This is a genomic window from Paenibacillus yanchengensis (assembly GCF_042684845.1).
GTDB classification, from domain to species: domain Bacteria; phylum Bacillota; class Bacilli; order Paenibacillales; family Paenibacillaceae; genus Pristimantibacillus; species Pristimantibacillus yanchengensis.
Genome location: NZ_JBHUMH010000061.1, coordinates 115,343 through 167,165 on the forward strand (window position 1 = coordinate 115,343; position 51,823 = coordinate 167,165).

At 39.5% G+C, this 51,823-nt stretch carries 46 protein-coding genes and 1 other RNA gene (1 of these 47 only partly in view); 33 read left to right on the top strand and 14 right to left on the bottom strand.

What is annotated here, in order from left to right; genetic code table 11:
- Window positions 1-523: the 3' portion of a polyprenyl synthetase family protein gene (locus ACFSTH_RS18140; protein WP_377774723.1), read on the top strand. It extends 482 nt beyond the left edge of the window; 523 of the gene's 1,005 nt are visible here — the last part of the coding sequence; its start codon lies off the left edge, out of view; it ends in the stop codon at window positions 521-523.
- 887 nt (window positions 524-1,410) lie between these two features.
- On the opposite strand, the gene ACFSTH_RS18145 is transcribed toward ACFSTH_RS18140, so the two are convergent.
- From ACFSTH_RS18145 to ACFSTH_RS18165, 5 genes are read right to left on the bottom strand one after another with little or no spacing between them, the layout of a single operon-like run.
- Window positions 1,411-2,214 carry an energy-coupling factor transporter transmembrane component T family protein gene (locus ACFSTH_RS18145; RefSeq protein ID WP_377774725.1) on the bottom strand — a complete coding sequence of 268 codons (804 nt, stop codon included), beginning with the start codon at window positions 2,212-2,214 and terminating at the stop codon, window positions 1,411-1,413.
- Entirely contained in the window at window positions 2,204-3,265 is a 1,062-nt protein-coding gene (locus tag ACFSTH_RS18150) for an ATP-binding cassette domain-containing protein (RefSeq protein ID WP_377774727.1), read from the bottom strand. The genes ACFSTH_RS18145 and ACFSTH_RS18150 overlap by 11 nt, the downstream gene beginning before the upstream one ends.
- Complete coding sequence (locus ACFSTH_RS18155; RefSeq protein ID WP_377774729.1) at window positions 3,202-4,080, bottom strand: ATP-binding cassette domain-containing protein; 879 nt, start codon at window positions 4,078-4,080, stop codon at window positions 3,202-3,204. The genes ACFSTH_RS18150 and ACFSTH_RS18155 overlap by 64 nt, the downstream gene beginning before the upstream one ends.
- Before the next feature lie 13 nt (window positions 4,081-4,093).
- Window positions 4,094-4,639, bottom strand: a complete 546-nt coding sequence (locus ACFSTH_RS18160) for a Gx transporter family protein (protein WP_377774731.1) — start codon at window positions 4,637-4,639, stop codon at window positions 4,094-4,096.
- Complete coding sequence (locus tag ACFSTH_RS18165) at window positions 4,623-5,000, bottom strand: NusG domain II-containing protein (RefSeq protein ID WP_377774733.1); 378 nt, start codon at window positions 4,998-5,000, stop codon at window positions 4,623-4,625. Before ACFSTH_RS18165 ends, ACFSTH_RS18160 begins: the two co-directional genes overlap by 17 nt.
- A 223-nt stretch (window positions 5,001-5,223) precedes the next feature.
- Here ACFSTH_RS18165 and ACFSTH_RS18170 point away from each other — a divergent pair, with 223 nt between their 5' ends.
- The 5 genes from ACFSTH_RS18170 (at window position 5,224) to ACFSTH_RS18190 (ending at window position 11,170) form a co-directional block, all read left to right on the top strand.
- Window positions 5,224-6,279, top strand: a complete 1,056-nt coding sequence (locus ACFSTH_RS18170) for an FAD:protein FMN transferase (RefSeq protein WP_377774735.1) — start codon at window positions 5,224-5,226, stop codon at window positions 6,277-6,279.
- A gap of 41 nt (window positions 6,280-6,320) precedes the next feature.
- Window positions 6,321-7,070 (top strand): Crp/Fnr family transcriptional regulator, encoded by a 750-nt coding sequence (locus ACFSTH_RS18175; protein ID WP_377774737.1) that lies wholly within the window; start codon window positions 6,321-6,323, stop codon window positions 7,068-7,070.
- Between the two features lie 172 nt (window positions 7,071-7,242).
- Window positions 7,243-7,827 (top strand): glycerol-3-phosphate responsive antiterminator, encoded by a 585-nt coding sequence (locus ACFSTH_RS18180; protein ID WP_377774791.1) that lies wholly within the window; start codon window positions 7,243-7,245, stop codon window positions 7,825-7,827.
- The gene (gene glpK, locus ACFSTH_RS18185; protein ID WP_377774739.1) at window positions 7,820-9,313 is read left to right on the top strand and encodes a glycerol kinase GlpK; all 1,494 of its coding nucleotides are present in this window, start codon (window positions 7,820-7,822) and stop codon (window positions 9,311-9,313) included. Before ACFSTH_RS18180 ends, glpK begins: the two co-directional genes overlap by 8 nt.
- Before the next feature lie 171 nt (window positions 9,314-9,484).
- A complete protein-coding gene (locus tag ACFSTH_RS18190; RefSeq protein WP_377774741.1) occupies window positions 9,485-11,170 on the top strand; it encodes a glycerol-3-phosphate dehydrogenase/oxidase in 1,686 nt (561 codons plus the stop codon).
- Between the two features lie 148 nt (window positions 11,171-11,318).
- On the opposite strand, the gene ACFSTH_RS18195 is transcribed toward ACFSTH_RS18190, so the two are convergent.
- From ACFSTH_RS18195 to ACFSTH_RS18210, 4 genes are all read right to left on the bottom strand, one after another.
- On the bottom strand, window positions 11,319-11,903 hold the full coding sequence (locus ACFSTH_RS18195) for a beta-class carbonic anhydrase (protein ID WP_377774743.1): 585 nt from the start codon (window positions 11,901-11,903) through the stop codon (window positions 11,319-11,321).
- A gap of 117 nt (window positions 11,904-12,020) precedes the next feature.
- Window positions 12,021-12,884 (bottom strand): 1,4-dihydroxy-6-naphthoate synthase, encoded by an 864-nt coding sequence (locus tag ACFSTH_RS18200; protein WP_377774745.1) that lies wholly within the window; start codon window positions 12,882-12,884, stop codon window positions 12,021-12,023.
- A complete protein-coding gene (locus ACFSTH_RS18205; protein WP_377774747.1) occupies window positions 12,881-13,579 on the bottom strand; it encodes a futalosine hydrolase in 699 nt (232 codons plus the stop codon). Before ACFSTH_RS18205 ends, ACFSTH_RS18200 begins: the two co-directional genes overlap by 4 nt.
- 117 nt (window positions 13,580-13,696) lie before the next feature.
- Window positions 13,697-14,311 (bottom strand): hypothetical protein, encoded by a 615-nt coding sequence (locus ACFSTH_RS18210; protein ID WP_377774749.1) that lies wholly within the window; start codon window positions 14,309-14,311, stop codon window positions 13,697-13,699.
- Window positions 14,312-14,707: 396 nt separating this feature from the next.
- Here ACFSTH_RS18210 and ACFSTH_RS18215 point away from each other — a divergent pair, with 396 nt between their 5' ends.
- The 5 genes from ACFSTH_RS18215 (at window position 14,708) to ACFSTH_RS18235 (ending at window position 20,833) form a co-directional block, all read left to right on the top strand.
- The gene (locus tag ACFSTH_RS18215; protein WP_377774751.1) at window positions 14,708-15,238 is read left to right on the top strand and encodes a YceI family protein; all 531 of its coding nucleotides are present in this window, start codon (window positions 14,708-14,710) and stop codon (window positions 15,236-15,238) included.
- A 245-nt stretch (window positions 15,239-15,483) separates the two neighbouring features.
- Complete coding sequence (locus ACFSTH_RS18220; protein WP_377774753.1) at window positions 15,484-15,933, top strand: DUF2269 family protein; 450 nt, start codon at window positions 15,484-15,486, stop codon at window positions 15,931-15,933.
- Window positions 15,934-16,070: 137 nt separating this feature from the next.
- Window positions 16,071-16,265: a cold-shock protein gene (locus tag ACFSTH_RS18225; protein ID WP_377774755.1), complete on the top strand. Its 195-nt coding sequence runs from the start codon at window positions 16,071-16,073 to the stop codon at window positions 16,263-16,265.
- 266 nt (window positions 16,266-16,531) lie between these two features.
- Window positions 16,532-19,705, top strand: coding sequence for an MMPL family transporter (locus tag ACFSTH_RS18230; RefSeq protein ID WP_377774757.1), 3,174 nt, complete (start codon window positions 16,532-16,534; stop codon window positions 19,703-19,705).
- Window positions 19,706-19,753: 48 nt separating this feature from the next.
- Window positions 19,754-20,833, top strand: coding sequence for an asparaginase (locus ACFSTH_RS18235; RefSeq protein ID WP_377774759.1), 1,080 nt, complete (start codon window positions 19,754-19,756; stop codon window positions 20,831-20,833).
- 86 nt (window positions 20,834-20,919) lie between these two features.
- On the opposite strand, the gene ACFSTH_RS18240 is transcribed toward ACFSTH_RS18235, so the two are convergent.
- On the bottom strand, window positions 20,920-22,797 hold the full coding sequence (locus ACFSTH_RS18240; protein WP_377774761.1) for an LTA synthase family protein: 1,878 nt from the start codon (window positions 22,795-22,797) through the stop codon (window positions 20,920-20,922).
- A gap of 230 nt (window positions 22,798-23,027) precedes the next feature.
- Here ACFSTH_RS18240 and ACFSTH_RS18245 point away from each other — a divergent pair, with 230 nt between their 5' ends.
- Both ACFSTH_RS18245 and cls read left to right on the top strand, forming a co-directional pair.
- Window positions 23,028-23,912: a M15 family metallopeptidase gene (locus ACFSTH_RS18245; protein ID WP_377774763.1), complete on the top strand. Its 885-nt coding sequence runs from the start codon at window positions 23,028-23,030 to the stop codon at window positions 23,910-23,912.
- Between the two features lie 35 nt (window positions 23,913-23,947).
- A complete protein-coding gene (gene cls, locus ACFSTH_RS18250) occupies window positions 23,948-25,396 on the top strand; it encodes a cardiolipin synthase (RefSeq protein ID WP_377774764.1) in 1,449 nt (482 codons plus the stop codon).
- A 518-nt stretch (window positions 25,397-25,914) separates the two neighbouring features.
- Here the strand turns inward: cls and ACFSTH_RS18255 are convergent.
- Together ACFSTH_RS18255 and ACFSTH_RS18260 are read right to left on the bottom strand one after the other, a co-directional pair.
- On the bottom strand, window positions 25,915-26,736 hold the full coding sequence (locus ACFSTH_RS18255) for a hypothetical protein (protein ID WP_377774765.1): 822 nt from the start codon (window positions 26,734-26,736) through the stop codon (window positions 25,915-25,917).
- Between the two features lie 27 nt (window positions 26,737-26,763).
- Complete coding sequence (locus tag ACFSTH_RS18260; RefSeq protein ID WP_377774766.1) at window positions 26,764-28,743, bottom strand: M1 family metallopeptidase; 1,980 nt, start codon at window positions 28,741-28,743, stop codon at window positions 26,764-26,766.
- 104 nt (window positions 28,744-28,847) lie between these two features.
- Between ACFSTH_RS18260 and ACFSTH_RS18265 the strand changes: the two genes are divergently transcribed.
- Window positions 28,848-29,360: a YwhD family protein gene (locus ACFSTH_RS18265; RefSeq protein WP_377774767.1), complete on the top strand. Its 513-nt coding sequence runs from the start codon at window positions 28,848-28,850 to the stop codon at window positions 29,358-29,360.
- Between the two features lie 151 nt (window positions 29,361-29,511).
- Complete coding sequence (locus tag ACFSTH_RS18270; RefSeq protein ID WP_377774768.1) at window positions 29,512-30,654, top strand: hypothetical protein; 1,143 nt, start codon at window positions 29,512-29,514, stop codon at window positions 30,652-30,654.
- Window positions 30,655-30,751: 97 nt separating this feature from the next.
- On the opposite strand, the gene ACFSTH_RS18275 is transcribed toward ACFSTH_RS18270, so the two are convergent.
- Window positions 30,752-32,878, bottom strand: a complete 2,127-nt coding sequence (locus ACFSTH_RS18275; RefSeq protein ID WP_377774769.1) for a transglycosylase domain-containing protein — start codon at window positions 32,876-32,878, stop codon at window positions 30,752-30,754.
- Window positions 32,879-33,059: 181 nt separating this feature from the next.
- On the opposite strand from ACFSTH_RS18275, the gene speE reads away from it, so the two are divergent.
- The 4 genes from speE to argS all read left to right on the top strand — a co-directional run bounded on the left by speE (window position 33,060) and on the right by argS (window position 37,092).
- On the top strand, window positions 33,060-33,887 hold the full coding sequence (speE, locus tag ACFSTH_RS18280) for a polyamine aminopropyltransferase (RefSeq protein WP_377774770.1): 828 nt from the start codon (window positions 33,060-33,062) through the stop codon (window positions 33,885-33,887).
- On the top strand, window positions 33,888-34,766 hold the full coding sequence (gene speB / locus ACFSTH_RS18285) for an agmatinase (protein ID WP_377774771.1): 879 nt from the start codon (window positions 33,888-33,890) through the stop codon (window positions 34,764-34,766).
- A gap of 162 nt (window positions 34,767-34,928) precedes the next feature.
- Entirely contained in the window at window positions 34,929-35,408 is a 480-nt protein-coding gene (locus ACFSTH_RS18290; RefSeq protein WP_377774772.1) for a DUF1934 domain-containing protein, read from the top strand.
- 13 nt (window positions 35,409-35,421) lie between these two features.
- The gene (gene argS / locus ACFSTH_RS18295; protein ID WP_377774792.1) at window positions 35,422-37,092 is read left to right on the top strand and encodes an arginine--tRNA ligase; all 1,671 of its coding nucleotides are present in this window, start codon (window positions 35,422-35,424) and stop codon (window positions 37,090-37,092) included.
- A gap of 9 nt (window positions 37,093-37,101) precedes the next feature.
- Here argS and ACFSTH_RS18300 read toward each other — a convergent pair whose 3' ends face one another.
- Window positions 37,102-38,271: a S8 family peptidase gene (locus tag ACFSTH_RS18300; protein WP_377774773.1), complete on the bottom strand. Its 1,170-nt coding sequence runs from the start codon at window positions 38,269-38,271 to the stop codon at window positions 37,102-37,104.
- 413 nt (window positions 38,272-38,684) lie between these two features.
- Here ACFSTH_RS18300 and rpoE point away from each other — a divergent pair, with 413 nt between their 5' ends.
- The 14 genes from rpoE to ACFSTH_RS18370 all read left to right on the top strand — a co-directional run bounded on the left by rpoE (window position 38,685) and on the right by ACFSTH_RS18370 (window position 51,527).
- Window positions 38,685-39,251, top strand: coding sequence for a DNA-directed RNA polymerase subunit delta (gene rpoE / locus ACFSTH_RS18305; RefSeq protein WP_377774774.1), 567 nt, complete (start codon window positions 38,685-38,687; stop codon window positions 39,249-39,251).
- 238 nt (window positions 39,252-39,489) lie between these two features.
- Window positions 39,490-41,091, top strand: coding sequence for a CTP synthase (locus ACFSTH_RS18310; RefSeq protein ID WP_377774775.1), 1,602 nt, complete (start codon window positions 39,490-39,492; stop codon window positions 41,089-41,091).
- 167 nt (window positions 41,092-41,258) lie between these two features.
- Entirely contained in the window at window positions 41,259-41,663 is a 405-nt protein-coding gene (locus ACFSTH_RS18315; protein ID WP_377774776.1) for a response regulator, read from the top strand.
- Window positions 41,664-41,879: 216 nt separating this feature from the next.
- The gene (gene fba / locus ACFSTH_RS18320) at window positions 41,880-42,734 is read left to right on the top strand and encodes a class II fructose-1,6-bisphosphate aldolase (RefSeq protein WP_377774777.1); all 855 of its coding nucleotides are present in this window, start codon (window positions 41,880-41,882) and stop codon (window positions 42,732-42,734) included.
- A gap of 150 nt (window positions 42,735-42,884) precedes the next feature.
- The gene (locus tag ACFSTH_RS18325; protein WP_377774778.1) at window positions 42,885-44,162 is read left to right on the top strand and encodes a UDP-N-acetylglucosamine 1-carboxyvinyltransferase; all 1,278 of its coding nucleotides are present in this window, start codon (window positions 42,885-42,887) and stop codon (window positions 44,160-44,162) included.
- A 201-nt stretch (window positions 44,163-44,363) separates the two neighbouring features.
- A complete protein-coding gene (rho, locus tag ACFSTH_RS18330; RefSeq protein WP_377774779.1) occupies window positions 44,364-45,713 on the top strand; it encodes a transcription termination factor Rho in 1,350 nt (449 codons plus the stop codon).
- Between the two features lie 14 nt (window positions 45,714-45,727).
- A complete protein-coding gene (locus ACFSTH_RS18335; protein ID WP_377774780.1) occupies window positions 45,728-46,990 on the top strand; it encodes a radical SAM protein in 1,263 nt (420 codons plus the stop codon).
- A gap of 110 nt (window positions 46,991-47,100) precedes the next feature.
- Window positions 47,101-47,298: a 50S ribosomal protein L31 gene (gene rpmE, locus ACFSTH_RS18340; protein ID WP_377774781.1), complete on the top strand. Its 198-nt coding sequence runs from the start codon at window positions 47,101-47,103 to the stop codon at window positions 47,296-47,298.
- A 136-nt stretch (window positions 47,299-47,434) separates the two neighbouring features.
- Window positions 47,435-47,703, top strand: an RNA gene (gene ffs / locus ACFSTH_RS18345) — signal recognition particle sRNA large type.
- 227 nt (window positions 47,704-47,930) lie between these two features.
- Window positions 47,931-49,808 (top strand): DNA polymerase III subunit gamma/tau, encoded by a 1,878-nt coding sequence (gene dnaX, locus ACFSTH_RS18350; protein WP_377774782.1) that lies wholly within the window; start codon window positions 47,931-47,933, stop codon window positions 49,806-49,808.
- Between the two features lie 18 nt (window positions 49,809-49,826).
- Window positions 49,827-50,138 carry a YbaB/EbfC family nucleoid-associated protein gene (locus tag ACFSTH_RS18355; RefSeq protein WP_377774783.1) on the top strand — a complete coding sequence of 104 codons (312 nt, stop codon included), beginning with the start codon at window positions 49,827-49,829 and terminating at the stop codon, window positions 50,136-50,138.
- A gap of 44 nt (window positions 50,139-50,182) precedes the next feature.
- Window positions 50,183-50,782 carry a recombination mediator RecR gene (gene recR, locus ACFSTH_RS18360; RefSeq protein ID WP_377774784.1) on the top strand — a complete coding sequence of 200 codons (600 nt, stop codon included), beginning with the start codon at window positions 50,183-50,185 and terminating at the stop codon, window positions 50,780-50,782.
- A 209-nt stretch (window positions 50,783-50,991) separates the two neighbouring features.
- Window positions 50,992-51,267: a DUF2508 family protein gene (locus ACFSTH_RS18365; RefSeq protein ID WP_377774785.1), complete on the top strand. Its 276-nt coding sequence runs from the start codon at window positions 50,992-50,994 to the stop codon at window positions 51,265-51,267.
- Entirely contained in the window at window positions 51,264-51,527 is a 264-nt protein-coding gene (locus tag ACFSTH_RS18370; RefSeq protein ID WP_377774786.1) for a pro-sigmaK processing inhibitor BofA family protein, read from the top strand. Before ACFSTH_RS18365 ends, ACFSTH_RS18370 begins: the two co-directional genes overlap by 4 nt.
- Window positions 51,528-51,823: the final 296 nt, after the last annotated feature.

A 51,823-nucleotide genomic window follows, 5' to 3' on the forward strand; every position in this document is an offset into this window, starting at 1 on the left:
GCAACATCGCTTTGATTTTGATATGACATTTGAACAATATTTAGAAAAAACAAAACGAAAAACAGCATTGTTGATGGGAGCATGCATGTCTGCAGGGGCGAAAGCGGCAGGTGCAGCGGAAGAAGTCGCCCAAAAGCTGTACGAGTTCGGGGAATCACTGGGAATAGCGTTCCAAATTTACGATGACTTGTTGGATTTTACGAGCAAATCTGAAGAAATAGGTAAACCAGCAGGAGCTGACCTACGAAGCGGACAACTAACGCTACCAGTACTCTATGCTTTGGATGACGAGAAACAAGCTGTAGTGTTACGTGAGTTGCATGAAGCATCCCAAGAAGAGGACTTTGCAATAGCTGTCCAAATGATCGAACAAAGCGACGCACTCGAACGCAGTAGACAAACAGCACAACAATATGTAGAGCAAGCCGAGCACTGTGCTTCTTATTTTGCTGATCACCCACACTACTGTGATTTGCAAGTACTTGTGCAGTATTTTGCTCATGCAGCTAAACCAAAGCAGTAAATATTACCAAACAGGAACAAAGGGGATGTCCAGAAAAGTTAGTGAAAACTGACTATAGGACGCCTCTTTTTTGATTAATTTTTTTGGATTACATACTGGAAAAATGTCTTTTTTCTAGCATGGAAGTTTGGATGATGCATGGTAAATAGTAATTGTAAAATGGGAGTGTAGATGATAGATGGTAAGTGGTGAAAAGAGTGATGGATGATAGATGGTAAGTGTTGAAATGAATGATAGATGAAGATTGGTAAGTATTAAGTAGGTAGATTACACAATTTTTTTAAAGGCTTCTAGTGGAAACTGAAAGGATTTCATACAATTAATCGCGCGGAAGAGATGGCACTACATAACAGGAGAATGTTTATAAGAGAATTTATATGAAAAGCATGTGCAGCCAGTTGAGCGAAAGGTTTGTGTGAAAAAACGTATAAACGGTCATGTTTAGACGGTTGTGGGGAACAGTTTGTGTGAAAAAACGTATAAACGGTTATGTTTAGACGGCTGTGGGAACGCTTTGTGTGAAAAAACGTATAAACGGTCATGTTTAGGTGGTTGTGGAGAGCGGTTTGTGTGAAAAAACGTATAAACGGTCGTGTTGAGGCGGTTGTGGAGTCGGTTTGTGTGAAAAAACGTATAAAGAGGAGCAGACCACGCTACATTCCTATGTAATCACAAAAGTATAAGTATAAAACAAGTCAGATAGAAAAACACCATGTTTATCTATCTGACTTGTTTTTAGGGATTTTAACTGCTCCCCTGTTTCTTATTAGTCAGGTAAAAAAGTACCAGATTCTTTCCTTTTTGCTATAGGATAAGATTGACACGACAGGTAAATCCAATCAAACTAAATCGATTCAAGCCAAGTGAAGTCAAAATCCAAATCCAAATCAAAACACCTTCTGAAATACAGCAATTAAAACAATAGGTATGATAAACATACAAAGGTAGCTGCTGTCTGCGATGGTCCAGGTCATTTGCCGATAAGCGGTGCGTTTGTGGTCTAGTCGATAGTTTCGAGCTTCCATGGAGTCAGCTAAGCTTATTGCTCTGCGGAATGCTCCCTGGGTGACAGGAACGAGTAACGCGATGATGAGCTGTGCTTTTTCCTTTAATGGTTTGTTGGCAAGGGAAAAGCCGCGTGAAACTTGTGCTTTCCAAATACGTTCTGCCTCTTCAAATATCGTTGGTATAAAGCGCAAAGCAATAGACAGCATGAGAGAAAAACGAGCTACTGGAATGCGTAACTTATTTAGAGGTTTCAAAATACTAGATAAGCCGGTAGCAATGGAGTCAGGCTGCGTCGTAAAACTAAGCATAGCGGCAAACGTAATGAACAGTGTCATTCGACCAGCGGATACTAACCCCTTTTCTAACCCTCCTGAATAAATAGCAAAATTGCCTGCTTGTAAAAGTCGTGATCCTTCATTGTGAAAGAAAACGTGAAATAGCGAAATGAAGATTAGTAAAAATAGCAACGGTCTAATTGCTTTTAGATAGAGTAAAAGCGGTATTTTGCTGAGTAACAAAATAGATGTAGTAAATAATAGCGCGATAACAATGGTTGTATAAGAGTTAACTAGAAATATTGCTATCATAAATAAAAACATACCAATTAATTTAGATCGAGGATCTAAGCGATGGATAAAGGAATCCCCAACAATATAGCGACCAATAATCAGCCTATTGTTCATTATCGTCAGCTCCTTGTGCCACATCTAACACATCTAATGTGCTCATTGAACGACATTCGTCTTCTTGTACTACATCTGATGTACTCATTGAACGACATTCGTCTTCTTGTACTACATCTAATGTACTCATTGAACGACATTCGTCTTCTAGTATTACATCTGATGTACCCGTTGAATTACTGTTGGCTTCTAGCGCTGCTTTGATTGCCATAGCCAGCTCTGCTGGGCTTGGCGATACTTTCTGCTCAGGAGTCAAATAGGAATCTACAGGTAGCCACTGCATCAGCTCTGTAAATAAAGAATGTCCGGCTGGTAGTTGTAGTCCTGCATTACGCAGTATTTCACTTTGCTGTAATAGTGCAGCTGGTGATCCCGAAAATACGACTTTGCCAGCATCCATGACGATAAAATAATCGGTAAATGGAAAAACTTCTTCTAAATTATGCGTGACGACTACTATTGTTCGTTTATGCTCCACCGACTGCACTTGCAACAGTTGTAACAGCTCTAGTCGGCTTTGCGGGTCAAGGGATGCGGTTGGTTCATCCAACACCATCACATCGGGCTTTGTTGCAATGGTGGCAGCTATGGCTACTTTTCTCATTTGACCTGAACTAAGCTGGAATGGATTTTGTTGCAATAGGGTTTCACTAATACCCATAGCTTGGCTGGCATCAGTTGCAGCCTGCTCTGCTTCCGTACGATCCGCAAAAAAGTTTAGCGGTCCAAATAATATATCATCAATCACTGTTTCACGAAACAGCTGTTGTTCGGGATATTGAAATACAAGCCCTACACGCTGTCGTAGCTGTTGCGGTAATTTACCTTTTTGTGCTGGAATAGCCATATCAAAAATTTGAATGCTGCCACGATCTGCTCGCAGTAATCCATTCATATGCTGCAACATCGTTGATTTGCCAGAGCCAGGTGCTCCTAATAAAGTAATAAATTGATGCGCAGGCAAAGTGAATGTAATATCATCTAATGCTAAAGCGGCATCTGCTCTTTTTTTGTTAAATCGGAAGGAAATGTTTTGGAATGTAATGCCCATAAAGCCGCCAACACCTCCTTCTCCGTTCGGCATAGCTCGATAGGAATACCTAATTTTTGTAATTCTCTACTAAGCTCTGTTGTATATTCGGGTAATAAGCGGCAAGTAGTTAATAATTGTTGTTGCTGTAATAGCTGCTGTGGTGCTCCATCAGCAATAATCTGCCCATCGTGAAGTAAAATAAGACGATCAGCAGCAGCTAATTCCGCTAAGTCGTGGGAGATCGTTAGCAACGTTTGCCCTTTTTTGCGTGCTTCTGTAGCAAGGTATTGCATAAAAGACTGCTTGAATGCAGCGTCCAGCATCGAAAGTGCTTCATCCATTATAATGATTTTCGGCTCCATTGCTAGTACGGCAGCGATAGCTACTCTTTGTTTTTGCCCACCGGATAAAGTACCGGGATGTCGATCCAGTAGAGATGTTATATCAAACAATTGCGCATAATACTGTATTCTCGCACTCATTTCGGCATGGGATAAACATAAGTTTTCTAGACCAAATGCGATATCATCGGCAACCGTCAATCCGACAAACTGATCATCAGGTGATGCGAAAATATAACCGATATGTTTTCGCAAATCATAGACAGACGCTTCTGTTAATTTTTCACCAAATAAGTAAATCTCACCTCGATCTGCTTGTAACAGTCCATTGATTAAACGAGCGAAAGTAGATTTCCCCGATCCGTTACTGCCAGCGATGGCAACCCATTCGCCTTGCTCAATGGTGAGACAAAAGTCAGATAAAATGGATGTCTGTTGGTAGTTATAATAAATATGCTGTAGTTGAATAGCTGGTAGCTGTTGTTGATTCAAGTGTGCTACCTCCTTAAAACTTTTGGTTGTGTAATTGCAATAATTGTAACCGATCAATAGAGGCTATCAGATGTTTGGCGGCAGCTCCAACGAAAATACCAGTAACGATACCACTCACTAATAAAAACGGTAAATAATAAAAAATTTTATTCGTTCCAAGTACAACGGAGGCAGCCATTAACTGACCGATATTATGAGCAATACCGCCCATAATGCTGACCATCATTAAACTAAAATGTTGTTTTCCAAGTTTAAGCATGGCGTACATAATAATAAAACTACCCATAGCTCCAAGTACACTAAACAGAAAAGTAGAAAAGCTTCCTAATATAAAAGCAGTCAGTAACGTTTTAATTAAAATGAGTAAAAGGGAATCTTTTCCGCCAAAACAAACGATACATGTTAGTACAACGATATTACCTAACCCAAGTTTAGCACCAGGAATGGTAACGGTAAACGGGATGAGTGCTTCGACTACACCAAGAACAACGGCTAGCGCTGCAAAAATAGAAATGATCATTAAGCGGCGCAATTTATATTGTTCAAGAGACAAATGCATCCACTCCCTCACCTGTATCCGGTCCAGTAATTTCTACAAAAATACGGTTAGGCAAACATACAATAGTGTCATTGACATCGTGTACATGCCCAAAGCCGATACATAATTTATCAGGGCAATCGGATTCGATCATTTCGATACCGCCACGTGAAACACGTAATTTGTTATAGCCTCTTGCAGTACGAATTTCAATATCTTGCTCTTCATCGGTTAATGCCACTGTTTCATAATGTTTTCCATCCACCATAATATGGGCATGGCTACCATGCTCGTTGTTATCTTTTCCAGTCCATGCAGAAATGCCAAACCAGGCGAGAGCAACGACCAGTACAGTAGCAATAATGATATCGCCTCGTTTCATGAATATCTGCTCCTAACATTTTAAGATGTGAATTTAAAAAAGATATTTCCTATTGTTCACCAAAGCAGAATTAGCCAGTCAACAACATATCAAATATTTCTTCTCAATATTAAAGGTATATTAAGATTATCATGATGTAAAGATAGTGATAATGACATTTGTCACAGGCGAAAGGCTATCTGTTTGATACACTCAGTTCAGAAACAACGGTGGAGGGGACGGCATGACCTTGAAAAAAGTTCGTTATTTAGTAATGCTCATCTGTTTCATGATGGTGATAACGGGGTGTGCAAGTGAAAGTAATATAGCAGAAGAGAAAAAACTACCTATTAGTGAAAATTTCTTTATATTTGATACGATCGTTAGTATTCGAGTATATGATGAGCGCGTTAACGAACAACACTTTACCGATATGAAACAGTTGTTAGAAGAAATTGATCAAAAAATGAATCGGATGGTGGAAGGAAGTGAAGTAAGTGAAGTGAATAAGCAAGCAGGAAAAGCAGCAGTAACCGTATCGGAAGATACATTTTTAGTTATAAAAACGGCAAAAGATTATGCGGAGCAATCGGCAGGTAGTTTTGATCCTACGATCGGTCCTTTAGTAGACCTATGGGCGATTGGTAACGGTGGCACCACTGTACCCGAACGAGCAAAAATAACGGCTGCTCAATCTTTAATAGATTATAACAATTTAGTGTTGGACGAAAATAAGTTAGAAATAAAATTGTTGGAAGCAGGAATGACGATAGATTTGGGTGCTATTGCCAAAGGTTATGCCGCAGATGTCATTGCCGCTTACTTACAAGAACAGGGATTTGAAAGTGCCATTATCGACCTCGGCGGTAATATATTGGCAATGGGCAGTAAGCCGGGAGGGCAGGCATGGTCTATTGGTGTTCAAAGTCCTGAGGAAAAACGAGGTGACCACTTGGGGACGTTACCAGTCACGAATAAAACGGTAGTTACTTCAGGTGTATATGAACGATATTTTATTGAAAATGAACAAGTTTATCATCACGTATTGGACCGAAAAACCGGTTTTCCTGTTCAAAATGAATTAGCTAGCGTAACGATTGTAACTGAAAACTCGATGAATGCGGATGCTTTATCGACGGCAACGTTTGTACTTGGCTTAAAACAAGGGATGGCATTTATCGAACAGCTTGATTATGCCGAAGCAATTTTTGTTACTAATGACCATCAAGTATATATTTCTACAGACTTGAAGGATAAATTTACTTTAACCAATAGCAACTATTCACTGGCGGAATTTTAGAAGCTCTATTCGGAACACAATTAGAAAGGAGTGGGCGAAATATGAGTCGTACAGTAACGAAAAATCATTTCGCACTATCTGAAGCAGAAATTACACGCTTGCCAGTAAGAACAGCATCACCATTTACAAAAGAACAGGTAAAAATGTTGCAAAATATTGCACATCCTCGCATTATGGCGCCTAACGATTATTTATTTCGAGAAGGCACAGCTGCTGATCGCATCTTTTTGGTGCAATCAGGCAGTGTAAAAGTATATCGGCTTTTAAAAGGGGAAGAAATCAGCACGATGGCACTATACTTTCCCGGCGATTTGTTCGGTGAACCAGATCCGGATGGAAAAGCGATACATCAATATCGGGCGGTAGCCGTTGAGCCAACAGTTATTGGAGAAATTACGCAAAAAGATTTGAAAGAGCTTGTTAAAAACAATGGTAAATTTGCTGAATCATTAGTTGCGTGGTCCGGCCTTATGCATCGTATTACACAAAGTAAGTTGCGAGACTTTCTTCATTATGGGAAATCAGGAGCGCTATGTGCACTATTGCTTCGCTTATCGAATACGTACGCTGCTATTCACGATGGTAAGCGTTATATTGATAAACGAATTACTAATGCTGAGATGGCGGATATGATTAGTTCAACGCGCGAAAGTGTTAACCGATTGTTGGGTGACTTGCGTAGTAAAAACGTTATTTCTATGCTGGATGGTAAGATTGTTCTGCTAGATATTCCCTATTTACAACAAGTATGTAATTGCGACAATTGCCCATTGGAAGTATGCAGAATGTAGCCGAATTTAAGTATAAATATGTCCAATATGTTGTCCTTGTAGCGGGTAGTAAGAGGCTATGAGGGCATTTTTTTTGTTTTTAAAAGTTGCAATTGAACTAATTGTTTGTATAATTTTAAGTAACGAAGGTGAGCAGGATCACTTGTCAAATAAGCAAAAGTGGGGTGGTTACATGCCGAAAAAATTAGCCGGTCAACGAGTGTTACCAGCCACAAGTAGAATGAAGGATATGGAAGCAATTTTGGCTTCTCCGTTTACTTATATGGTGTTATTAGGTGGACGATTGGGGCAGCTTAAACCGATTGTTGATGTTGCCAAAAAACATGGCAAGCAAGTATTGTTGCATGCTGATTTAATTGATGGGTTGAAAAATGATGAGTATGCAGCGGAATTTCTCTGTCAAACGATTCAGCCTGCCGGGTTAATATCGACTCGTGCAAGCGTTATCAAAGTCGCTAATAAAAATGGATTATTAGCAATTTTACGATTATTCGCCATTGATTCTGAAGCGATAGAACGTAACTTTTTAATACTAGAAAAGTATCAACCAGACTATATTGAAATATTGCCAGGCATTGTGCCAGAAGTTATAGAGGAGATCAAGCAGCGGACCCAAGTGCCGATTATTGCTGGAGGATTGATTAAGACGGAGCAACATGTGGAGCAAGCGTTAGCTGCTGGAGCAACAGCAATAACTACTTCGCGCAAACAGTTGTGGGTAGCATCCTATGCTGGGGAGGGGAAACGGGATGAGTGAGCAGTTTATCATTTCTTTGGATCAAGGAACGACGAGTACAAGAGCAATGTTAGTGGATAAGCAAGGGGAAATTAAAGCGATTGTCAAAGAAGAGCTACAGTTACAATTTCCTAAACCTGGTTGGGTAGAAGTAGATGCGGAACAAATATGGCAGTCGACTTATCAGTTGTTAACGAAACTATTAGCAGCTGGAGAGGTGACAGCAAGTCATATTGCGGCATTAGGTATAACAAATCAACGGGAAACGACGGTCATTTGGGACAAGGTAACGGGGAAGCCAATTTATAATGCGATAGTTTGGCAATCACGGCAAACGGAAGCGATTTGTGAACAGTTACGACAAGATAGATATGATACGATCATTCATCAAAAAACAGGATTACTTATTGATCCCTATTTTTCCGGTACAAAAATAAAATGGTTACTGGATCATGTAGCGGGAGCGCGACAAAAAGCTTTAAGCGGTCAACTTTTATTTGGCACGATTGATACTTGGTTAATTTGGAATTTAACTGGTGGAGCTTGTCACATGACAGATGTGTCAAATGCTTCACGTACGATGTTATTTAACATTCATGACCGTTGTTGGGATGAGGAATTATTAGATTTGCTCCAAATTCCACACCAACTATTACCCGAAGTTCGTTCCTCTTCCGAAGTGTATGGAAAAACAGCAGCCAAGTTATTTGATAGTGCGATTTCGATTGCTAGTATGGCGGGAGATCAACAAGCAGCACTGTTTGGTCAGCAAGCTTTTTCCAAAGGTGATACGAAAAATACGTATGGTACAGGTTGCTTTATGTTAATGAATACAGGTACAGAAGCCGTTATGTCAAACAATGGATTGTTAACCACTATTGCTTGGGAAATAGATGGGAAAATGGAGTATGCGCTAGAGGGTAGTGTGTTTGTAGCTGGTGCTGCTATTTCGTGGCTACAAGAAAGTTTGCAGTTTATTGAAACAGCAGGCGAGACAGAAGCACTTGCTTCTCAAGTTACTTCTAGTGAAGGAGCATATGTCGTTCCTGCCTTTGTTGGTTTAGGTACACCATACTGGCGAAGCGACGTGCGAGGAGCAATATTTGGACTTACCCGCAATACGAATCGAGCACATTTTGTTCGGGCTGTATTGGAATCGTTAGCGTATCAATCCAAAGATGTGTTGCAAGTGATGGAGCTGGATGCACAGATAAAATTACAGTCGCTGCATGTCGATGGCGGTGTTGTTGCCAATAATTTATTGATGCAGTTTCAAAGCGACTTATTACAAGTACCAGTAATCCGACCTGCTAGTAACGAATCTACTGCACTAGGTGCAGCTTATTTAGCTGGTTTGGCGGTTGGATTTTGGCAAAGTAAACAACAAATAGCGGAATTGCAAAAAGTAGATAGAACTTTTTTCCCTAACCATGAAACAGATCACTATGAGCAGCTCTATGCTGGATGGAAAAAAGCGGTTAAGGCAGCTATAGCATTCGCTGATTAGGTGTGATATAGTTTACACAAGTTAATATTCGGTCGGAGATTCGGAGAAACCACAGAAACAGCTCATTTCCAATAGGGAGGTGGGTAGTTATCGTGTGGTTTCTCCTTTTTTTGTTGTATTCGGCCTATGGAGCAGCAAGTAGTTAAAGGACGATATGGGGGGGATATAACCATGGGAAATGTAGTGCAAACGGAAAAACAACTTTTTTCTGCGCTTAACCGCAGTACGATGTTGCAAGCAGCATCGGAAGAAACGATGGATCTACTTGTGATCGGAGGAGGAATTACAGGTGCGGGCATTGCGCTAGATGCAGCGGCGCGAGGGTTGAAAGTAGCGCTTGTCGATATGCAAGATTTTGCAGCAGGTACTTCTAGTCGATCTACGAAACTTGTCCATGGTGGTTTGCGCTACTTGAAGCAATTGGAAATTGGTGTAGTGGCGGAAGTGGGGAAAGAGCGAACGATTGTTTATGAAAATGGACCGCATGTGACGACACCAGAATGGATGTTGCTGCCGATGTACAAAGGCGGTACGTTTGGTCCTATTACGACAGCGCTGGGGTTGTCCGTTTATGACTTTTTGGCTGGAGTAAAAAAAACAGAGCGACGGAAAATGTTAAGTAAAGAAGAGACATTACGGAAAGAGCCATTGCTAAAGAAAGAAGGCATGAAGGGCGGTGGCTTCTACGTAGAATACCGAACGGATGATGCGAGATTAACAATAGAAGTTTTGAAAAAAGCAGTTGAATTAGGTGTTACAGCGATTAATTATGGGAAGGTCAGTTCACTTCGTTATGGAGATGATGGTCAACTTATCGGAGTAGTTGTGGAGGATATGATAGATCATCAAACCTATAACTGGACAGCGACCAAAGTGGTCAATGCAACAGGTCCTTGGGTAGACGAAATACGTGATATGGATCATTCCAAACAAGGTAAAACGTTGCGATTAACGAAAGGAGTTCATCTTGTTTTTTCGAACGAACGGTTTCCTTTGCAGCAGTCTATTTACTTTGATACCGCTGATGGGCGAATGGTGTTTGCTATACCACGAGATGGTAAGACGTACATTGGCACGACAGATACGGATTATAATGGAAATATTGCTCATCCTGTTATGTCAAAGGACGATCAGACCTATTTACTTGCAGCAGCTAACTTTATGTTTCCTAGCTTACAATTATCGGAGCGAGATGTCGAATCCAGTTGGGCAGGGCTTCGCCCGCTTATTCACCAAGAAGGTAAGGACCCATCCGAAATTTCACGTCGAGATGAAATATTCGTATCCAACAGCGGTTTAGTTTCCATAGCAGGTGGAAAATTAACTGGTTATCGCAAAATGGCAGAAACGGTAGTAGATAAAGTTATCGCTATGATGCAGCAGGAAGGGCTAGCAGTATCTGCTTATAAACCTTGTTCTACGAGGCACATGTCTATATCCGGTGGAGATGTTGGTGGTTCTGTTCAATTTCCTGTCTATATTGCTGAAAAAACCAAAGTTGGGCAAAAAATCGGATTTACGGAAGCGGAGGCACGGTTTTTAGTTACACGTTATGGCTCCAATATAGATATGATTTATGCTCTGGCAGAACAAGCGAAATTATGGGGAGCATCGTTTGGGTTGCCAGCACGATTAAGTGTGCAATTGTATTACAGCATTCATCAAGAAATGACGATGAAACCTGCTGATTTTTTTATACGGCGTACTGGTGATTTATTTTTTGATATTGCAAAAGTACATCAGTGGAAGGGAAAGATTGTGGAAGCGATGGGGCAAACGTTGGACTGGACAGACGAGCAGCGAGCGAGCTATATAGCCGAGCTGGAACAAGCGTTGCGAGATGCAGTAGGAACGTAACAATAATAACAGGATGATGAACGCTACAAAGTAATGCTAAGCAACAACAGCTATTCTAATCTAGTGAAATAAAGAGCCTTGTCTATCTACGTGCTTCCACCAAAAAATGATAGGACATGTTCCGATAAACAAGGTTCTATGTATTACTCTACTCTGTCAAAGCTTTCGGCTCTTCTTGATAATCAAAAACGATAGTTTCTAAATGACCGGTTTCTGGGTGAATGACAAACCCGTGTACAGGGATATCTTTCGGGAACAGAGGATGGTTGCGGATCATTTTAACACTATGCATAACACCTTCTTCGGGACATGTAAACCCACGTAAAAAGCGATCCATCTTAATGCCGGCATTTTCAAGTGTTTCAATAACTAGAGGATCGATACCATGTTCAACAAACTTGCCGACCATCCCTTTCGTATCGAGATTCGTCATGCCACATTCGTGATGCCCGATAACTAACACTTCTTTTGCTCCTAGTTCATAAACAGCTACTAAAATACTACGCATCGCACTACCAAAAGGTTGAGTTAAAATTGCGCCAGCATTTTTGATGAATTTGGCATCACCATTGCGCAAATTGAGTGCTTTTGGCAATAGTTCAAATAACCTAGTATCCATACAAGTGAGAATAGCTATTTTTTTATCAGGAAATTTATCCGTCATATAATCGACATACCGTTTTTCTTCCACAAACTTTTTATTGAATTCCAACAGACGTGGAACAATTGACATAAACATCCACCTCATTCATATAGAAAAATAATGAATTACGACATTATAATTTGCAATTCTTATTTATCTATTATTCATACATTGTCCTAGTTAGTCAAATAAAGCTTTTGTAGATCTTCAATCGTATAGTAATTTTTGGTCAAATTGAGGGACTAATTGCAGTTTCATCGCTGTCAATAGTAATGCTTCTACGGCGTTAAACCCTTGTTCTCCTAAATCATAGCTAAAATCATTCACGTAAAGATCAATATGTGCTTTTGCTACATCTCGATCCATTTCTTGTGCATGTTGTAGCACATATGCTTCTGAGCTTTCCGGATGATGCCATGCATGCTCTAAAGAGGCGCGAATAGCTGTAATAATCGGTTGCGCTTCTATTGTTCGCTTGGCAATAATTGCTCCGAGTGGAATCGGGTGACCAGTAGTTGCTTCCCACCACTGCCCAAGATCTAGTAATTGGTGTAGTCCGTATTGCTGATAAGTAAACCGAGCTTCATGAATAACAAGCCCAGCATCTATGTCGCTAGCTTGCAAAGCAGGCATAATATGATGGAAGGGCATGACAACTATTTCTCCGATTCCATCAGGGATATGCTTCGCAGCCCATAATCGAAATAATAAGTAAGCAGTGGATAGCTCACTGGGAACGGCAATTCGTTTTCCAGTTAACATGGAGCCATCATAATCGTCAACGGCATTAGCCATCGAGGTGGATGGCGCTTGTCTTGTTAACAACAGAGGACCACAACCACGCCCTAATGCGCCACCGCAAGGTAACAGTCGATAATCGTTTAGTACATAAGGTAGAGCGGCAAATGAAATTTTCATAACATCCATATCGTTTGTATTTTGTGCCCATTGATTGGTTTGATCAATATCAGCAAAAGTAACATGGACAGAAGGTGCAGTAGCGATAAGTTGATTAGCCCAAGCATGAAATATAAACGTATCGTTCGGGCATGGAGAATAGGCAATTTTCATTTCTCGATCCTTCTTTCTTGAATATCAAATAGCGGAGCTAACGCACAAAAAGTGTGCTTCAACGTATGAAGTGCTTCAGTGATACGCCAACTGCTACGGTCTCTGGGACCAACTTGATTAGATATTGCTCTTATTTCGATAACCGGTATATTGGCTAATTGAGCTGCAGTGGCAACACCGGACCCTTCCATTGCTTCTGCTGCAACATTGGGAATATTTTGAATCCATCGATTAGCACTTTTAGCGCTGCCAGTTGCCGTTGCTACTGTAATAATTGGTGCAATTATCGCTTGTATATTGGCCTGTTGTAGAGCTTGCCCAGCGTGATTAGCAAACATAGTATCTACTTCGTAATCATTTTTTCCAAAACCTAGCTGTTCGACTGGAATAAAGTTTTCTCCGTCCTCTGCTCCCAAATCGGCAGCAACTATTACATCGGATATGACGATGGAGCCGATCGGAGCTATCGTAAAACCACCACCTATACCAGCGCTAATAATGAGGTCATAATTCGTTTTAGTTATAGCAGTTGCAGTTACAGCGGCAGCGGCAGCAGGACCAACACCACAAGTAATAATATCAATAATAGCGTCATAATCGGTAAGCTGTATCCCTTCAGAAATAGCTGTTTGTTCCACAGCTACTGCTGTTACGACTAATATTTGTGGAAGCCTGCGCTGATTCGTAGTAGACAATTCTAAAACTCCTTTGCATACGAATATGTAGTATACGTATATTTTACCAAACGAAATAATAATTTGTTAGAGCATAACAAAAAGTCCTGTTCCATTGTCGGTTGCAGGACGTTTGTATTAGTAACGATGCCGTAGTTGTTCTTCTGGTTGTTGGTGTACACACATTGTTGCAGCGGTCGCTTGTTCATTGTTTCGATGTTGTATTGCCCATATGATCATACTGAACAGTACAAATACCGTCATCGCAAGAAAGCTATCGCCCCACGTAAATGCTGAGATGGGAAACATGCTACATATAATTACGATGGTAGCTCCTAAAGCGGATATTTGAAAAGGTGCTACTAAATCAGGATGAGAAGCATGTCTTCGTCGTGCCGTATCAAGGGCTCGAAATGTTTGGGCAGTCGTTCGTTTTGTGAGTAAAAATAACCGAGGACGCGAGACGAACCATAACATGAACATTGGTAAAATAACGCAAGAAAAATGTACGGTAATCATGGCAGCATGATAGGTTTGATAATAAGACCAATGCAATATAATATTGGTTGCCACCATTATAGCGGATAACAGAACAATACTATGTAGTAAATAGATTGACTTACGTAATTTTTCGTACAAATCTTTTTCGTGAAAACTTAAATATAATTTTGGAATTTTGAAGCTAGCTAGCCAGCTTAACAATAGAAAAATAGCAATAACTGATCGATCTGCGCTTATCCAAATAAAATGCATGTGCAACCCTCCTTTACATTTAGAAGTTCAGTATGTATTAAGTGGTAAGTTAAGTAGTAAGTGTAAGAAATTAGTATTACCAATGCTAAGGCTTAGTTATATTCATTATAGAGCATACTACCTCTTGCTGGAAGGATTAGAAACGGTCGTTGGTCTCAAATGTAACTGGACTTCAGTCCAGTTGCCCTGTATGGAGTAGGTTGTCCATGTTAGAGCCTTTTCTATTATGACGTAATGTCCTCATATTATGTTACGTAACGGTTTGTAAAGTCATAAAAATTAATTGTGACAAATGATTGACATTTATTGAGGTGTATGATACGATAATTATGTTAGTAAATATAAAATTGTAAGTAAAATAAAATGATAATTATATATTTTCGGGAGGGACGTAACATGTCAAAAACAAACTGGTCAGTAGATGTGGCGCATAGCACAATTGAATTTTCAGTAAGACATATGATGATCGCCAAAGTAAAAGGATTGTTTCATCAATTTGAAGCGGACATTACAGCAGATCCGCAAGATTTGACTACAGCAGATATTGCATTCCGAATCGATTTGAATAGTATTGATACGAGAAATAACGATCGAGACAATCACTTACGCTCTGCAGATTTCTTTGAAGTAGATAAATATGGCTCATTAACTTTTAAAGCTACTTCTATTTCTAGAGTTTCTGGCAATGTGTATAATATTACAGGCGATGTTACACTGCATGGTGTCACACGTGTAGAAACATTTGAAGCAGAGATGCTGGGTACAGCGACTGATCCGTGGGGAGCCGAAAAAGTTGGTTTTACAGCCAAAGGTGTACTGAAGAGAAGTGACTACGGATTAACTTACAATGCTGCACTGGAAACAGGCGGAGTACTTATCGGCGATGATGTAAATGTTAGTATTGAGATTGAAGCAGCCAAAGGGTAAATAAGATTACTAATTAAAAGATGGCAGTATAAATAAAAAATGGTGGATGATAGGTTACCATCCCAACGTTCCTGATGCAATTTTATATTGCTCATGAACGTTTTTGCTTTATTACGTTAAAAAAAACGGAAAATGATTGATTAGTTGATATGTTGTCGATTATGATAGCAATGTAAGACATTCGGCATAGATCGTATAGTACAGAAGCTGCTTATTACAGCGATGCCACAAAGGTGAGGTAGCCTATGATCTATTTTATTATGTATTATATACATGTTTTGGCAGCGATTACAACAGTGGGAATATCGATAGCATTTCCTATTATGACACGTTCTGCTCGAACTGTTAGCGAAGCAAGACAACATATCGACTTGTTTCAAAAAATAAAATTTATTCCACATATCGGTAGCATTATTGTCTGTTTAACGTCATCTTTTTTACTTATGCTACAACCTGACTTAATTTCTGAACCTTGGTTTATTTTATCTTTACTTATTTATTTTTTTATTCAAGTTTATACTGCAAGCACAATAACAGGAAGATTAAAGAAGCAATCTTTAATTTTGCAAGCGCATACAGAAGAAGAGTTGCCACTACAATATAAGCTATTTACCCGCAAAGCACTGCCAATGGAGATTACTAGCGAGCTGTTAATTATTGTATTGATCGTACTTATTATTTTTAAGCCAACTTAAGATTTTGAGTTGTATCTTTGTATTGTACATTTGCAAAAGTGGCTGTAATATGGTAGCATTGGAAGTATTGCAAATCGTTTCCATTTTGTTGTTGATCGCTTCTGCATTTTAACGAAGATGAAGTGAGGAGGATCACGATGTACAATCGTAAAAAACAGCTCGAGCCAGTACCGGAGGAAAACACGAAAGTATGGATTTGTGAGACGGAAGGCTGTAACAGCTGGATGAGAGAAGACTATACTTTTGCTGCTGAGCCTGCATGTGCTATATGCAGCGGTACGATGTCAATTGGTGAAAAGATGTTACCTACGCTCAGTAATACGACTGGGTAACTGCGAGAAGGGGTTGCTATATCTACCTATACAGGTTAGAGCAGCTCCTTTTTTGCTGTTTAAAAATAGCTATGTATGTGAACAAGTTCACATTGCAGCAAAAAAAGTGTATAATAAACGTTAGCTAAAGAGAGAAGACGGTAGTCATACACAAATGAGACTGACTGGTCAGTTACTACGAATTCATAATTTGTAATGTTACATTGTGAATTTTAATACAATGAATAGTAGTGGATTGACAATATAAGAGTGGGAGGAAAACTTCGATGAAAACAATTTTAAAGTTTAAGTGGGTAATTATGGCGTTATGGATTGTAGCAGCGATTGGGCTAATGTTTACAGCTCCATCCATGCAGGATTTGGTGCGCACCAAGGGACAAATTGATGTTCCAGCAGGTTATTCCTCCAAGGTGGCAACTGAGCTAGCTAAAGAAATTAATGCTGGCGAAGGAGAAGGTAGTGCGGCAGGGTTAGATACGGTCTTAGTATTTCATAAAGACGGGGGTTTAGATCAAGCGCAAATAGATGAAGTAAAACATACAGTGAATCAATTAAAGGAAGATCGTGAGTCACTAGGCATTACTTCAGTTACGTCACACTATGATACAGCGGAGTTAAAAGATCAATTAGTTTCAAAAGATGGTAGTTCTATTCTTGTAATGTTACAGGTACAACCAGGTGATATGGAATTAAGTCAAGTGCGCGATAATATCTATACTGCACTTGCTGATACGACCGTTGACCATTATATGACTGGTGATTGGGTCATTGCAGAAGATTTGATACAAAGTTCGGAAGATGGCTTGAAAAAGACAGAACTCATTACTATCGTTTTTATTTTAGTCATTTTGTTCATCGTATTCCGATCAGCGTTGGCTCCTTTTGTGCCGTTACTTACTGTAGGCATATCTTATTTAGTGTCTCAATCTATCGTATCTTTTTTAGTGGAATACGCTGATTTTCCATTATCTAATTTTACGCAAATATTTATGGTCGCCATTATGTTCGGTATCGGAACAGATTATTGTATATTGCTTATTAGTCGCTATAAAGAAGAACTATCGCATGGTCATAACCGCATTGACGCGATTGTTAATACGTATCGTACAGCGGGTAAGACGGTGTTTTACGCTGGTCTTGCTGTACTAATTGGCTTCACAGCAATCGGATTCTCTACATTTGTATTGTATCGATCTGCCGTAGCTGTTGCTGTCGGTGTTGCGGTATTACTTATTGCATTGTATACGATAGTTCCATTTTTCTTAGCTGTACTTGGAAAAGGATTGTTTTGGCCAGCCAAAGGTTCAGTGGAGCATAAACAAAGTAAACTATGGGGTCGAGTAGGTAGTTTCTCATTGAAACGGCCAGTATGGACGTTGTTAATTTTGGCGGTCATTATAGTTCCTCCTTTACTTGCGCACAAAGGAGATGTATCTTACAACTCATTGGATGAAATTGGTGAAAAATATAGTTCCGTCAAAGGTTTTAATCTTATTGCGGATCGATTTGGGCCAGGGGAGACGTTGCCAGCATCGGTCGTTCTAAAGACAGATAAACCTATGGATAATAGTGAAGGACTGGCTTTGATCGAGAAAGTGACGAGGGAATTGTCAGGCGTAGATGGTGTGAAATTTGTTCGCAGTGCTACACGACCTGTGGGAGAAGAGATGGATGAGTTTTTAGTAGCAGATCAAGTGACTGTTCTAGATGATGGTCTAGTACAGAGTGGAGATGGTTTGTTACAAATAGAAGGTGGATTGAGCGAAGCTAGCAACGCACTAGCTGAGAACGCACCACAGCTACAAGATGCTGCCAAAGGGGCAGAGCAATTAATCAGTGGTACGAATGAACTGAAAACGGGTGTTAGTCAACTTAGCGCAGGGTTGAAAGAAATACAACGTGGTATGACAGAAGGATCTACCGGTGCAAAGCAATTGCATCAGGGATTAAGTGAGGCGAGAAAAAGTGCGGAGCAATTATCCGAAGCGGCACAACAGTTGGAAGCTAGTTATAACGAGCTAGGTGGCGGTCTGAGCCAGTTAACAGATGGTTATCAACAAATAGCTAGCGAGCAGATGAAGGTTGCAGAGGGACTGTCTGGTGCGGTGCTGCAAGTCGAAGCATTACAACAAACGTTTCCTGAATTAACAGGTGACGAGCAGTATATGACGGCATTGGAAACGGTGAAGCAATTGCAGCAAGGTGCTTCCACGATTGGTACACAATTAACGGAGATGTCTACACAACTTGGCATCGTGCAAGCAGGTGTCACAAAAGCTAATGAAGGATACAGTCAGGCGACTGCCGGACAGTCACAGCTGGCACAAGGGCTTGGAGCGTTAGTGCAAGGAATTGCTGAATTAGAGCAGGGGCTCGTACAGGCAGCAGCTGGTCAAGGGAAAATCGTTGCTGAATTGCCTAATATCAGTGGCGGGCTAGAACAATTGGCTGATGGGCAGCAACAGCTACAAGCAGGATTTGCTTCGTTAGATGGTCAATTAGGAACACTTACTAGCGGCTTGGACGAAAGTGTCAGTGGTCTTAAGCAGATTCAAGGTGGTTTAGTTACTGCTGGAGATTATTTGCAATCACTATCACAAACAGCAGACAAACAAATGGCGGGCTGGTATATTCCAGCAGATGTTACGGAAAACGAACAATTCCAAATGGCTCTAGACATGTATATGTCTGCTGACCGGAAAACCGTTAAATTTGATGTTGTATTCGAAAGTAGTCCCTATGAACAACAGGCAATGGAGCAGGTCGAGCCACTACAAGCAGCGGCAAACCGAGCGATAATGTCAACGGACTATGCGAATGCAGAACTGGCAGTCGGTGGAGTTACTAGTATGAACCATGATTTGAAAACATTGTCCGATGCCGATTATTCGAGAACAGTGACCTTTATGCTGATTGGGATTGCCATTATACTAATTATTTTATTCCGTTCAATCGTTATACCGCTATACGTCATTTTATCGTTGATCGTAACTTACTTTACTTCTCTGGCTTTGACTGAGTTAGTTTTTGTAAAAGTAGCAGGTTTAACAGGTTTAAGCTGGCCAGTACCATTCTTTGGCTTTGTTATTTTAATCGCATTGGGCGTAGACTACAGTATATTCTTAATGGATCGTTTTAGAGAATATCGTCATCTTGATCCGAAAGAAGCTATTTTAGAAGCGATGAAAAATATGGGCTCGGTTATTATGTCAGCAGCCGTTATTTTAGGTGGAACATTTGCGGCTATGCTCCCTTCAGGAGTAATGTCATTACTACAGATTGGGACGATGGTATTGTTTGGATTGTTGTTGTACGCTATCATTATGTTGCCACTATTTATACCAATTATGGTACGCATGTTTGGAGTTGCGAATTGGTGGCCTTTTATGGGAAAAGAGAGCAGTAATGATCATCAGAAGGATAACCAACTACACATGTAATAGGTGCGAGTTTCTATTTTCCGCATCATGAACGATGGAGGTCGTAGTTTGAAACGTATACTCGTTATATTTACAGGCGGTACGATCGGCAGTAAACAACAGGAGCAAGCAATCGATATTAATGAACAAGGTACTGCTCTATTGCTGGATAGTTATAGACAACAGCCGTTTTATCGCACAGATATCCAATTAGATGTAGCTCAACCTTTGAATATATTAAGTGAAAATATCGATCCAAGTCATTGGCAGTTATTAGCGGAGTATGTACAACGAATTAACCAAGCGGAATATGATGGTATTGTCATTACTCACGGCTCGGATACGCTCGCGTATACTGCATCGTTATTTTCTTTTATGTTTGCTGATTTTACGATTCCACTAGTATTTACAGCAAGCAATTATCCTATCCCAGACAAGCGGAGCAATGGTTTGCGCAATTTGGGTGGCAGTTTTGATTTTATTTGTTCTGCTACTATTCCAGGCATTTTTGTAGTTTATGAGGATAATAAAGGGGAGCAGCAAGTATACTTGGGTTCACGTATTGAACAGTGCACTTCTTTTGACGATCAGTTCAGTAGCCCCTATCGGTTGACATTCGGTCAGATAGATAAAGGGACAAGACAATTTGTACCACAGATTCATCCATTGAATCCCCCTCTATCGCTATTAAAACCGCAGGAGGTGCCTTTTGATCGTCATACAGTCATTGCACAGTTAACGAATCGAATTCAGTATATTAAACCCTATCCTGGGCTCGATTACAGTTACTATCAGTGGGGAGAGCAAAAACCGTTAGCGATTGTTCATGATTTGCATCATTCCGCAACTGCATGTGCTTCTTCTGTGGAGCGATATTCTTTGCCCAAGTTTATTGCAAGATGTAGGCAAGAAAACATACTTGTTTTTATTTGCCCACTGAAGGATAAGGAAATAGCTTTGTATAGTTCATCTGTAGAAATACTGGATGCTGGAGCAATTCCATTGGACAAAATAACGGTAGAAGCTGCAATGATGAAACTAATAATCGCAGGTTCACTTCATGAGGATTGTACGTGGTTGGAACAGTTTATGACGACTAAATCACTGTATTTTGAACATTTTCACGTTTATACGGATGAATTGAATTAACCCGATAATATGCAAAAAGCGCAATTTTCTTGCTGACGATACAGAGAAACTAATCTCTAACAGCTTGGAAAATTGCGCTTTTATTATTATTTTTTGTTCGCTTGTTTTTTCCAGCTTGGAAGCTGATTGGCGTAGCTATCGGATAAATTTAATAATTCTAAGGCACGTTCGAACTCATCTTCCGTTGCAGATCGTTCTTCGCTTACACCATTACCAGCTAATGAGTAGTGTGTGCCATCTTCATAGCCACTTCCTGACAAAAATAATTCTTGACTGCTTAAAAATGAACCCGTTGGTAAATAATAACGCTGTGGCAATATATTATACGGTTGATTCATTAAATCTTGACCGAAGTGGATTTGATTGTCCAGACTAACTCCTAATAAATTGGCAAGCGTTGGTAAAATGTCGATTTGTCCACCTAACTGTTCATGAACAGCAGTGGAAGCATCGTTAGGGTCAATAATGATAAGCGGAATATTAATCATATCTGTGTAATTATATTCACGACCATAGATTTCTGACATGAGGTCCTTTTCTTCTCGGGTAAGAGAATACATTGGTAAACCTAAATGATCACCATATAATACGATTAAACTATCCTCCCAAACCCCTTGTGCTTTTAAATCTTCAATAAATGAGCCAAGTGCATAATCTGCATAATACTGAGATTTTAAATACGAGCCTACCATCGTGTCATTGAATCGATTAGGCAAATCAATAAGCGTGAGTTCTTCTGGTATAGTATAAGGATGATGGGCTGTCATCGCAATGACATGCGCATAAAAAGGAGCCTGCTCCTCATTCAATCGTTTCAGTTCATCGGCAGTTTTATCATATAGCACTTCATCTGGTGCGCCGAAGAAAATAATGTTGTCATCACCAAAAAATTGTTGGTCATAATAGCGATCAAATCCAAGAGCCGTATACAATTCGCCGCGATTCCAGAAGTCTACAACGTTCGTGTGGAAAGTTGTTGTATAGTAGCCAGCTTGTTTTAACAATTTTGGCAAACTAGGTAATTCCTTTTCACCATAGATCTGCGAAGCAGCTCCTCGAGATGGAATATAGAGCGATGTATTAACGACAAATTCAGCATCAGATGTATTTCCTTGTCCTACCTGCTGATAAAAATTATTAAAGTAATGACCGTTATTTACAAGTTCGTTGAATACTGGTGTAATTTCTTGCCCATCGACACGCAAATTAACTAAAAAGTTTTGAAAAGATTCCATTTGAATCATAATCAAGTTTTTTCCAGCAGCAGAGGCGTATTTCTCCGGTTGATCCGGAACGGTAATTTGTTTTATGTCTCTAATTTTGTCTTGTGTAATTTGTTTCGGCTCGACAAGTTCCTTGTCTTCACTAGACAGAATCGTGTAAGCTTCATAATTGAAAATACCCATTTGTTCTGCTTTAACTATTTCGTTCATACTCGCACGGTGCGGCAATACGTTAAATAAACAGATGGCGAGTGATAGAGAAAAAACAGATAAAACAATTTTTCGACTGTAGCGTTGATTGTATTGGTGAAATAGTTTTTCTTTCTTTTTCTTTCTACCAAATACAAAAAATGAAATAATGATAATGTCTAGAAAAATAAGCAGGAAGTAGGGATGTATAAGTGTGAATACACTGTTGCGTACCGCCCCCACTTGATTCACCTGTGCTAGTGCATGGTAAGTTGGGATGACACCATAATACTTGTAATACATGATCACTGCGAATAAAATAGAGGTCATAACGATGTTAGCAATCCAGTAATAGAGTAATTTACGTTTTCCAGCAAAGTACTCAATTAAACAAAAGACAGATAGAGAAAAAGCTACTTCTTTAAATACTGTTAAAACAGAGAGACCACCTTCTAGTAACACCATCCAAGTCAATACACTTTTAATGAAAATGATAACAGAAAAAATAACAATCGGACGAGTGTGCAATAATCGTTGCATTGTTTGTAACATTTGAAAAATTCGACCACCTTTCACGAACGAAAACAGGCGGCTTGATCAGCCAGCCTTTCAACTTGTACAGTCTATATTTACTAATTACTTACTATTATTATGCTTGAGAATACACTGTTTTGTCAAAAGGCAAAAGCTAGGTATCGCAATAAAAAGAAAATTTTAACATTTGAAATTATTACTTATACCGTGTCATAGCACAAGGCGAAATGAAGAAAGAAGGGGAAGTAGTGAAGAAAATTACAGCTTTAGCAATTGTAGCGCTAGTAGTAGTAGGAGTTATATTCGGAGTGAAGTGGGCAAAACAACAAAATTTAACTGCCAAAACTGCACAAACAAAACCAGTATTAACAGATGAAAATCAGGAAACGGAGAACAACAAGCAAAATGAACAAGAAGGAAACGTTACAATAGAACAACCAACGGATCACAGCAATTCAACGCCAACTCCATCACCTACGCAGGAGCCGGAGGCTAATCATACAGAGGAAGAGGACCCAGACTCTTTAGGGGAGAGTATTACTGTTATTGCGGAGCCAGAATCGATTGCTGCTCTTGTTAATCCTAATAACCGACTACCAGATCAATATGAACCAACCGATTTGGTTTATCCGGATGTCCGCTTTATTTTTGCAGAAAAATTAGATAAGCGTAAGCTACGCAAAGAAGCCGCTACAGCGCTAGAAGAGATGTTTGTTGCTGCTGAAGAGGATGGTTACTACTTAGCAGGCGTATCTGGCTATCGCTCGCGAGAGTACCAAAAGCAGCTGTTTAATCGCTATGTAGCAAAAGATGGTGTGGAAAAAGCGAAAACATACAGTGCTTACCCAGGGACAAGTGAACATGAGACTGGTTTGGCTATGGATGTTACTCGAAGTGACGGAAAATGTGCGGCTAGTGACTGTTTTGGCGATATGGATGAAGCGACTTGGATTGCTAAATATGCTCATCAATTTGGATTCATTGTCCGATATCCTGAAGGGAAGCAAAATATTACAGGTTATAAATATGAACCATGGCATTTACGCTATGTTGGCATAGAGCTTGCTGAACAGTTGAATACGAATGATCAGACGCTGGAAGAATATTATGATGCAGTGCCTGTTAGCAGATAAGCTGTAGGGCTGAATAGAAGAGGTGCGTATTTACAATGGGACTTATGCAAAACATCACCATTATTGTTTTTCTGCTTAATATATTTTTGGCTATTACTATTATTTTTTTAGAGCGTCGTAATGTGACGGCAACATGGTCATGGGTACTGATTTTATTTTTTATTCCAGTGCTCGGTTTTATCCTATATTTAGTTCTCGGTCAGAAGTTAAAGAAGCGCAAGTTAACTAAATTGCTCGGTGATCATCGCATTATCATTCAAAGTGCCATAGAGAATCAAGCAGAGCAAATGCAATCGAATCAGATGGAGTATGCCGATCCCTCGACAGCAACGTATCGTGATATTCTATATATGAATTTGATGACGAGTCAGGCTATTTATACGAGCGACAATGAAGTAGATATTTTTATTGATGGTAATGAAAAGTTTGATGCACTAATCTCAGATATTGAGACAGCGACACATCATATTCATCTGATTTATTATATTGTTCGCGACGATGCGCTCGGCAGACGATTAATGCATGTATTAACGGAGAAAGCGAAGCAAGGGCTTGAAATAAAGTTTTTGTATGATCATATTGGAAGTTCGCGGCTCACAAAACGATTTTTTGCCCAGTTTTTAGAAGCGGGTGGAGAAGCTGTCGCATTTTTTCCATCACGTATTCCCTATTTGAATTTAAAAATAAATTATCGTAATCATCGAAAACTAGTTGTCATTGATGGACGAGTTGGCTATATTGGTGGTTTTAATATCGGTGATGAGTATTTGGGGTTAAATAAAAACTTAGGTTATTGGCGCGATACTCATTTGAAAATTATGGGGCATGCTGTTTTGCAGATGCAGGCGCAGTTTTTGATGGACTGGAACTTAGCGACAAACAGTACATTGGAGTTAATTGAACCGTATTTTCCTGTCGCCAACTATAGTGGTAACGGAATTGGTATGCAGTTAGTATCTAGTGGTCCAGATAGTGAATACCAGCAAATTAAAAATGCTTTTATTAAATTAATTTATTCTGCTCGAGAAACGATAGCTTTTCAAACGCCATACTTTATTCCCGATGAAAGTTTTATGACGGCTTTGCGGATTGCTGCGAAGTGTGGGGTAGATGTAAAAATAATGTTGCCAAATAAACCAGATCATTTTTTTGTATATTGGGCGAGTAATTCCTATTTGGGTGCTTTGCTTGATGTAGGTATAAAAGTGTATTTATATGAAAATGGCTTTTTGCATGCTAAGACGTTAGTGGTGGATGGCAAGGTGGCTTCTGTGGGAACTGCAAATTTGGATATTCGTAGTTTTAAGCTGAACTTTGAAATTAATGCATTTATTTACGATACGAGGACAGCCGTTAAATTGATGGACATTTTCGAGCAAGATAAAGAAAAATCGACAGAATTGACCAAAGAGATGTATGAACAACGATCAGTAGCTAATCGATTCAAGGAGTCGATTTCTAGATTATTAAGTCCTATTTTATAACTATAAATATACCCTACCAAATAATAGAAGGATTCCGCTCATCGATGATGATCAGAATCCTTCTATTTACTTTTACCGCTTATATTCAATTTAATTAAACGCTCCATTTCTTTGTTCGAAAAACATAACCTCGTGGAAAATACTATATCCTTTCTCCGGTAGTGAGTGCTCTTCGTCTTTTCATACTATTCATAATTGTTACTATACTCATCATATATTACACAAGGATCATTTGTTCTAATCTTTTATCCATCTTACATCAATCAGAAAAGTTAACTTCAATAGCTACTTATTCTAGATAACCCGCATGTCCAGTTTATGCTATGCTGCTCCTTTCTTTCGTCTTTGACATGCATCGCTAACCGTCTCCACTGGACTATCCCCTTTCTGCAAGAATTAATTTGATTATACACTATTATTTTAATTTTGTAAATATTCAGATAACTTGTCTTTTTAAATTAACTTACAGTCATAACGATGATAGAGAACATCGTCATAACTGTATGTATGCGATTGTATTATTGTTCTAGCTTGTGCAGTAGAAAATGGCTTTGTGCTGTTAAGGTCCATACTTTCATCCATGTTGTCACTAGTTGGCTAATTTGGTGAATGACGAGGGCAGCAAACCCTGCCCACAATAAAGTAGTAGTGGAGAAGAGAGAGTTTACCCCAATGCCGATCACCCATAATAATACCGAAAGGATGAGGTAAGGAATAAAAGAGCTGACCGTTCGCTGTAAGATGGTGACAACTTTACGCTGTGCAACGATACCGACTTGCAGGGCAACACTGAACAAGTGAATAGCTAATGCATAGATTCCCCATCCAACGAGCCAAGGTCCAATCTCTGTTAATAATTGCCCAACCGTAAGAGCAGTAGTTAATTTTTGTGCCAGAATAGGGAGAAGCCATATAGCAGGTACTATCATTGTTATTACTCCTAACCAATAGATAGCGGAGACTTTTTTCCAATGTGTCCGAATTCCTTCCCGAAAACGTGTACCTTTCACTTGTTGTATTTGGCGCTGGATAGAATGAAATAACCCACTATGTATAAATGGTGTAATAAGCATACGAACGGCAATAATCGCTACGAGTGTACACAAGTATGGCATAATCATATTTGTTTTGGTTAATTGAAATTGAGCTTCTGTTAAAAATATTTGTTGTGCATGCTCGATTGGGGCTCCACTTGGATAACGATGCAAAATGGGAACAACTATATTATCAATAAAACGATATAAAATAAAACCAATAATGAATCGATATAGAAACAGAAAAAGGATGAGAGGAAAGTGCTGTCTTGTTAAAGTCCAAGCACTTTTCATCGTTGCTTTCATAAACATCGCTCCCCGCGTAGTCAGTAACTAAAATAATAAACCTTTGAATAAAACATCGAATATTTTTACAGTGCCAATATTCCAACGTACGCGCCATTCTTTGGGCGTTTCGGTTCGCATATAATTGTTAATTAATTTGTTATCAAGTAAGTTAATTTGTTGAGGATCGATCATAGCCCATTCCAAAGGTGCGGTGTGTGTTTCTATAAATGTTTCTTCTTCTTGCTTTCCATTCCACAGTTTGGTACGAGTAGTGCCATCTTTAAATTTTAGAATAACAGGCATTTCCTCTTGCTTAGCAAAACTGCGTTGCACTGTAATATTTGATTCGTATTGGAGTGGATCGGTTTTTTTCAATGGCTTTACAGCGATACTTTTCACTTGGTAGTCTGCTGTATCATTGTTTTTTACAAATCGTTCAAAATATTCGTCCCAGCTTTGTTTCGTAATTTTTTCTAATGTCGCTTGGAAATCATCGGTGGAAGGATGCTTGAATTTAAATGTTTGGAAATAGGCACGCAATACTTTTTTCATTTGATCATCACCAATTTGATTTTCAATATCTCGCAACACTAGTTTAGAGCGAATATAAACGTTCTCTGCATACTGTTTATGATTATCGAATTTCCACGCGTCTTGCAGTAGTGGTGCTGGGTCGGTAATAAAACTTGCTTCTGTACGTAAATTAGGAACGACACCATAGACAGCTTCCATTATTTTGTCTTCGGAGTAGGAGGTAAAGCCTTCATCGAGCCAAGCTTCTTCGAATTCATTAGAAGCTACCATCCCGTACCAATACTGGTGTGCAGTTTCGTGTATTACCACTCGTTCTAATTCATATCCGGGATTATCTTTATCAGCTGCAAAAGCTGTAATGAGAGTCGGATATTCCATACCGCCTGCTCCACTTGCTCCTTTTGGCGGAACAACGATAGATAATGTACTGTAAGGATAAGGACCATACCATTTGGCTAGTTTGATTAACGCTGATTTCGCTGCATGAATGTACCGTTCTTTTAGTGCGGCATGTGCGGGGTCTAGGTACAACTTTAATCTAACGCCTGGTATCCCTTCTTCAGAAAAAGCATATTCTTCATATAAAAAATGTGGAGAAGCTGCCCAAGCAAAATCATGAACATCTTCGGCGTAATATTGGTGTAACGCTCGTCCGTTCTCAGCGGTAGCCGGTTTTACTTGTATGCCGGTAGCGGCTACTTGGAAATCTTCTGGTACGTTAATTAGTACGTTATACATAGCAAAGTTGCTGTAAAATTCCGAGTTTCCGTGATATTGATGCAAATTCCAGCCTTCTGTCGTCCGACCTCTCATCCCGCTTGTTTCATATGCTGCAACTTTGGGAAACCATTGTCCAGCCATAACAAAATTATCGTAGTATCCCATTCGAGCGAATATTTCTGGTAATTTGACGGTAAATCCGACTATCAAAGTAACGGATTGACCAGCTGCTACAGGCTCTGGCAATCGGATACGCATCATCGTTTTATCTTGAGCATTATTGTCATCTGGCTGCACATATTGCATGCGTGGTAGCAAACTATCTCCTTCGAGTGTGGTCAGGCTCGTCACATCCATATATCCGACACTAGCAGGTGTAGCTTGATCTTCCCGTAATTTTCCACCGGACTCTTTCATAAAAGTAGATTGATTAGAGTGAAAGGCATTGGCATAGAGATGAAAGTACAAGTCAGTCACTGGTTTGCGACCAGGATTGTGCCATGTTATCGTTTGTTGACCATCAAGATGCCGAATATCATCTCGTAATTTCACAGAAATATGATATTCTACCGTTCGATTGCTTAACGGTTTTTTGTTTGATGCAGGCAGTTTATTTGGTACTGGTTCATTTACTGGTTGTGCGGCTTTTTCTTCGGATACTAGAGTTAACGATGATGACCATGCTTGTGGTTGTGCATCTTGCATGGAAAGTGTCACCAAAATAATAGAGCATATACTGATTAATATTTGTTTGAAATAGCTAGGACGCATTCTATATTCCCTCCCATTGACAAGCTTCTACAGCATGTATATGTTTGCAATTCCAAAAATATTAGCTAAAATGTAATTATCGTTATGGAAAGGTGTGAAGACCTGTGACAGAAGAACAAAAGCCTGGTGAATTAAAGGTGAAAAAAAATTTGTCACTCAATTTGATTGGTGGCAAACGACATAGAGGTTTCGGTGCTGGCGCTATTGATTTGAGTGATATTGCTTGTATTATTATAGATAACGGTGAAGCGTATATTGATGTTGGTGCACTTCACGGGAAGAGTAAAATTGAAAAAGGTGTTCGGTTTTCTCCTGATAGATCGCTTACGCCTGATGGTCGTCAATGTTGGGTAGTGTGGGTTGCTGTCGAGCGTCATGAAGAGGGTTCTTTTTATGCTGGCGCTACTGCATGTGAAATGTGGATTGACTCACAAGCAATGCGCGGCTGGAAAATACTTGCTGATCATGTCAATAAACTTGACTATGCGATGAAGCGACGCGTTATACTAGATGAGCTTGCTGAGCAAGAAAAAGAAGCGCTGAAAAAATTATTAATGGAACATAATCCACAATGGTGGGAACGATCGACGGATGAATTGAAAGAAGGTTTATCATAAAGTTGTATCTGCATTATATATTAAATAAAATTGCATAATATATGGAAAAAAGTCCCTGCTTTATGAATCGTGTAGAGCAAGGGCTTTTTATATGTACCTTGAGATGTTATAACTGGAAGTGGTAATTATTGAAGTAAGGAGGAATAATCACATGAATAAGAAAGGTTCAATTGCTTTAATATTGTCTGTTATACCAGGTTTAGGTCATGTCTATGCAGGTCATGCTATTCGTTCTATTGTCTATTTATTTTTATTCGGAGGTTCGTTAGGTACAGCTATTTTAGTAGCAATTAGCGGTTTAGCTGATCAACTAGGCGGGCTTATATTTATTGGTGTCATCGTAGCATTGTTTGTTTGGGTTATTAATATGGTTGATATGATTATCGTCATTAGTGGCGATAAGTTTAAAGAAAAGAGCGCAGGTCATCAGTCATCAATGACACAGGCACAAGCAGAATATTCATTCACATCGACACATACGCAGCCATCCTACTCTGCTTCTAATTATAGTGAGCAGAAAGACGAAAAAAATGTCATCATCATGATGTCGATTATTCCAGGTCTAGGACATCTCCAATTAGGGCTGGTACAACGTGGAATGAGCATTCTGTCAACATTCGTTGGTCTATTTATACTGACAGTAACGTTAATGAATATACCAGGCTTGTCATTAGCGTGGTTGCTATTGTTCATACTCCCTGTCTTGTTTATTTTTTCTATTATGGATGTAGTAAGGCAGTTTACAGCAAAAGAACAAGGCAATTTGCCAAGCCAACATTCCATTTTCGTTGATTTGGATCGTTTTTTTACAGCTCATCAAAAGAGCAAGTCATTAGCTGTATTGCTTGCTATTATTCCGGGTGCCGGTCATATTTACATTGGCAAACAACGAAACGGGCTGCAGCTCATCACTATTTTTTTACTACAAGTCTTTTTGCTGTATCAATTTAATTTTAAATTTATTGCTTTTGTTTTACCATTACTTATTTTATTTTCTGTACTGGATATATTACAGTTCGCTACATATGGTTCTGACGAAGAGAAAGAGGAACGATCATTATTGGTGGAGACGACTGCTGCCAAGCGATGGATTGGTGTTGGTATCATTGGTATCGGTGTAGTAGTATTTCTAGACGGTACACTTAGCTTTTTACTTAAAGTAAAACCAGAATGGGTCATGAGATTTGCCAACTACAAATACTATATGTCAGATGTGATTGCTGTTGGTTTAGGAGCGTTTATTTTTATCGCTATCGGATTTCGGCTTTTATTTATTCGCAATGAGCGAAAATAAGGACAATGACAAAAAGCGTGAGAGAAAAGGAAGCAATCGTGTATTCCTTGTCAGCTCACGCTATTTGCTATTTTACGATATACATGTTAGAAGATTTTTAGTTACTCCACCAACGTCTGAAGTCTTCCCACCACGTTCGTTTTTGATCTTTGGTTTGTTGATCGGTCATATTACCATCGTCGTTCGTTTCTTGTAATCCATTAGTGGAGTGATGTTCACATATATCTGATTCAGCCGGTTCTGTCCCATTTAAAAAAAACTCTAGTTGTTTATGAGGGCAATTTTCAGTTGCTCTTTGCCCCGTTACAGTGTCGATATAGACTCCGGTAATTCCAGTTTCTGCTATAGGAAATACTTTTGGCGGAATGGCGGCTAGTGCTTGTTCTGTAAATGTTGCAAAAATAGGAGCTGCTCTTTGTGCTTCTGCTACCGTTAGTTTTCGATCTTTATCGTAACCAACCCAGACAGCGGTTGTCAGCTCTGGCGTATAGCCAACCATCCACGCATCGGTTGCAGTCGTACCGGTCTTTCCAGCTACGGGTCGTTTTATAGTAGATGCCACACGATGTCCAGTTCCACCTGGCTGGAAGACACTTTCCAGCAAATTAGTCATAACATAGGCTTCAGCGGGCGATATGACTTGCTCTGTTTGCCGTTTTGCTTCAAAAATAATATTGCCGTACCGATCTTCCACTCGTAATATAGCCATTGGTTTGTTATATTCACCTGCTGCTGCAAAAACGCCAAAAGCTGCTGCCATTTCCAGCGGGCTGACTGGATATGTACCAAGAGCAAGTGATGGCATAGGTTGTAGCGGGCTCTGTACACCGAGCTGTTGTGCTGTTGCGATTACTTCCTCTGCCCCCACGAGCATCAAAGCATGAACGGCATAGATGTTATCGGAACTGGCTATCGCTTTTCGCAAATTGATATTATCCATCACATATTTGTTGCCGTAATTACGCGGTTCATATGTTTTTCGATCATCGTCATATGTAAAAACGGTTGGTTCGCTTTTGAAATGTGTAGTCGGAGACATTGTTCTATTTTTTAAGGCTGCTAAGTAAACAAAAGGTTTGAAGGTAGAACCGGGCTGCCTAGTATCTGTTAATACTCGATTGAATTGATTGCTAGCGTAGTTACGACCACCGACCATTGCTTTAATATAACCATTACGTGGATCAATGGCAATGAGTGCAGCTTGTTGTTCGGATTGTTCTGGCATTTTTTGTTGAATGCTCTCTTCCGCCGCTGCTTGCATAGCCGAATCGAGCGTAGTGTGCACAATAATACCACCTTCATTAATTAGTTGCTCACTAATACCTAATTGTTCGGTAAGTATCGATTGTACGTAATCAGAGAAGTACTGGGCGTTGTTAGTCTGTGCTTGAGAATGTGCTGGAGCAAATTGCAACACTTCTTGATGTGCTTGATTAGCTTCCATTTCCGTAATTGTCCCTTGCTCTACCATTGCTTGGAGAATAGTGCGCTGTCTGTCTTTAGCAGCTTTCATATTATTGTAGGGAGAATAATATTTTGGTCCTTTCGGAATACCGGCTAATAAAGTACTTTCAGCTAAATTAAGTTGATCAGCTTTTTTACTAAAGTAGAATTGAGCAGCAGCTTCTATCCCATAAGAACCATGCCCATAATATATTTGATTCAAGTACATCGCCAAAATTTCGTCTTTGCTATATTTCATTTCGAGTTGTGTTGTATAGAACGCTTCTTTTAATTTCCGCTGCCATGTTTTTTCATGTGTTAAGTAAAGGTTGCGGGCGAGTTGTTGGGTTAACGTACTAGCCCCTTGTTTCGCAGACATATGCTGTACGTTTACGACTGCGGCTCGAGCGAGTCCTTTCATATCAAAGCCGAAATGATCGTAAAATCGTCGATCTTCAATTGCTAATGTAGCATGAATAACATAAGGGGAAATACTCGATAATGGTACGGAGTAACGAATTTCTCCTTGATGTAATGTGTCGATCACGTTGCCATGCATATCTACGATATGTGACGCTTGACGGATGGAAGCAGCTGGCAAAGCTTGTTTGCTTATATAGTAATAGAAACCTGCTATAATAATAGCTGTCATCAAGAAAGAGACAGTCGTTACTTTAAGCAAGCTGCGGTAGTGAATGATAAGTGGTATTTTACGCCACCAAGCTACTATTCTATCAGTAAATCGTTGTCTTTTTTTACGATTGAACCATTTGAAAATCATCGCTGTCAGCTCCCTTGTTGTGAGCATTCATCTCTTCACTAGTATGGAAAAAAATGCGAGTAACTATTCACTAATCGGGATGACAAATAATTATTTTTGTAATAGGCGAAATAGATGTTTTCATTTAACGAGTAAAATACTATAATACACTTTGAACTATCAACGGAAAGAAGGAATTAAAATGGAAATGTGGTATACAGAAAAACAAACAGATAGCTTCGGCATTACAGCTAAAATAACGAAAACATATGTTAATGAACAAACAGAATTCCAACAATTAGATATGATTGAAACGGAAGAATTTGGCACAATGCTTGTCCTAGATGGCATGGTTATGACAACAGTAAAGGATGAGTTTGTCTATCATGAAATGGTCGCTCATCCTGCTTTATTTACACATCCTAACCCAGAGAACGTATTAGTCGTTGGCGGTGGAGATGGTGGCGTTATTCGTGAAATTATGAAACATGACAAAGTGAAAACAGCAGTATTGGTAGATATCGACGGGAAAGTAATTGAGTATTCCAAAAAATATTTGCCATCTATCGCCTGTGAATTGGAAAATCCTCGTGTTGAAGTGATCGTTAACGATGGATTCATGCACATCCATGAGCATAAAAATACGTATGATGTCATTATGGTCGATTCAACCGAACCAGTAGGTCCTGCTGCTAACTTGTTTACACGTGGATTTTATCAAGGGATTTATGAAGCGTTGAAGGAAGATGGTATATTCGTGGCGCAAACGGACAACCCTTGGTTCAAAGCTGATTTGATCCAAAGCGTAAATCGTGATGTGAAAGAAGTGTTTCCAATCGTTCGTGTATATGGTGCTAACATACCAACCTATCCAAGTGGGCTATGGACATTTACCATGGGGAGCAAAAAGTATGATCCACTAGCAGTGAAAGAAGCGGATATCGCCGAAATCGATACGAAGTACTACAGCCCACGTTTGCATCAAGCTGCTTTCGTATTGCCTAAATTTGTAGAGGATTTGGTAAAGTAAATGAAGAAATTAGATCAGCAATATTCTGGTAATGTCTTTATACTCAGCTCTGAAAATTATGAGCAAGCAAAAGCAGTTATTTATGGTATGCCGATGGATTATACGGTAAGTTTTCGCCCAGGCTCACGTTTCGGCCCGCCACGTATTCGTGAAGTATCGATTGGGTTAGAAGAATATAGCCCGTATTTGGATCGTAGTTTGGAAGATGAAGATGTCTGTTATTTTGATGCTGGCGATTTACTGTTACCTTTTGGTAATGCGGCACGAAGTTTAGAAATTATTGGTGAATATGTAAAAGGATTGCTAGAAGATGACAAGATGCCAGTAGGGCTTGGCGGTGAGCATCTAGTGTCTTGGCCGGTTATTTCGGAAGTGTATAAAAAATATCCGGATTTGGCGATTATTCATTTTGATGCTCATGCAGACTTGCGTGATTCCTATGAAGGAGAACCATTGTCGCATTCTACACCGCTAAAAAAAGCTGCTCAGCTACTTGGTGGTAACAATATTTATCAGTTTGGTATTCGGTCTGGCTCTCGCGAAGAATGGCAATATGCTCGTGAGAACATTAATTTTTTCCCATTTGAAGTATTGGAGCCGCTGAAGCAAGTATTGCCAAGCTTGGCTGGACGTCCCGTATATTTAACTATCGATATTGATGTGTTAGATCCATCAGCAGCACCAGGCACAGGAACGGCAGAAGCGGGTGGTATCACTTCCAAAGAGTTGCTTGGTGCTATCCATGCGATTGCTCGATCTGAAGTGAATATCGTTGGTTGTGATGTGGTAGAAGTGGCACCAGCTTACGACCCAACAGAACAAACACAAATCGTTGCAGCGAAACTCATTCGTGAGATGCTATTAGGTTTTATTAAATAAATATGAAAAACTTGTTTGCCGCCAATGTGAGGACAGACAAGTTTTTTTGTTATGGCAGCTTATGTTATTGTAATTTTTGATAAATATAGATAATTATATTTTGAAATATAGATGTGAGCCCTATATAGTAGTAGAAGAAATATAAATGTAGGAGTCGAAATTATGACGAAGGAAAGTGAAGCAGTTATCGTCACACTGGTTAGTCAGCATGATGGACAATCGACGACATTTCAGTATAAAGGGCAACTATATAACAAACAACGAGCTGTTTATATACGCTATACTGAACAAGAATATGAACAAGGGCAAGAAGAAATTCGGACGCTTATTCGCTATAAACAGGGAGAACTGTCTATCGTTCGCCGAGGTGCGATTCATTCTGAGCAGTTGTTTATCCCAAATATACAAAGTGCGGGTGTTTACCGAGCACAAGCAATAACGATGCAAATCAAGACGAAAACATATAGTCTTGGTTTGGTGCAGGTTGCTCGTGAGCGGCAAGAAAAGCTGGAGCAGACGGACAAACAGATGTTAGAAAGGCCGGAGCTACCTTTTTCGCTAGAGTGGCACTATGATTTGTTAGTAAATGAGCAAGTTACAGGGAAATTTCATATGAAGCTTCATATACGAAAGGATGTTTAAAGCAGTGATCAAAATGAATGTGTTGGAACAGCAGCATGAGCAAGTGAAAAAAGCGATTGTACAAGCAGTATTAGCTGCCGAATTGGTGACAGAAGAACAATTACCGGAAATTGTTTTGGAAGTGCCAAGAGACAAAGCGCATGGTGATTTAGCAACGAATATTGCTATGCAATTAACAAAAATAGCAAAACGAAATCCTCGACAAATTGCAGAGCAACTGATTGAACATATAGACTATGCAGCAGCATCCATACAGTCTGCGGAAATAGCTGGACCGGGGTTTATTAATTTTCGCTTTGACAAAAGTTATTTGCACCCTATCATTAACCAAGTATTGGCAGCCGACAATGATTACGGACGTGTCGAGCTGGGAGCGGGAAAGAAAGTTCAATTGGAATTTGTAAGTGCCAATCCAACTGGTAGCTTACATTTGGGTCATGCTAGAGGAGCGGCAGTAGGAGATGCATTATGTAATGTATTGGACTTTGCTGGTTATGACGTTACTCGAGAGTACTACATTAATGATGCTGGCAAGCAAGTGGAAAATTTAGCGTTATCGTTAGAAGCCCGTTACATGCAACAGTTGGGGAAGACGGCTGAATTACCAGCGGATGGCTACCATGGAGAAGATATTATTCAATTTGCGGCCGAATTAGTGGAGCGTGAAGGGGATCGTTTATTATCACTTTCTTCTGAAGAACGTTTCACCTATTTACGTGAGTTTGGCTTGGAACGAGAGCTAGATAAAATTAAACGGGATTTGGCGCGGTTTCGCGTTCATTTTGATGTATGGTATAGTGAAACTTCGTTGTATGAGAGTGGAAAAGTAGAAGGTGGTCTACATGCACTTAAACAAACCGGTTATGTATATGAAGAAGAAGGAGCCGTTTGGTTAAATACGATGCCATTTGGTGACGACAAAAATCGGGTATTGGTGAAGAATGATGGTTCCTATACTTATTTGACACCGGATATTGCTTATCATCATGATAAATATACTCGGGGCTTTGATGAGTTGATTAACATTTGGGGTGCGGATCATCACGGCTATATTGCACGGGTAAAAGCGGCGATGGCAGCACTTGGTCATGATCCAACACAGTTAACGGTCCTTATTGCCCAGATGGTTAGTTTGTTTCAAAATGGTGAAAAAGTAAAAATGTCCAAACGAACAGGCAAAGCAGTTACGATGGAAGACCTAATGGATGAAGTAGGTGTGGACGCTATTCGTTATTTCTTTACGATGCGGGGAATAGATTCCCACTTAGACTTTGACATGGATTTAGCTATTTCGACATCCAATGAAAATCCTGTTTATTATGTGCAGTATGCTCACTCGCGGATATGTAGTATTTTTCGCCAAGCGTCGGAACAGCAAATAACGTTGGATGTACAGCAAGTCGATTATCGAAAGTTACAAACGGATACCGAATATGATTTGATGCATAAATTGGCAGAGTTCCCGACGGTAATAACAGAAGCGGCGCAAATGCATGCACCGCATCGATTGATCCGTTACGTATACGAGTTATCATCTCAATTCCATAGCTATTATCGTGCAGAGAGAGTTATTACGGAAGATGTCGATTTAACTATAGCCCGGTTAGCCTTGCTAAAAGCGATTAAAATTACGATTGCCAATGTATTGCGGTTGATTGGAGTTTCTGCGCCTGAGAAAATGTAATTGGTTATACTATTTATGACTAGATCGGGCGATCTGTAACATTCTTGTTATATCAAGCTCGCCAATGGCTCGTTGCGTTTTGTAGTTTTTTAGCGGTTGGATAGAACGCTTTACGATGGTTTTGATTTGTGATGGGGATAAATTAGGATAGAGAGCAAGCAACAAGGCGATGGCACCACTGACGTGTGAAGTTGCCATCGATGTACCGCTCATTTCATGATAACTATTTTGTGGCCAGAGTGATGTTATTTTGTCGCCAGGTGCAAAAATATCAATAGAATTGCTTCGATTACTGAACGGCGCCACTTTTCTTAGTTTCGATGTAGCCCCCACAGCAATCGTTTGTGTATAGCGTGCGGGATAATCGATTGTACTGCGCTTACCGTCATTACCAGAAGAAGCTACGATAATAATGCCGGATTGATAAGCAGCTGTGACAGCATCTAACAGAGCTTTGTTTCTTTTCTTCATACCAAAGCTCATATTGATGATATCCATGCGGTTTTGCACACACCATTCAATAGCTAATATAATATCAGAGACAAAAGCACTACCAAATTCATCAAATGCTTTGACAGGAGCGATAAGTGCACCAGGTGCAACACCTGTCATCCCATGATATTTATTACTTGCTGCTATAATGCCAGCGATGTGAGTGCCATGCCCATTGTCATCTACTGGTGGACGAAGCGGATATACTAAATTTACGCCATGAATTAGTGTGTGGCGTAAATCAGGATGATTGAAGTCAACACCGGTATCAACGACACCGATTTTAATTTGTTGCCCGATCGTTTTTTTCCATGCTTGCGGTGCTTTAACATGTTTTATTCCCCAGGAAAAAGCTTTTTCATTAGAACGTGTCGTGGCAGAAGGAGCAGCTGAACGAACTGCATTGGCATCGATTGTTACTGGATTATCTGTTTCTAATGTAATAAATGGAGAAAAAAGAGCTAAAGAAGTATAATCAGATAGGAAACAAGCTAGACTGTGAATAGAAGATAGTGGCTTTATATGGACATGCTCGTTAGGTAATTGTCGCTGCTCGGACCAAAGCTCCATAAATTTCAGGAAATGTTCTTGTTGGCGAAATCGGATAAATCGTGCTTGGCATGTGGAAGTTATTACCGATTCGGCCACCGCTTCCTGTAGTGAGTCAATAAATGCAGCGATATTCAATTATAATTTCCCTCCTTATTATGCAGTAGTGAAATATTGTATGAAGGGATGGAGAGCATCGTATACGCCACATGCCTTATTATTGCAAATTAGGCGGTCAGCCGTGTCAAACGCTTCAGTGGCACATACTATAGATGAAGAGTGATTATCTCCACTCTAAACCCGATTAACTAGGGTAGGTACTGAAAAGTCGGGTGGATACAGTCAAAAGCGAAGGAGCTATCCTTCGCTTTATCGTTGCAACATATGATGTCGTAATTTGTACATAAGTGGAGGGAAAATACAGACATATTAGGCGATGATAAAAGTTGCTATGCTCTGTTACTTGATTTTTTGTATGAAATAGGTTTTACTATACTTTGACTAATGATTAATCGGTTTACTATTTGATTTGCAAGAGAGGATGTGTCGATATGAGCGGCAGTACTATTTCGCTTAAACTTGATCCTGAGCGTATTAAAGAAATGCCTATGGTGGATTTAGCTTATGAGGTTTTGAAAACAGTCAATACACCTTACTATTATCGCGACCTGATGATGGAAATTGCTAAGATCCGCGGATTGTCTGAAGCAGGAATTAAACAATTTATTGCACAGGTTTATACGGAAATAAATATTGACGGTCGGTTTGCTTGTATTGGTAGCAACATGTGGGGATTGAAGCGCTGGTATCCAGTGGAACGTTCGGAAGATCCTGTTGGTAATGCGAAGCGTACAAGAATTATTAATGATGACGATGATATGGAAGACGAAGATATATTTGATGAAGATTTCACTGCACCAGATGGTTTTGATGAATTAGATGGTGAAGTGGAAGAAGAAGAGTATGAAGCAACTGATGAAGAAGCAGAAGATGAAGTGGACATCGAAGATGATATAGAGGAAGACATTGACGAAGAATTAGAAGACGATGAAGAGCTAGAAGATGAAGACGAAGACGAAGAGAACGATGATTATGAAGAAGATGAAGACAAAATTTAACGTTAAATTTTCGTTCGCTCTGTAACAGAAAAAGTGGTGTTACTTTTCCTTGACAGGCAGTAGAGAAGAAGAGTAAACTATTGCATGGGCTTTAGATTTTAATAGGAAATAACACACAACAATGTGATAAGAAAAGTGCCCCCGTAGTAAAAATGCGGGTGTCACTTTTTTTGTTTGGATATTTGGATATTTGAACATAGAATCAGACAACGACTATATCATGGAGGGTAATAGAACAGTGACCAAATATATATTTGTAACGGGCGGAGTAGTTTCTTCTCTAGGTAAAGGAATTGTAGCAGCTTCATTAGGGCGTTTATTGAAAAATAGAGGTTTGAAGGTGACAATTCAAAAGTTTGATCCATATTTGAATGTGGATCCGGGCACGATGAGCCCTTATCAGCACGGTGAAGTATTTGTAACGGATGATGGAGCAGAAACAGATTTAGATTTAGGTCACTATGAGCGGTTTGTAGATATTAATTTATCGAAAAGTAGCACAGTAACGACTGGAAAAGTTTATTCTCATGTGATTACAAAAGAGCGCCGTGGCGATTATTTGGGTGGTACTGTTCAAGTTATACCGCATATTACGAATGAAATAAAAGAAAGAGTATTTCGTGCGGGTAGAGAAGCTGGTTCCGATGTTGTTATAACAGAAATTGGTGGTACAGTTGGTGACATAGAGAGCTTACCTTTTTTGGAAGCTATTAGACAAATTAAAAGTGATATCGGTCGCGATAACGTGATGTATATCCATGTTACATTAATTCCATACCTTAAAGCAGCAGGTGAAGTGAAAACAAAGCCTACGCAGCATAGTGTAAAAGAATTGCGTTCTATTGGTATTCAACCGAATGTCATTGTTTGTCGAACAGAACATCCTCTTGCAGAAGATTTAAAGAAGAAAATAGGACTATTTTGTGATATCGATGAAAAAGCGGTAGTTGAATGTCGTGATGCAAGTACGTTATATGAAATACCATTGATGCTACGTGATGAAGGGTTGGACGAGCTAGCTGTCAATCATTTGAAGTTACTAGCAGGTCCTGCTGATATGACGGAGTGGGAAGCGATGGTAGAACGTGTAAAGACACCACATCGTACTATCGAAGTTGCTATCGTTGGTAAATATGTTGAATTGCATGATGCTTACTTGAGTATTGTGGAATCGTTGGGTCATGCTGGAATAGCTACAGATGCAGAAGTTTTGATTCGTTGGATTAATGCTGAACAATTGAACGAAGGTAATATAAAGGAACAATTGGATGGCATTCACGGTATCCTTGTGCCGGGCGGTTTTGGAGATCGTGGTATTGAAGGTAAAGTGTTAGCTGTACAGTATGCTCGCGAAAACAAAATTCCGTTTTTCGGTATTTGTTTAGGTATGCAAATGGCTGTTATTGAGTTTGCGCGTAATGTGGCGGGCTTAAAAGCTGCTAACAGTTCAGAAATTGATGCTAATACTAATTACCCTGTCATTGATCTATTGCCAGATCAAAAAGATATAGAACATTTGGGTGGCACGATGCGCCTTGGTCTATATCCGTGTAAAATAGCTGAAAACTCTATCGCAGAGCAGGAATATAATGATGAGCTAATTTATGAACGTCATCGTCATCGGTATGAATTTAATAATGCGTATCGTGAAAGATTAGAAGCGGCGGGATTGATTATATCAGGTGTTTCTCCAGATGGTAAATTAGTTGAAATTGTGGAACTAAAAGATCATCCGTGGTTTTTGGCGGTACAATTTCATCCAGAGTTCACTTCCAGACCTAATCGTCCACAGCCTTTATTTAAAGGTTTTGTGCAGGCAGCAATTACTCATTCTCTATAAAAGCAATTTATATTGTGAAAATTTTTGCCAAAAAAAATATTTTTTTAAGTTTGCAGCAGGTATTTATAGGAAGTAGAGCGAATACAATACCAGATAAATGAAGCCAATAATAAGGGACAATTTTGTGGAAAACTTGTTTGGCTAATTTGTAGGGGGTGTTGCAAGCTTTGGAAAAGAATAAAGTATTGATTGTTGACGATCAAAACGGCATTCGTGTGTTACTGGCCGAAGTTTTTAACAATGAGAATTATGAAACTTTTCAAGCAGCTAATGGAAAAGCAGCGCTAGAAATTGTGAAGCGAGATTCGCCTGACTTGGTTTTACTGGATATGAAAATTCCAGGTATGGATGGATTTGAAATTTTGAGCCATATTAAAGCGATAGACCCACAAATTAAAGTTATTATGATGACTGCTTATGGAGAGCTCGATTTGTTAGATAAAGCTATGAAAGCAGGAGCACTTTCTTCGTTTACTAAACCATTTGATATCGATGATTTACGTAAAGAGGTTAATCAGCAACTACGTGGAGATTTTTCAACTGAAAATAAATATGCAAAACAATCTTCCTAACCAAAATCCGGTAACTGATCAATAGATCAGCGCCGGATTTTTATTAATTCCCCAGTAATCCTACCTATTTCTACAATATATAACTCGTTCTATTGCTGTCCACAATTACGAAAAACAAGCTTTACTAAAACTGCCCCTAATATGGTATAATAACTCAGAATGACAAGTCGGAACGGGCTTGAGCTAGAATGTTAACTAATAGGAGGAATTTTTACTATGCCATTAGTATCGATGAATGATTTTTTACCAAGGGCTAAAGATAATAAATTTGCAGTAGGACAATTTAACATGAACAACTTGGAGTTTGCGCAAGCGACTGTTGAAGCGGCAATTGCTGAAAACTCTCCTTTTATCTACGGAGTTAGCGAAGGCGCGCTTCGTTATATGGGAATCGAATTTACAGTTGCAATGGCAAAAGCAGCAGCTGAAAAATCCGGTTTGCCGATAGCACTACATTTGGACCACGGAAGCAGCTTTGAAGTAGCAATGCAATGTATCCGTGCTGGTTTCAGCTCTGTTATGTTTGATGGTTCACATTATGGTTTAGAGGAAAACATCGCTCTTACTAAAGAAGTAGTTCGTGCTGCTCGTGCAATGGGTGTATCTGTTGAAGGAGAGCTTGGAACTATCGGTGGTGTAGAGGATGATCTTAGCGTAGACGAAGCAGATGCTACACTTGCTAACCCAGAAGAAGCCATTCGTTTCTATGAAGAAACGCAAGTAGACTGTGTAGCTATCGCAGTTGGTACAGCTCATGGTATGTACAAAGGTGAGCCGAAAATTCACTATGATATTATCGAAAAAGTAGCTAGTGCTATTCCTGTTCCAGTTGTATTACACGGTGGATCTGGCGTGCCAGACGAAGCTATTCGCAAAGCTATTCTAGCTGGCGTTGGTAAAATCAACGTAAATACAGAAAACCAAGTAGCTTGTACGAACGCTATCCGTGAAGTGCTTAATGCTAAAGCAGATGTTATTGATCCGCGTAAGTATATGACACCAGCACGAGATGCAATGGTACAAGTTATTCGTGAGAAAATGCGCTTGTTCGGTAGCAGCAACCAAGCGTAATTAATAAAGTAAAAAGACTAAACCGCCGCAGCTAGATCATAGTTTTGAACTACAGACTTTGGAAGGGCAGATTGTTTCTGCTCACTAGGTAGTCTGGTCAGGCTAAGGCGGTTTTTCTTTTAACTGAATGTACGGGAGGTTGCCACCGATATGGAGAAATTAATGATAAGAGGCGGGAAGCCACTTAACGGTGTTGTGCAAATAAGCGGTGCCAAAAATAGTGCAGTTGCATTAATTCCTGCAGCTATATTGTCAGATTCAGAAGTTATTCTGGATAATTTACCAAATATTAGTGATGTAGAAGTTTATAGTGAAATTTTAGAAGAGTTTGGAGCTACAGTCGTGCGGAAGCAAGATCAAATGCGAATTGATGCTTCTCAATTGCGATCTGTTGCTATGCCTAATGGAAAAGTGAAATTGTTGCGAGCTTCTTATTATTTGATGGGAGCATTACTTGGACGATTTGGAGAGGCTACTATTGGTATGCCTGGTGGATGTAATTTTGAACCACGACCAATCGACCAGCATATGAAAGGTTTTGAAGCGCTAGGAGCCGAAATAATTAATGACCATGGGTCTATAAAAATTATAGCAAAACAACTCGTTGGTGCAAAAATATATTTAGATGTAGCTAGTGTTGGTGCAACTATTAACATTATGTTGGCTGCTACTAGAGCAAAAGGTTCAACTATTATTGAAAATGCGGCGAAAGAGCCTGAAATTATAGATGTTGCTACGTTGCTTTGTGCAATGGGAGCAGTTATTAAAGGTGCAGGGACAGAAACAATTCGAATTGAAGGTGTACAGCATCTCCATGGATGTCGTCATTCTATTATTCCTGATAGAATTCAAGCCGGTACGTATATGATCGCTGCCGCAGCAACGCGTGGTGATGTTACTATTGATAACGTTATCCCGAAACATTTGGAAGCTATTACGGCAAAGCTAGAAGAAATGGGAGTCGAAGTTATCGAGCAAGATGAATCGATTAGAGTGATAGGGAAGAAACGATATGAACCTATCGATCTAAAGGCGCTTGTATATCCAGGGTTTGCTACTGATTTGCAATCTCCGATGACGACACTACTTACGCAAGCAGAAGGTGTTAGTATTCTTACTGACTACGTATACGGTACACGGTTTAAACATGTGCCGGAATTGTTACGCATGGGTGCGAATATTCGTATTGAAGGTCGATCGGCAATTATTGAAGGAAAAAAATTAAATGCTGCTAAAGTTCGAGCTACCGATTTGCGAGCTGGTGCTGCTTTAGTAATTGCGGCGTTAATTGCTGGCGATGATGTAACAGAAATTAGCGGTGTTGAATATATAGATCGTGGTTATGATGATTTGGAAAAAAATTTACGACGACTTGGCGCTAATGTATGGCGAGAACATATCGTTGACGAATTAGCAGAAACTTGTTAATTAAATACCTGCTTTTGTATACTAACAATAGATTAGTCATAAAGCATTCCTCATGTGAATATAGAATAGATACTAGAATAATTGGCTATGCTAGACATTTAAATAGTATAATGTTATTTTATAGCGTGAGCTAGAATAATTCTCCTATATATTGAAAATTTAACAAAGTAATTATTAAACTTAAAATAAAGTGGTGAGACTATGTCGGATCTTCAGATTGCTGATCTGGAAGAACTTAAACTGACAGACTTGTATAAACTTGCGAAACAATATCAAATTGCCTATTACGGTACACTAAAGAAAAAAGAGTTAATTTTTGCGATTTTACGTGCTCAAGCCGAAAAAAGTGGTCTAATGTTTATGGAAGGAGTGCTAGATGTACTCTCCGAAGGATTTGGCTTTTTGAGACCAATTAACTATTTGCCGAGTAAGGAAGATATTTATATATCTGCCTCACAAATACGGCGATTCGATCTTAGAAGTGGTGATTTGGTTTCAGGAAAATGTCGTCCTCCGAAAGAAAATGAACGTTATTTTGGATTGCTGCAAGTAAATGCGGTGAATGGTGAAAATCCTGAAACTGCCTCAGAACGTCTTCATTTCCCCGCCCTTACTCCGATTTATCCGGAGGAAAAGCTGGTATTAGAAACATCACAAAACAAACTTTCCACTCGTATTATGGATTTACTTGCACCAGTAGGATTAGGACAACGTGGATTAATTGTAGCTCCTCCCAAAGCAGGAAAAACACTATTATTGAAAGAAATTGCTAATAGTATTTCTCAAAACCATCCAGAAATAGAATTATTTGTTTTGTTAATTGATGAGCGTCCCGAAGAAGTAACTGATATGCAACGTTCCGTAAAAGGTGAAGTGGTTGCTTCCACATTTGATGAGTTGCCTGAAAATCATATAAAAGTAGCGGAATTAGTACTAGAGCGTGCATTACGATTAGTAGAGCACAAAAAAAATGTCGTTATATTAATGGATTCTATTACACGTTTGGCTAGAGCTTACAATTTGGTCATTCCTCCTTCCGGTCGTACATTGAGCGGTGGTATTGATCCGGCAGCATTTCATCGTCCAAAACGTTTCTTTGGTTCTGCGCGTAATGTAGAAGAGGGCGGAAGTTTAACTATCCTTGCTACTGCTTTAGTAGAAACCGGTTCAAGAATGGATGACATTATCTATGAAGAATTTAAAGGTACGGGTAATATGGAGCTTCACTTAGATAGAAAACTAGCGGAACGCCGTATATTCCCTGCTTTAGATATGCGTAGATCTGGTACTCGTCGTGAAGAAATGTTGTTAACGAAAGAAGAGTTGGATAAAGTGTGGGCGATTCGTCGTAGCTTAACAGAAACGCCGGAGTTTATAGATAACTTCTTGAAAAAAATTCGAGATACAGAAAATAATGAGCAGTTTTTAATGTCGCTAGATACTGCTGATGGAAAGCAAGATAAAGTATCTAGAAGTAACAGTACTACTACTTCGTCTGCCTCATCTGCACCTACTCGTCGTACCATTACTAGAACTACACATAGCTCGTAAGAAAGGTGAAAAAAATGAAGCTAGTTTATGCTGATGAACAGGGGAATGTGTTCGATCATCCTGCATATACAGCACTAGGTAGAAGTGGTGACAGTATTGTAGAATTGTTACCTGGGGAATTAATTCCTATGCCAGAAGGTGCTACACTCGTCAGTTTGCCGTTTACAAAACCAATCGGTATATCTGATCGAACGGAACAAATGGAGTCATTGCCAAATCAGTTGCAAGCTGTCGGAGCATTACTTCCTCAAGGCTACACTCGCCTGTACTTACCAGCATATGTAAAGACAGATTCGAATGAAAGACTTCCTCTCTTTGGTTACACTGCTGTCGTATGGAAAGATGATCAATTTTATGTAGCTGCTGAGCGCTGTGATGATCCGGAGCGATGGGACCCTCTAAACTGTGATCGAAATGAACTTGCAGTTCAAGTGGATAATATATTGCAAAAATATCCGGATAATAGACTATATAAACATTTGTCTCATTGCGCATTGGAATATGAATGCCTCACTTCTTCGAATACTTTCTTACAACGCTGGGAAGGTGCTGTACCAGTCTCGTATTCTTGCAATGCTGGCTGTTTTGGGTGTATATCAGAGCAACCAGATGATAGTGGATTTGTAGCTCCGCAAACACGGATGAATTTTAAACCAACGGCAGATGAAGTAACCGAAATTATGCTGGAGCATTTACGGACACCGGAGTCGATTATTAGTTTTGGACAAGGGTGTGAAGGAGAGCCGTCTACGCAAGTGAAAATTATTGTAGAGGCGATGCAAAGGGTAAGACAACAAACTTCATTAGGGTATATTAATATTAATACCAATGCTGGGCTGACAGATTTTATTCGTGCTATTGTAGATGCTGGACTTGATTTGATGCGTGTTAGTACGATTAGTGCGTTGGACGATCATTATAATGCCTATTATAAACCGCGTGGCTACACGCTCAAAAATGTAGAAAAGTCTTTGCGTTATGCTGCTGATCAAGGGGTATATACATCGATTAACTATCTTATTTTTCCGGGAGTAACAGATCGAGAAGAAGAAATAGAAGCGATGCTATCTTTTGCTAAACGCACGGATCTTAAACTTATTCAGATGAGAAACTTGAATATTGATCCTGAAAGTTATTTACAGCTTATTCCTAAGGCTCAAGGGGAAATATATAGTATGCAACAAATGCTACAAATATTTCGTTCGGAACTACCACATGTTAAAATTGGTTCTTTTACACATGTGCCTCCGACAAAGCGAAGTACAATTATTAATTAGCAGACAAATATTTGCGATTGCACTCAAGCGGATATACATGCTATAATCCGTCTATGTGTTATTTTAACTCTGGGCTCGCTAGTGGCTCAGGGCAGAAAGAGGTGAACGAGATGAAGCAAGGAATTCATCCAACATACCACGTAGTTCAGGCTACTTGCTCTTGCGGAAATGCATTCGAAACAGGTTCCATTAAACAGAACATTCGTGTAGAGGTTTGTTCCGCATGTCACCCATTCTATACGGGTAAGCAAAAATTCCTGGATGCAGGTGGACGTGTAGACCGTTTCAAAAAGAAATACGGTATCTAATACGTACATTATTGTATCGTTTTCAAAAACAAAAACCTTTTCCGACTACGGGTGTAGATTGGAGAAGGTTTTATTGTTTTTTTGTGGTTTAAGGAAAGGTTGCGCTTTGAATCAATATGTAATATACTTGTCTATGCCGTACTAGATGGGGAGGTAGCGGTGCCCTATAACTCGCAATCCGCTATAGCGAGGTTGAATTCCCGTTCTAGGTTATGTTGATGTAGGGTCTGGACGCTTGAAAACAGTGTTGAGAGTCGGGTCCTTCGCAATGAATGCTTGTGAATCTGGTCAGGTCCGGAAGGAAGCAGCCATAAGCAAGTTAATTTATGTGCCGAAGGAGCGCCTGATTTGAGCTGATTTTTGAGAATGTCGCTTGGATCACATTTATCGAAGACGGGTGTACGGTATTAACTTTATTTATAATAGCATGGCTACGTGATTGTTTTTGATCATTTTGTATTGAATATATCGTATTCGATGCCTGCAATAGTCGATCAGGACTGTTGTGGGCTTTTTGTATTTTTAGGGCAGACGTTTTGCTGGCATGTAACTTGTAGTATAATAAAACCTAGTTCGTATTATAAAATATAGAAGTATGTTCTTAGTCGCTATTCATGAAAGGATAGATACACGTGTCGCATATTGCATTATATCGTGCTTGGCGTCCACAGACGTTCCAAGATATGGTAGGTCAACAACATATTGTACAGACGTTGCAAAATGCTATTCGAGAGCAACGAGTATCACATGCATATTTGTTTAGCGGACCACGCGGTACTGGTAAGACAACTGCTGCTAAAGTTTTAGCTAAAGCGGTTAACTGCACACAAGGACCAGCTGGTAGTTTTGTGGAGCCTTGCAATCACTGCGCAGCTTGTGAAGGAATTACAAGTGGAACAATTATGGATGTTGTCGAGATCGATGCTGCCTCTAACCGCGGGATAGATGAAATTAGAGAAATACGTGATAAAGTACGCTATGCCCCATCGGAAGTACGTATGAAAGTGTACATTATTGATGAAGTGCATATGCTAACTACAGAAGCTTTTAATGCGTTATTAAAAACATTAGAAGAGCCACCAGGTCATGTTATTTTTATATTGGCTACAACAGAACCACATCGATTACCTGCAACTATCGTTTCAAGGTGCCAGCGATTCGACTTCCGACAAGTATCACTAGAAGAGCAAACAGCTCGACTTCTGCACATTTGTACGACAGAAGGAATTCAAGCTGAACCATCTGCGATTGCTTACATCGCCAGGCTTTCAGAAGGTGGAATGCGTGATGCAATCAGTTTGTTAGAGCAAACGGCTGCTTTCGCTGGAGGTAATATTACACTAGATATGGCGGTGGACGTTACAGGTGGTATAGCTGCGGAACAGTTTTATCAATTGGCGCAAGCGATACAGGAAAGAAATGCTGCAGTCGTGCTTACTTTAGTAGAAGGCTTGATGCAAGCTGGCAAAAGTGCAGACAAATGTATGGAAAATCTTGTTTATTATTTTCGGGATTTACTTGTTATTAAGCTCTCTACTATTCATCAAACAGCAACTACCTCTTCTGAACCATCGAATACAGTTATCAAATCAACTACGACGGTTACAGATCGCATCGTAGATGTAGAACAGTTTCAGCAAATGGCTAATGCATTTAGTAATGCGCAATTGTTTACGATGATTGATGTTTTGAATGCGTATCAGCTTGAATTAAAATATGCTACTTCACCACAAACGATGTTTGAAGTGGCTATGTTGAAATTGTGTACTTTGGATCAAACAGAAGCTAGTAATTATGATGGAGATAGTAAGCGAACATCGGCAACGGGTTCACACTCGCATAATAATGCGGAAGTCGGAACTGCGGAGATAACTATACTACGCAAACAATTGGCAGCATTAGAAGATAAAGTGAAGCAGTTAGAGCAAGCAAATGCTGGAACAAATTCATTGGCAACAGGAGTAGGAGCATCTAATAAGAAATCAACGATTGCTAATAATGTACGCGGTGGTTTTGGTGCTGGAGTAGCTTCCATAAGAACGAAAGTAAAACTCGATCCATATGTTGCCGTTCATAATCAAACAGAAACAGTAGATGCTCGCATGAAATGGAATGACTTGTTACAGCGTGTACGAGATGAAAAGGTAACATTGCATGCATGGTTGAAGGATGGAGAACTGGCAGCAGTAGCTGAAGGTGATTTAGTTGTTGCATTTAAAAACGACATCCACAGGGAAACGACAGAGAAGCCAGATCATCGAGTAATTATTGAACGAGTAGCCGAACAAGTGTTAAAAAAGCCTTTCCGTTTGGTAACTGTTATGCAAAGAGAGTGGCAAGCGGCTTTAGAGGCAGGAAATCACGCACCAGTTGACGAAGTATTTGAGTTAGAGCCAGAACCATTATCGAAAGAAACGATCAAAGAGCTATCGCCACAACAACCGGAATGGGTATCAGAAGCGGTAAAGTTGTTCGGTGAAGATTTGGTTGTCATAAAAGATGATGAATAATTTAATGAGGTGACTATAATGAATAATATGAATCAAATGATGAAACAAGTGAAGAAAATGCAAGAGCAAATGCTAAAGGCGCAAGAGGAGCTAGAACAAAAGACGGTTGAAGGATCAGCTGGTGGTGGCGTAGTTACAGTAGCTGCTAACGGTCATAAGAAAATAATTAGTATCGTTATTGATCCAGAAGCAGTTGATCCAGAAGATGTAGAAATGTTGCAGGACCTTGTGTTGACTGCTGTTAATGATGCACTTTCCAAAGTGGATGAAATAGCTAATCAAGATATGGGCAAGTTTACTGGCGGGATGAAAATACCAGGATTATTTTAATTTGGTGTGATGAGTGACGCAGTGCTGAGAGGAGCTGTACATTTTTGTATTATCCAGAACCGATAGCTAAGCTCATTGATTCTTTTACACGATTGCCCGGTATTGGACCGAAAACGGCAGCCCGTTTGGCTTTTCACGTATTACGAATGGAAGAAGACAACGTGATTGATTTTGCAAAAGCGCTTGTAAGTGTAAAACGGAATTTGTTTTATTGTTCTATATGTTGCAATATTACCGATACTGATCCATGCTCTATTTGTCAGGATAAATCCCGTAACGAAACCGTTATTTGTGTCGTGCAGGAGACGAAAGACTTGGTTGCTTTGGAGCGAATGAAAGAATTTAATGGTTACTATCATGTATTGCAGGGAGCAATTTCTCCGATGGAGGGAATTGGTCCAGATCAAATAAAAATAGCCGAGTTACTACGTCGTCTTGGTGACGATACAGTAAAGGAGCTTATCCTTGCTACTAATCCTAATATTGAGGGAGAAGCAACAGCGATGTATCTCTCTCGGTTAATTAAGCCATTTGGAATCCGTGTAACGAGAATTGCCCATGGTTTGCCTGTTGGAGGCGACTTGGAATATGCGGACGAAGTGACACTTTCGAAAGCGTTGGAAGGTCGAAGAGAACTAGATTGATACTAATCGTTAATAAAGAAAGTTAATAATGGATAGCAATTTTTCAAATAACCTGTTCATCGGATAAAGTCGGTTTATGACGACTGTCCGAATGGGCAGGTTATTTTTGTTTATTTTGCGTTCTACCCTAACACATTTAGTTCTAAAATGCACAGACAAGCTATAGAAATAATAGAGATTACATTTCGATTAGTTTGTGGAGGGGATTAATGATGGGTCAAGCGGAAAAAGAAATAACATACCATACTGTAGAACAATTGCGAGAAGATATTGATCAAGCGGTGCGAGAATGGGAAGCGGCAAGAAGAATGTTTCATTATGCACGTGGAGAAGAGGAAGTCGACTATGCGATCTATACGTTAATTTCATGTGAGAAAAGATATAGTATGCTATTGCGTAAAGCGAAGCAATTAAATTTGAATTGGCAACAAGCAGAACTAGATATTAAATATAGTAATTATAGTAATGGAGGTTTGGAACAATGAAACTTATTTGGACTATCTTATTAGTTGCTTCATTAGTAGCGCTATTATTTTTATGGATAAAGCATAAATTGTCTTGGTCTTGGTTTTGGAAACTTTCATTGCAAGTTGTTGTTGCAGCTGTAGCTATTTACATTATTAACGTATGGCAAGTCATTCCCCAAATTACAATTCCGATTAACCCAGTTACTATCGTTACCCTTGTTGTACTTGGTATTCCTGGAGCAATGCTATTAGCGGGCTTACAATTGTTTATTGTTTAATCTTTTATGTTGTAGGTAGTTGACGAATAAGAGCAGCTGTGATAAATTAAATGTCGGCCTATTAATGAGAGAAACTTTTAAAAAAGAATTTTAAAAAAAGACTTGCATTAATCTAGGCAGCTGTGATATATTATATAAGTCGCCGCTGAGACGCGGTGCACAACAAGAGAAACAACAACAAACAAAATGAAACAATGATTTGTTCTTTGAAAACTGAACAACGAGTGAAGTAATACAAAGCAAGTCAGCAAGAAATGAGCTACAAACTTTTATTGGAGAGTTTGATCCTGGCTCAG

Coding starts and splice junctions, on each gene's coding strand:
- speB (WP_377774771.1), top strand. CDS start 33,888: ATGAAGAAATTAGATCAGCAATATTCTGGTAATGTCTTTATACTCAGC.
- ACFSTH_RS18225 (WP_377774755.1), top strand. CDS start 16,071: ATGTACAATCGTAAAAAACAGCTCGAGCCAGTACCGGAGGAAAACACG.
- ACFSTH_RS18170 (WP_377774735.1), top strand. CDS start 5,224: ATGACCTTGAAAAAAGTTCGTTATTTAGTAATGCTCATCTGTTTCATG.
- ACFSTH_RS18215 (WP_377774751.1), top strand. CDS start 14,708: ATGTCAAAAACAAACTGGTCAGTAGATGTGGCGCATAGCACAATTGAA.
- ACFSTH_RS18275 (WP_377774769.1), bottom strand. CDS start 32,878: ATGATTTTCAAATGGTTCAATCGTAAAAAAAGACAACGATTTACTGAT.
- ACFSTH_RS18150 (WP_377774727.1), bottom strand. CDS start 3,265: ATGGGCATTACATTCCAAAACATTTCCTTCCGATTTAACAAAAAAAGA.
- cls (WP_377774764.1), top strand. CDS start 23,948: ATGGGACTTATGCAAAACATCACCATTATTGTTTTTCTGCTTAATATA.
- ACFSTH_RS18175 (WP_377774737.1), top strand. CDS start 6,321: ATGAGTCGTACAGTAACGAAAAATCATTTCGCACTATCTGAAGCAGAA.
- ACFSTH_RS18195 (WP_377774743.1), bottom strand. CDS start 11,903: ATGTCAATTGTTCCACGTCTGTTGGAATTCAATAAAAAGTTTGTGGAA.
- ACFSTH_RS18355 (WP_377774783.1), top strand. CDS start 49,827: ATGAATAATATGAATCAAATGATGAAACAAGTGAAGAAAATGCAAGAG.
- ACFSTH_RS18190 (WP_377774741.1), top strand. CDS start 9,485: ATGGGAAATGTAGTGCAAACGGAAAAACAACTTTTTTCTGCGCTTAAC.
- ACFSTH_RS18370 (WP_377774786.1), top strand. CDS start 51,264: ATGAAACTTATTTGGACTATCTTATTAGTTGCTTCATTAGTAGCGCTA.
- fba (WP_377774777.1), top strand. CDS start 41,880: ATGCCATTAGTATCGATGAATGATTTTTTACCAAGGGCTAAAGATAAT.
- ACFSTH_RS18325 (WP_377774778.1), top strand. CDS start 42,885: ATGGAGAAATTAATGATAAGAGGCGGGAAGCCACTTAACGGTGTTGTG.
- argS (WP_377774792.1), top strand. CDS start 35,422: ATGAATGTGTTGGAACAGCAGCATGAGCAAGTGAAAAAAGCGATTGTA.
- ACFSTH_RS18230 (WP_377774757.1), top strand. CDS start 16,532: ATGAAAACAATTTTAAAGTTTAAGTGGGTAATTATGGCGTTATGGATT.
- ACFSTH_RS18260 (WP_377774766.1), bottom strand. CDS start 28,743: ATGCGTCCTAGCTATTTCAAACAAATATTAATCAGTATATGCTCTATT.
- ACFSTH_RS18255 (WP_377774765.1), bottom strand. CDS start 26,736: ATGAAAGCAACGATGAAAAGTGCTTGGACTTTAACAAGACAGCACTTT.
- ACFSTH_RS18200 (WP_377774745.1), bottom strand. CDS start 12,884: ATGAAAATTGCCTATTCTCCATGCCCGAACGATACGTTTATATTTCAT.
- ACFSTH_RS18220 (WP_377774753.1), top strand. CDS start 15,484: ATGATCTATTTTATTATGTATTATATACATGTTTTGGCAGCGATTACA.
- rpoE (WP_377774774.1), top strand. CDS start 38,685: ATGAGCGGCAGTACTATTTCGCTTAAACTTGATCCTGAGCGTATTAAA.
- ACFSTH_RS18290 (WP_377774772.1), top strand. CDS start 34,929: ATGACGAAGGAAAGTGAAGCAGTTATCGTCACACTGGTTAGTCAGCAT.
- ACFSTH_RS18160 (WP_377774731.1), bottom strand. CDS start 4,639: ATGCATTTGTCTCTTGAACAATATAAATTGCGCCGCTTAATGATCATT.
- ACFSTH_RS18335 (WP_377774780.1), top strand. CDS start 45,728: ATGAAGCTAGTTTATGCTGATGAACAGGGGAATGTGTTCGATCATCCT.
- speE (WP_377774770.1), top strand. CDS start 33,060: ATGGAAATGTGGTATACAGAAAAACAAACAGATAGCTTCGGCATTACA.
- rpmE (WP_377774781.1), top strand. CDS start 47,101: ATGAAGCAAGGAATTCATCCAACATACCACGTAGTTCAGGCTACTTGC.
- ACFSTH_RS18270 (WP_377774768.1), top strand. CDS start 29,512: ATGAATAAGAAAGGTTCAATTGCTTTAATATTGTCTGTTATACCAGGT.
- ACFSTH_RS18165 (WP_377774733.1), bottom strand. CDS start 5,000: ATGAAACGAGGCGATATCATTATTGCTACTGTACTGGTCGTTGCTCTC.
- ACFSTH_RS18145 (WP_377774725.1), bottom strand. CDS start 2,214: ATGAACAATAGGCTGATTATTGGTCGCTATATTGTTGGGGATTCCTTT.
- ACFSTH_RS18180 (WP_377774791.1), top strand. CDS start 7,243: ATGCCGAAAAAATTAGCCGGTCAACGAGTGTTACCAGCCACAAGTAGA.
- ACFSTH_RS18365 (WP_377774785.1), top strand. CDS start 50,992: ATGATGGGTCAAGCGGAAAAAGAAATAACATACCATACTGTAGAACAA.
- glpK (WP_377774739.1), top strand. CDS start 7,820: ATGAGTGAGCAGTTTATCATTTCTTTGGATCAAGGAACGACGAGTACA.
- ACFSTH_RS18210 (WP_377774749.1), bottom strand. CDS start 14,311: ATGCATTTTATTTGGATAAGCGCAGATCGATCAGTTATTGCTATTTTT.
- ACFSTH_RS18240 (WP_377774761.1), bottom strand. CDS start 22,797: ATGTTACAAACAATGCAACGATTATTGCACACTCGTCCGATTGTTATT.
- rho (WP_377774779.1), top strand. CDS start 44,364: ATGTCGGATCTTCAGATTGCTGATCTGGAAGAACTTAAACTGACAGAC.